Source organism: Opitutales bacterium (genome assembly GCA_013215165.1).
Taxonomy (GTDB): Bacteria; Verrucomicrobiota; Verrucomicrobiia; order Opitutales; family JABSRG01; genus JABSRG01.
On sequence record JABSRG010000003.1, the window covers coordinates 1 to 57,671 of the forward strand.

Below are 57,671 nucleotides of genomic sequence, written 5' to 3' on the forward strand. Positions count from 1 at the left end.
TTGAAGACGGCACAACAGTGCTTGGTTGGTTTTGGTTGTTTTTTCATCAACTGACTTCCTTGATCGGAAGTCCGCCAGAGCCAACCACTTTTTAATTTTTTAGCGCATCCCTATGGGATGGCTGTGAAGAAATTTCATTGTTTCCGGAATTTTGAACCATTGAGAGTTATCAGGATGATGTGTCCTAAAGAAAGCTCTTCACAGCCTCGAGGCTGTAGGTATTGATGACGTCGTCCTTCGTGAGCCAGCCTTTACGCGCTGTCAGAACTCCAGAACGTACGAAATCATAACCTTCTACGCTGTGGGCATCGGGATTGATGGAAGTCTTTAGGCCTTTTTCGGCAGCTGAACGCCAGAGACGCCAATCCATATCTAGGCGCCACGGGTTTGCATTGAGTTCGATGATAACCTGGTTCGCGATCGCCGCGTCGATGATCTTGCGCGCGTCGAGTTGTGACGGTTCGCGCCGTAGGAGCAAGCGTCCCGTCAGGTGGCCTAACATCGTGGTGCAGGGATGTTCGATGGCACGGATGATACGGGCAGTCATGGTCTTTTCGTCTTGGCCGAGCGCTGCATGGACCGAGGAAACGACGTAATCAAGTTTTTCTAGGGTGCTCTCTTCTAGATCGAGACGACCGTCCGTGAGGATGTCGCATTCGATGCCGGTGAAGACGTGAATTTTGTATTTCCCTGAGGAGCGTAGGGCCTCGACGGCTTCGATCTGCTTCAAGACCCGCTGGTCATCCAGACCGTTTGCTTGAAAACTGGCCTTCGAGTGATCTGCGAAACCGACATATTCCCAGCCGCGAGCCTCGGCGCCGGCGACCATCTGGTCGAGGGTGTGTTTGCCATCTGAAGCGGTGGTATGGTTGTGAAAGGTGCCGCGGAGATCGTTTTCGTTGATGAGTTCAGGAAGATGTCCTGCTTCGGCAGCCTCGATTTCACCCCGTCCTTCCCGCAGTTCGGGTACGATGTAAGGGAGGTTTAGCGCGTCGAATAGACTCGCCTCATTATCTGCGTGGATCGGTGGGAGGTCGCTGTCCTCATCCTTGGGAGAGAGCCCCCATTCGCTCAGGCTGTAACCCCGGCTAAGTGCTCGTTGGCGCATAAGGACGTTGTGTTCCTTAGAGCCAGTGAAATGGTGAAGTGCGAACGCAAATTGAGCGGGAGGCACGACACGCAGGTCCGCCTGCAGTCCTCCGTCGAGGCGTATACTCGACTTAGTTTGGCCTTGAGCAGTGACTTCGACGACCTGGTCTTGCTGGACGAACCACTCCATAATCGGCTCTGGATGATCGGATGCGGCGATAAAATCGAGGTCGCCCACGGTCTCCTTACCGCGGCGTAGACTGCCAGCTGCTTCGACGCGTTCGACTTCAGCGACCTCTTGGAGGCCCGCCAGAATTTCGTCGGCGACAGCGCGTGCATCCCACCAGATATGCCGAGCGTTATAGGCTTCACGGTTTTTGATACCAGTAAGGATTTTTTCGGCAGACTTTTTTCCGAAGCCCTTGAGCTCGGCAATCCGGCCATCTTCGGCAGCGGCTGTGAGTTCTGCGATGGTCGTGATACCCAGTGCTGTGTGGAGCGCCTTAATCTTTTTTCCTCCCAAACCTGGGATTTCGGTCATTTCGAGAAGCCCAGCTGGCACTGAGGCTTTAAGATCGTCATAAAAGGGGAGCGTGCCTTGTAGGTAGAGCTTTTGAATCTTGTCCACCAAGGCTGACCCGATGCCCTTGATTTTGTCTAAACGTTCCTCCGCAATGACAGTGTTGAGTTCTTCTTCAAGTGAATCGAGGGTGCGGGCTCCATTTTGATAGGCGCGAATTTTGAAAGGATTGTCCCCTTTGATCTCTAGCAGCAGTGCGATGTCCTCAAGGATGTCTACGATCTGGTCTTTGGTCTTTCCCGGCATTTGTTGAAGAAACCACGGTCACCTGTGACCTGACGATTCTTTTGTGTTTTATCCCGGATTATGCAGGGCCCTGTATTGGAGCGACAGCGAGAGCGGTTACAGCGGAGATCAAATCACCTCCTCGACAACCATTGTGACCGATTGGGTTGATTTTCGATGTGGTGCGTCGTTCATTGTAACTATGTCCAAAGACTTTGGTGAAGTCATCGAACTCATTCGAAAAGAGCACCCGGCGTTTCAGCCCGGTGCCTATTACTTTGTGCGCCAAGGTTTGGATTACACGTTGCGTAAGTTGAAAACCGGTGAGCATCAGCGCGAGAATAACCATGTCTCTGGCGGAGAGTTACTCGATGGGATGCGCGAATTTGCTATAGAGCAATATGGGCCTATGGCGAAAACACTGCTCGATACCTGGAATATTACGACTTGCGATGATTTTGGAAAAATCGTCTTCCTTCTCGTCGATTATGGCGTCCTAGGTAAGACGGAGAATGATTCGCCAGAGGATTTTTCTGGTGGCTACGATTTCGAGGACGCGTTCGTTAAACCGTTCATCCCTAGGTTTAAGCTAGAGGCCGCTGAGCAACAAAATACTGAGTAAAGCCAAAATCTGTTTTCGGAAGTATGGATTTGGTGCTCGGGAGGAGGTGATGAGTTGCAGTCGAGCTGCTCTGTCGGCTCGCGAGCGTTGCTTCGATTAGATTCGGATTATGCGGCAACAAAGTGCCTCGATTCCATGCGTAGGGTGATGGCGAAAGGTCAGTTTACTTAATCAGGTGCGGGAGACCGAAAAAGAAGAAAACCGTGCCTCCGATCAGAAAAGCGAAGAAAACCCAACAGCCGAGCCGCATGCGTTGTAGCTCTGATGGGTCCGAAGGCTGGATCTCAAAATCGAAGTGGGTGTCTTCGGGGTCTTGCTGGGCACTGGATTCTCTCTCTGGGGTGGGCTCAGTCTCCGGGGGCTGAGGTGGGCTCTCCTCGGAAGTTCGCAAAGATTTTAACCAGGCCAAGTGAGCTTCCACTTGGCTGATCTGTCTTTCGAGTTCCTCTTTTTCCTCGCCTTCGGGCATGGCCCTTAAACGGCGGACACCGACTTAATCTTTAACCTCAACCACGCATTGAATTTCCACGGTCGAGTTTTTTGGCAGCCCGGCGACTGTGACGGCAGCGCGCACGTGGCGCCCGGCATCACCAAAGACTTCAACAAGCAAATCTGAAGCTCCATTGATCACCGCGGGGCTTTCACTAAAGCCCGAAATGCCATTCACATAACCACTCACTGAGATAAAACGGGCAATCTTTTCCAACGACCCGATTTCGCCCTTGATGGCGGCGAGTAGATTGAGGGCACACACCTTGGCACCCTCATAACCTTCTTCAATTGTCCGTTCGGCACCGACTTGGCCTAAGTGCGTAAATTTACCATCAACGACACAGATTGCTCCAGCGGTATAAACCAGGTTCCCGACACGAGTAGCGGAGATGTAGTTTCCCCCAGGCGCGGGTTTTCCGGGGAGCGTGAGGCCAAGTTCGGAGATTTTTGCTTCGTAGGACATGGAGTGAAAGGGTGACGGTTGTGGGGTGAGGGATGAAAGGATAAAGCTTGGGAAGAGGATGAAACTCATCCTTTATCATTCACCCTTCAAAATGTCGTGCTGAGACCGAGGTTTGCAGACCAGGAGCCGTATTGATTATTGGAGCCGCGGATGGGGAGGCCGCGGTAGGAGCGTTCGGGAGCGTCGGTGACGTTGAAGAAATTGAGAGCGAGCGTCCAGTCGTCGAGAAATTGGTAGCGGCCTCCGATGTTGAGAGCGAAGTTTTCGTCGCGGTAACTATCGCGTCCGGCATTGTCTCCCACATCGTCCAATGACTTGCTCAGGTAAGTGACGTCAAATTTGACCGATACTGGACCGTGGCCCAAGGAGAGGGACGTGGCGAGGTTATGGCGGGAGCGTTCGGGCACGGTGATTTCTTCGCCGGGGCGCGTGCCGACGGTGGCATTGCTCTCCGAGAGGGTGTAGGCGATTGAGAAGCTGCGGTTATCTAGGATTTCTCTGAGGAAGGAGAGATCTGTTTCGTATTGGACCTGAAAACCATAGATTTCGCCGTCTTCTCCATTGGCAGGCAGGCTATTGTTGTAGGTGATCCGTTCACCATTAAGCAACCGTTGTTCCGTGGACGACGCATCATAGAAGAAGTTCTCGACGGTTTTAAGGTAGATCTCAAAGGCGAGTGTGCCACCCAGGGTATTTTCCCGCTCAATGGCGATTTGAAGATTATTGATTGTGGCGGGCTCGAGGTCAGGATTGCCGCGACTGACGCTACGGGTGGGGTCACTAATCCGCTCGTAAGGGACAATGTCGAAATACTGTGGACGCATGAGGACCTGGTACCAAGAAGCCAGGATGAGGGTATCTGAGTCCAGTTGATAGCTGCTCTCGATGGTGGGCAGGTAATTCCAGTAGTCGTTGGAATTAGACTGCTGGGAAATATTATTAGCCTGGACGACTGTTCCAGTAGTTTCGGTCTCGGTGTATTCGGCACGGATGCCTGCTTCGACTTGCCAGGGTCCCGAGCTGAGGTTTGCTAGGGCATATACGCCGGTGACCGACTCGAAGGCATCGTACTCCTGACTGGCTGCTTGGAGGCGTGAGGCTGTCTCATTGAAAACGAAAGCATCAGGGTTGTTTGCAAAAAACTCCTTTGATCTGAATTGATCGAGCCCACGGCCAAGGGTGTAGGTCGCTTCAACAATCTGTCCGGGGAGTGCGTCTTTTGCTACATCGAGCAGGGTGAATGGGTTGTCTGGATTGGGGCCATACACATCACGGGTCTCGCGCTGGGTGCGTGATTTTTCCCGATAGATGAGACCTGTTCGGAGATAGGCATCATCTATGTCTATCGGCAAGTCGGTCTCGAAATCGATGCGTCCGGCGTAGTCCGTGTCAGTAGTGACCGTGTCGAATACTCTTAGTGATCCCAACCCTGCATTGGATACGTCCGTTATGTCGAAACCGTCATTGAAGAAGAACTCCGGAAAGAGGGGATTTTCGATGCGATAACCGCCTGAGAGGCCGGTATCGAGAAAATTCCAGTCATACCTGAAGGGATTATTCTCAAATTCACTGGTGTAGAGGCTGTAGCTTAGAAGCCAGGTATCCATCTCGATATCGCCGCCAAACGAATAACGCTGCGTAAAGCGTTCTGTATCGGTGTCCCCATTGTACCTACGGATTGAGACTCCGGTATAATCACCCTCAATAACAGTGGTGCTACCTTGAGGGAGGTCACCTTGGCCGGGCAGCGCGTTTCTAGAGTTATAACGCACTTCTGAACGGTTACGGTAGAAGTTGTCAAAATAGTCGCTGATGGTGGCCTCGACATAGGAGCGATGGTTTTCGGACCAAGCGTGCTCAAGACGTGCCCGGTAGTTGTTCACGCGTGTGTAGATGAGATCGCGTGAGATGCGCAGGCGATCTAGGTAGAATACTTCATCTCCTTCGAAAAGCTGGGGTACCGTGTTATCGTTTTCGTCCAAGACTGGTGTCCCATCAGGGTTGCGCTCAATCAGTTCTGTCCAACTGTTTTGCATATGTTCAAAAATACGGTCGCTAGCGCTACTGGAGGCGCTGATAGATAGCATCCATGAATCATCGAAAAGGGGGAGCTTATAGGAAAAGCGTCCGCCCACTTCGAACTCCGAAGACTGGTCGTTGAAATTGAGGGTGACCCCGGCCGATCCTGATCTCGTGGGAGAGTCTAGAAGATAGCTGCGTGCAAAGAAGCGGCGGTAGTCGACCCCTTCGCCATCGCCATCTGCTCCGGGTCCGCGTCCCAACTCTCCAAACACTTGATACTCTGAAGCAATGGGATTGCGCTTGAGCAAGACACGGCCGCGTTCGCGCGGTGAGTCATTGGCACCTCCAGATTGTGTGGTATCTTCTGGGGTTGTTGCTTCGACTGCTTCCTCTTCGGACACGACTTCGCTATTCGATGCGGGTTTTGGGTCGTTCTGCTGATTGGGACTTTGGGCGAGCAGGCGTGTGTGAGCAGAGCAAAGCATAGCTCCGCACACCCATACTGCGGTCAGGGTGTTTGGTCTCATGGTTTGGGCATCTGGTGTGGAGAGACCATGAGACTCATCGGCTTCGTTTCAAAAAACCAGCTCATATTTTTCGATTTCCGGATCCCCAAATGAAATCGTTAAAATCAAAAACTTAAAAATGGAAACATCTTGGCAACGATTCTGCAACCCATTGGCGACGCTCACTCTTTGAGCGGCAAACTAATACATACTAAAAGATGTCCACCAAAACTACTGACACTCCCACGGGGAGTGAGTCGGCTGCTGCCGCTTACTCTCCACTCCAGCGAGTCGCCTCCCAGACGTGGCTCAAGCTCGGGTTGACCGCAACGGCATGCATAATGCCGTTCGCAGTTTCAGCCCAAGAAGAAGAGGACCTCCTCGAACTAGAAGCATTCGAAATTGAAGTCCGCGAGTCATCACGTGCGGAAAACATTTTGGATTTCACAGATTTAAATACTGTCTTGCCCGGGACCTCGACTGAACAGATCTTGGATCGTGTTCCAGGTGTAAATGTGGTTTCTCGGGATCCATTTGGTTTTTACGAGTTTGGTAATGATGTCCGGGTTCGTGCATTTTCAATTGATGACATAGGCGTGACATTCGATGGCGTGCCCATCGGAAACAGTTCTCCGCGATACGGTACTCCAATTGGTCGTATAGCAGACCCTGAGAATTTAACTCAAGTTATTGTGTCTCAGGGTGCCGGAGACGTCACGACACCTGCGTATCAGGCATTGGGTGGATCACTTCAGTTTTTCACAGCAGATCCATCAGAGGAAGCAGGAGCAACTGTGAGCGTGACCTATGGAGACTTCGATCACTTGAGAGTCTTTGGGAAGTATGAAATGGGTGAAGTCTATCCTGGTCTCACTGGCTATATCAGTGCGTCTCATTTCGAGTTTTCACCGCGTGGTCTTGTTGGCCTCGGGATGGGTGAGCAAAGACGAATAGAAGCTAAGGTGAAATACGACCTTCCTGACGGCAACGGATCGATTCAATTCGCATATTCTTACAATGACCGTGATGATTTCGATACACTAGGTTTCGATTGGCAGGAATATGAAGGTTTGGAAACGGGATCTGTCCCTGAGGGCTTGACCATCAACACTTCGGGCAATATTGCAAGATACAGCAGGGACTCTTCGGCGGTGGTATTTGCTGCAGGGGGGTATACAAACTACATCCCCGGCAATGCCAATGAGTCTGTAGTAGTTGACGGAGATACATTCTCTTTAGGTTCTTTTGACTACGGCGACCTTTCTGACAATGGCCGTAATTATGGACCCCCGACCTTCATTGATCCTACGGTCGATCCGGGTGCTGGAGTAAATGCTAACTACTACAACCTGTGGCGTAATGGTCGGATGGATCATCTCTATCGTATCTTAGCTGACTATGATTTTACTGATGAAATCAGCCTGAGCGTGATCCCGTATTATCAGCATAAACAAAATTATGGACTATTTGGTCGTTCCAACAGCTTTGCTTCTTCGCAAGTACGTTCAGCTTATGCAGCAGATCCTTCACGCACTGATATCTGGGCTCAGCCTTATTATGACGCGCTGGGTCGCCCTGCTGGTGAAGATGGTTCTTTCTTCGTGGATATAGACGGAGATGGTGTATACGATAGTGATCTCGATTTTGACGTTGATGAGGATGGAACAATTGACCCTGAATCTGAAACAGGTCTAAATGAAGCTATTGTTGAGTATAGCTCTGACCACGCGCTTGCTGCGCCTGGATCGACTCCAGATAACTTCATTCCTGGCATTCCTGGACGGACCGGACGAGACGAAGAGTTTGGCGGATATCGTTATGGAGTTTCTGCCTCGCTGGCGTGGGAAACCGACGTAAACAAGTTAATTGTTGGTGGGTGGTATGAATATGACAGACACATCACTGAGAGACCGAACTACAATCTTCAAGGTAATGGTTCGGTTGTCGGATGGTTTGAATACGATCAATTCAATTTCCTTAATTATTCACGATATCTTGAGCAAGAGGTCTTTCAAGGTTGGGTCCAGAATACATACACGGCTTTTGACGGAGCACTCGATATTGTTGCCGGAATTAAGTTGCTAAAGCTCGATCGCGACGCTGATGGTTTCCTTACTATTGCTGAGTGGATAAACAACACTCCGACATCCCGCTCAACTTCCTACGAGGATACATTTTTGCCTCAATTCGGTTTGCTCTACAGGCTAAATGACAACATCGAGCTATTCTTCAATTATTCAGAAAATCTCGCTGTTCCTGATGCCGGAACGATCACGACTGCTGGAGACACTTTTGACCCCGATCTTTTGGCGCCAGAATATTCTGAAAATTTCGACTTTGGACTTCGTGCCGACTATGGAGATGTGGCCTTTAATATACAGGGTTACTATCTGCAATACACTGACCGGATTTTGGCATCTGCTGTCCCTCTTGATTCTCCAAATGCTGGAGCGGCTGGAAATAGCCGATTCCAAAATGTAGGTGGCGTGGATTCATGGGGACTCGAAGGTAGTGTAGATTGGACTACTCCTGTAGAGGGACTACGTGTTGGGGCTAGTTTCGCTATCCAAGAAACGACCTTCCAAGAAGACTTCCTTCTCTACTCTTTGACTGGCCAGACCCCTGGTCTTGCGACTGGTGATAATATCGCAATTGCTAGGGAAAATTCTAGTGCTCCATACTTGTCTGTTGCAGCTCCTGGATATCGTTCTGAAGAAGTTGCTCCTGGATCTTATCAGATTTACGAGGCCATCGAAGGAAATGATCTCGGTAATACGCCGTTCCTCACCGTCAATGCTGACGTTAATTATACCGTCAGTGCGTGGACCTTCTCTCTGAGTGGAAAGTATTTTGATGATGTGTATGTGAACACATTGAATACTCAACCTCTGGATGCTTACTTCAAATTTGATGCAGGTGTGACTTACAGAGGGGCTGAAGGTTCTTCCCTGGAAGGCTGGACTGCAGCGCTTCGGATTGCCAATTTGTTGGATGAGGATATCGCATACGCTCGCGGTTATACAGATTCAACAGGGCAGGTTGTCTGGGACCGTGGACGTCAGTTTACTTTCTCGCTCACGGCTGAATTCTAAAACTTCATCCTGTAGTTTGTCTTAGCAATCGTTGGTTTGTTTGCTGATTGCCGAGCGGGGCTCCTTTGGGAGTCCCGCTTTTTTTTGGAGTTGTCGGGTCTAAGATGGGATGAGATCGTTGCGCCGGATGGATCTTTTTCGTGAGTTTTTTAGTTTAGTAAAACGCCTTGAGGAATCGTGTATTAACTATGCCGTGGTGGGTGGTGTCGCATTGGCTTTCCATTCTATACCCAGGCTGACAAAGGACATTGATATTCTTGGAACTGGAGAGGACCTGGAGAAATATTATCAAGTTTTAGAAGCGGCCGGATTTAGAATGAACGCGAAGCCTTGGAAATTTGCTAACACAGATCTCACTCTCCACCGTTTTATGAAACCGACCGAAACGGATTCTGAAGCTTATACGGTGATCGATCTTCTCATCGGTGACAGTAAGGAGCACCGAGCAATTATAAACCGTGCTCTCGAAGACAAATCTGCTGCTGGAAAAGTGATGATCGCACAAAAAAACGATCTTATCGCCATGAAACGTGTGCGTGGCAGTAAGCAAGATTTGGCAGACATTGAGGCGCTGAGTTCTGAATAATTTCTATGACTCGGATCGAACGAACAGTGAAAGAGCTGAGTGAGTTATTGGAATTTTATCGGCTCATTCAAAAACGTAACCGCGAAAGTTATTCTGGAAAAACAGATCACGAGCGATCGGCACCATCGCTAGATTCCAGCTTTGAAGGCACTCTCGACTCATTGGATCAAAGTCAAAAGCCGGATTAACTTCCGGTAATCAATGAGCGATTTAGTTTTTAAGTGCCGCCGTTGGGGAGCACATTGCACTAAAAACTGCGGACAGCGTATCCGAAACGTTGTCCGCGGCGACAAAGCATCTGCCCGTACTGGTTACCCAACGCGTTCGGACAATAGTTTCTTTGAATGAGTGGGATTCTCTTTCAGCTGCAATTCCATCAACCCGGCCCACGTCCGTAGATAGAGAGCTACGTCCCGTTGGTTGGATCGTTGCAGGTAACGCGGACCTCCGGGGAGTGCAGTGAGAATTTTTTTGTTGGATAAATATTCAAGTTCTTGGATGTCCTTGCGTTCCAAGCCCGCTTGAAACATAGCATCAAGCACTTCGTCCATGGGGGCTCCGCTAAGTGGGCAATATTCCTCTGCAAATTCGGTCCATTCGGCGAGACGTTGATCACGGGCCCGCTTGTAGATTTCCGCGGCATCGAGGTCTACGAGTGATTGGGCGAGGTAGCCACAATTGCAGCGGCCCACGTGACCCCAATGATAAGTTTCTGTCCGCTCGATCGTCTCAGCGGCTTCACGAAGTTTGTCGACGAGGAGGGTGCTTGCTTTGGCCATCATTAGAGTCAAAGCGTCCTTTCTGTTATTTCAAATCTTCAGGAAGAATCCGTGCGATCATAAGTAAAACTGCTCAATTCGAGCAGTTTTATAGGGTCGGTCTTGGCAAATCGCTCAAATCTCGGTTGATATCCATCATCTAGAATCCCATGCTGATGGGCGTTTTATGATATCAGCCCACCACATCGATCAGCCTGATGTCGTACCCATTGGCAATGGCATTATGTCTGCCACCTTGGGCGCCATGTTGAAGAAGCTCGTCCCTGGGATGAAGATCCAACTCTAAGAGGTGGCAGAGGAGTTAGCTCAGGAGGCTTCCAATGGGTGGCACGATGCAGGGACTGGGCATGCGGGTATTTGTCGAACTGAGCTATATCCCGAATCGACTTTCCGATGGTTCTGTAGACGTAGACAAAGCCATAGAAATCTTCCACCAGTTTGAGCACTCTAAGCAGCTCTGGGGCTACGCGGTGCGCAAGGGTATGATCGAGCAGCCGACTGATTTTATAAACGCGGTGCCGCATATTAGTTTCGTCTACGGTCAGGAGCAGGTTGACTTTCTCCGCGACCGCCATGCGGGGATTGAAGCACGCACCATTTTTTTGCTTCGATGGAATACACCGAAGATCGGGATAAGATCAATGAGTGGGCGCCTCTCCTTCTAGCGTGTTCGTTCAGTCCTCCTGGGAGCATCTCCTGGTGCTTCGGTGTCGACCAATATCATGCTAGAAGTGGTGCAACAGTGTTTTGGCGACGTCCTAAAAACGCCTGAAGGTCATTCCCGCATGAAGGAAATGATCCCCACCTACGACGAGGATCTAACCCAGGCCGACCAAGCCGAACACCAAGCCGCTGTCAGTGAGGATGCCGAAGGATCTCTAGGATTAATCTAGGAGCACTTCCTTTTTACCGCGGACGTTTGCTTTGGAAGGTTGCGAGAGCGATCACGCTGCAAACCGTACAAAGGTACAATGATCGCAGCTATGCGAAAACAAGGCCTCATCTGGTGAACCACCAAATTTGCTGAGAACACTCCATAATCGTGGGGAGGCAAACGGCTACTCTCCTCAATTAATTTTACTGCCCCGCCGCCGCCACCAGTCATCGTTTTGTGCAGCTTCGTCTTCCTCGTCATCGGCCTGTAAGTTTTCTTCAGCTTCGCCGCGAGAGCCGCGCAGGCGCTCGATTTCCTCGAGTTGGCTTTTCGTTACGCGCAGGCTCTGTATCTCCGCCCGGAGTGCTTCGCGTTGCTCAAAGTAACGGCGTTCATCTTCACTTAGCTGGTAGCCTGGGATGTCTGAAGGAACGAGATTCATGTCATCCAACTGACGGGGATCGATAACGTCGCGATAGGTGCTTCCATCTGCAGAGAGTGTCTTAGCGGTAATGAATATGATGAGGTTCCGTTTTGATTCTGACTTAGTGGTGCTACGAAACAAGCGACCGAGGCCAGGTATATCGCCGAGCAAGGGCACTTTGGTTTCTCCATTCTCGGTCTGGTTTTCCATCAATCCACCGATTGCCAGAGTGTAGCCATCTTTGAGCGAAATGGTTGTCTCGGTGCGGCGGCTGGCGATGATAGGAATTTCGGCCCCGGATGCACCACCGAAGCTTACTGTACCTTGACGTGAAGACACTTCAGGTAGGATATCCAAATTGATAAATCCGGCACTATTTACCTGCGGTGTAACGTTCAGTTTGATCCCGATGTCTTCGTAATTGAAGTTGCTCACTTCATAGCTGCCGCGTTCTTCATTATAGGTATAGTTTGGGATGGGGAATCGCTCACCGATCGAGATGAGGGCAGATTCATTGTTAAGCGTGACGACTGTGGGGTTGGAGACGAGTTCGACATCGGAGTAGTTTTCGAGAGCGCTCAGAATGACATTAAAGCCGTCGGCTGAGAAGACCACGTTATCGACACGGCCGATGGCTGAATCGTTGACGAAGCTAACAAAATCGCTGACTGCAGTGCCGCCGGAAGTCGTGAGGCTGTTTGCGAGTGAGCTACCAGTACTGGATGCTATGGTGTCTGAGAAACCAGATCCTGCCGTTCCACTCGAGAAATTGCTGCCGAACGTATTGCTGGAGGTATCAGAGTTACTGAAATTATTTCCGGTGTTAGAGTTGGAGGATTCAGTTGTGCCGTTGGATCGGCTTGTGGAGTTAGAGCGGTTAAATGTCCGCGTGAAGCTGCCCGTGCCGACTTGGTAGCCGCCGAGCGACAACCAATTTACGCCAATATTTTCAGCATCGCGGTTGGTCACTTCGACAAACTTCGATTCGATCATGACTTGCTCGGTCTCACGGTCGAGACGCTCAATGATCTCCTGGATTTTGTTCATGCGTGAAGGGCGCTCGGTAACGATGAGTGCGTTGGTACGTGTATCGACACGTATGCCACCTCCAGCCTGGCTGCTGATCAGGGGCCGAACGGCGCTTTGAATCTCATTAGCTTCGGCGAAGTTGATAATGAATACACGTGTGTCGACAGGTTCGACGGCGAGATCTTCAAGGCTCTTAATTTTTATGATGTTCCCATCCTCTATGTAGGTAGATCCAGAGGTTTCGAGTACGACTTCAAAAACCTGCCGCCAGGTAACGTTACGTAGCTTCAATGATGCACGCCCGGTTACGGTGTCGGGGACGACAAGATTAAGATCATAGAGATCCGCCACGTTGCGGAGGATCGTAGTGATGTCCTGATCGAGATAATTTACCGTAATGGTTTCTTCCGTTCCAAAGGTGGGAGCTGGAGCGCCTCCTTGGGGGAGCTGAAGAATGACTTCTTCCTCAAATGATGTAGGCACTGCCACATCAGGAATGTCTTCGGCCGCGGGTCCCGGGGGTGGCGGTGTGGGAGAGGCGATGTCCTCCAAATCGATTGAAATCGGTTGTTCTTCGGGAGCAGCTTCTGGCTCGATCGGAGCGACATCGGGTACTTCGGGAGTTGGCTCTATTTCCGCCTCAGGGGTTTGTGGGGTATCCTGTATGACTTCGACTTCCTGCTGTTCGGGAAGCTCAATGAAAATTTCCTCTTCGGCCACAGGGATCTGAGTTTCGACAGGGGTGGGGGCTTCATCCTGAGCCCAGGCGATACTGGTCGCTACACAGATTGCTGCGCTCTTCTTGAGCCAATGGCAGGTGAACGGGTGTGGTGAGGGTTTAGCAGACATACTTAGCTAGATCTAAATTATTTGTTATTGAGCGGCGTCGAGAATGGGGAAGCGCCGCTGCGCATTTCCGAGTCGAAGGAGAAAGGAGCGTTCGGAAATAGATTCTATGATCACAGTGTAGTTGGATGTTCCTTCAGTAACAGGAATGCGTGATCCGGGACTGATGAAGCCGCCTTCGCGCGGTGTCATAAAAAGACGTCCACCCGCTTCTATGGTGCCGGTGACCCGCGTCTGGAGTGCTTCGCCGGCTGTTTGCAGAATCTGGTTCGCCGTAACTACCGGCTCGGTGGATGGACGCTGTTGAGGGCGTGCTGGTCGCGGAGTTGGAATTGTGGCTGTAGAAGGGAGATTGGTTACACTTTGGTCTTGAGAGCTTGGAGCTGCGAATGGATTTCTCAATGATTCAAGCTTTTGCTTGAATGCAGAATGATCGCTTGTCGTTAAATGGCCCTCGATTGCTTTGATAGCCTTCTCCCGCTGATTTTTGAAGGCGACCTGACCGTCTTGGGCCTTTATATCCGCTTGAACGGAGATAGCGGCGTTGGTGGTGAATTGAACACCGGCAAAAGTTGCAGCCAGTATTCCGAAGCTGAGGACGCGATAAAATCTGTTGTTTAGGGGACTCATTTACCGAGTGATTCTCCAAAGACTTCAACGATCAATACCATGCGCATCGTAGGATCTGTTTGACTTCCGGCGGTGAAGTTGAATCGGCTGATCCGGGTAAGTTTTTGGCCCATACGAATGTTGTGAGCGAAGTTTAATAAGTCCCTGAATGCACCTTCTGCCTCGAGGGAGATGTTAACAATCGCGTGCCTGCGGAGGGAATTGAAGGGCTTTGTGCCTTTTCTCGGAGGAAGAATTGCATTGCCTTGATTGATGCTGGTGATGCGGACATTGCTCTGGTCTTCAAATCCGTAGAAGTAGTTGATGTTGGTGGAGCGCTGCGTTGAGTCGATGATGCGCTCGTCTAGTTGGGTGGTGAAGGTTTCGAGTTGTGTCGTATCTTGTGCTAAGCCGACAGACTGGCTGCTGTTCCGTGTTATGGTCTGAAGCTTTTTTTGTGCATCATTAAGTTCTTTTTCCAGCTCAGGAACTACTCCGACGCGGAATGAAAATACTATGCCTGCGAGCAATGCAACTGCGATTCCCGCTACCGCAATGGGGAATTGTTTGAGCTTCGCTATGACTTCCTGCGCTTCCACGTTACTTAAATTCTGGGGTAAGGGTGACCTCGATCGTAAAGCTGAATAGCCCCGTTACCGCGTCGCGTGATGAGGGCAGTTCTTCGACGGAGCCGTTGTGTTCTTGAAATTCTGTCATTTGAACGAGATCTTCTTTGAGTTGATCGATGACCAGGAGGGATGGTGCCGTGCCTTTGAGAGTAATGCTCTTCGAGGGTAATACCTTCTTTTTCTCAGTGATGTTAAAGGATTCAGCACTCATCGAACTAAGGATGATTTCTTCGGGAATGAGTTTTACGACATCGGCTACGAATTCGGTATATACGATCGGTGCTGCGTAGAATCGTTCGATGTCTTGAAGTCTTGGAAGGAACGCCAACAGTTTCTTAGACTCCGCGAGGTGCGCCTTATCGGCCGTATTTCGGCTTTTTATTTGTTCTTGTGTGTCGTCCAGACGTCCTCGAGTCGACGCAGCGCCAATCTCGCGCTGAACCACTCCAAAAATTAAGAATACTGCCAAGGCCCAAGCTATGCCGTTCACCAGGAAGTCAGTCCGGATGGGTTTGATATCCGGTAGCTCTTCCTGAAGTCGGAAATCGGGATGCCAGTTAGGATGACTCTTCTGTTTCTTTTTCGTCATCGGGTTTCTTGTCGGGCTGAGATGTGTGCGGGCAGATGAGGGAGAATAGGCCAAACCAATCCTCATTCATGAGAGGCGTGTCGATTGAACTATCAAAACTAATGCCGTGTGTTTCCAACCATCTTTCGAAATTTGGATTCAACACTTCGACGCCCAAGGCTTCTGCCAGGACCGGGATGATCCAGCGTAGACTGTCGGGAAGCATAGGCAGGTAGATTTGAGAAATAGTCTGACCCGTCTGCACTTCGTAAAAACCAGTCGAAGCCTGGAGTTCTCGGATCAACTTTTTCAGGAGTTTTGGTCCGACTTCGGTGAAGTCAAAAGTGTTGGAGAAGAATAGCTTTCGAGCAGATTCGTCGTCTTTGAGCCCAAGCTCTTGTTTGACCACCGGTATCATGCTATGGACGCCATAAGGGATTGGACGGGTAACATCGACTTCACCTTGGCGTATTACGAACACTTGGCTATTATCAGATGTGATGTCGAGAATGAGGATAGCACCAGGTATTTCCATCTGGCGCGAGTAGTCGACAATGCCTCCCAAGACTGCGACAGAGGAGATTTCCAGCGACTCTGGATAAAAGCCATTCTCCAGGATTTTGTTTTGTTGTTCCCGCAGCTCCTCGGTTTCCAATCCAGAAAAAACTACCTTAGTCTCAGTTCCTTCATCGACATCGAACTCTTCGCCATCGCCCTGATTTACGATGTTTACAGCCAGCTTTTCGGGTTCGAGACGGAATTCATCTCTGATGATATCAAGTAGGTAATTCGCATTTTTCTTCTTGGCTGCTTTATCGATTTCAAATTTCCGAACGAAGCGCGAGGAGGGCGAGAATGCGAAGCGGCTGGGGATATAGTTGCCGTTTTTGTGAGATTCGAGCTCTCCCTTCAAGGATTCAATTTCGCTCTCATCATCCCAACGCGCTTGGAATACCTTGTCTATTTTACAAGACGGCACGGCGCCGGAAGTCACCGCCGCATGCAGGCGGTTTTCAGAGAGACAGATGAAGACACCGTTGGTTTTCTTTTTTATCATCGGAAGAGGCCAGGTCCTCTGTGGGGTATAAGAAGAGAATAAGTTCCCAGGATAAGCGACCATGCAGATTCATCGTTAACACTTGAGGGGCATTTTAAGTTGGAGAATTAGGGAATGGGCGCTGGTTTTATCGTCTTAAGGATTGTCGTTTTCCCACAAAGTAAATGGCAAAAAGTTTGCATTAAATAAATTAGATGATCGAAAACAGTCATATGAGCAAAGAAGTTAATTACTATGAGGGTTGCCCAGCATGTAATTGATCAACGTCGCAGCGAAATTTCCAAGTGGTTGAGCGATGCGCATTTCGGCTCTCTGTCGGACCTCTGCAAACAGTTTGGTATCTCCGAAGCAACAGCTCGTAGAGACCTGCAATTACTGCAAAATTCGGGTGAGATACGCCGGACTCATGGTGGGGCACTCGGCGAGTATGATCGCAATGTCGTTTCTTTTCAGCAACGGATGCAGAGTCATTCAGAGTGCAAGGACCGCGTTGCTAAGCGGGCGGTGAGTCTCGTGGCTGATGGGATGACTCTCTACTTGGATATAGGAAATACACTCTTTCGCGCAGCTCGTTACATTTTAGAACGCTCTTTTGAGCAGATTACGATCATCACGAATAATCTGCCGGCAGCGCAGCAGTTGAGCGATCATCCGGGCATTCGTTTGATTCTTACCGGGGGTGAGTTTCTCAGCCGTCAGTCCACACTGCTAGGTGAATACACGGTGAACTTTGTGAAGCAGTTCCCGTTCGATTTGTCTCTGATGAGTGCCGAGGGGATGACGACCAATTCGGTTTGGAACTCCTCGAAGGAGATAGTCGATTTTCAGCAAGCAGTGATGCATGCCTCCCATCGCTCCGCATTGTGTATCGACAGTTCAAAACTGTCTGTGACGACGCTTTATGAGTCAGCGAAAGTGGAGATGTTCGCCCATATAGTGACGGATGCGAAAGCGGCAGATCTGAAGAAGAAGAATATTCTGATCGGTCAAGACCGGCTCATCGAGGCCTGAAATTTTTGAAATCCAAATGCACTATGAGTGATATATCTTATAAACACGTAAATTATTTGTGGGATGAGGTGGTGGCATCGAGCTTAGATCCAGTCGAGCTGCTCGTCTACCGTTCCAAACTGTTGGGTTCGGATCAGCGCATCACCAACATCGGGGGAGGCAATACAGCGTCCAAGTTGATGGAGACCGACCCTTTGACGGGTGACGCGGTTGAAGAGTTGTGGGTGAAAGGATCTGGCGGCGATTTGCGCACTTCGAAGAAGGAAAACTTTGCCTCACTTTATCTCCATCTTCCAACGCTAGTTATGAGCGCTGATGCGGCTGATCTCCAAAATTAGCCTTACTGATATCTGCCCTTATAGATATACTCTGTGCCTTGTCTCGCAGTTTATGGCCGACTATTTTCTTGTGTTTTTGACCTACAAAAATTTTTTCGTTCTCTATGTCAGCAACCAAGCGGACAGATTCCTACAAAATTGGCCTTTTTGTCTTTTCGTGCTTTTCGCTCGTTTGGGCTTGTTTCCTATTGTACGCTGGCGGCTTCACGACTTCGATCCAGGCAGGCATGGCTTTTCTGGATTGGCCGCTTTCTAATGGCTCGTTGAATCCAGAGCGTTGGATGTCACAGCCCGATCAAGCCGCGGAACACAGTCACCGCCTTTTAGGCATGAAGCTCGGCCTCTTGGCTATCATCTCAGTAGTGTGGCATGCAGTCCGCGAGGAGCGTAAGGCAGTGAGGGTGACGAGCTATGTGCTGCTGGCAGCCGTTGTTTCCCAGGGTGTTTTGGGAGGCCTCCGCGTTCTCTTGGACCAGCTTAATCATGATTTTGACTCGAACGTCATCGCTCAGAGCTTTGCGATAGCTCACGCTTGCGGGGCCCAGATTGTCTTTTGTATTCTGGCTGCACTCGCTGTGATGCACAGTCCCATGTGGTTTCGACGTGAGGCCGCTGCTGTGGATGGGATTGACCGAGTCCGTGCTCTGGGATGGGCCTCGACAACTGCTTTATTTCTGCAAATCCTTGTAGGAGCGATCATGCGGCACAACCATGCCGGCCTGGCCATCTCGACCTTTCCGATGGCGACCGAGACGTCGCTTTTGCCGGCAATTTGGAATTTTCACATCAGCATACATTTCGCTCACCGAGCGGGAGCTCTTATCGCAACAGCTATACTCGTTGCGTTTTTCGTACAGGTTTGGAAACGACCAGCTCTCCGAGCGGAGCTTAAAGGCAATGCGGTGCTGATGCTGTCGATTCTAGCGTTTCAGATTTACTTAGGAGCGCTCACAATCTGGACCGGACGTAACCCGCATGCCGCGACTGTGCATATGCTTGTGGGCGCATTTTTAATGGGGAGCACCTGGATCATGACCTTCCGCCTTTATCAATTTCAACAAGTGGCCGCCTATTGTGTGGGGCGCCCTGAACGCAGGCGAAGTCCTGTCGATGTTAAACAACCCGCTGAACAAGGCGTCTGATAGTTATGGCCTCCCCTCATACCCAGACGAATTCAATCCCAGTCGATACACTGAGTGCCGAGAAAGGCAAGGCTAAGGCGTTTTTCGAGCTTACGAAACCGCGTCTTAGCATGATGACGGTCATTACTGCAATCGTCGGATATATGCTCGCCGACCCACAGCGAAGTGGATTTGCGCTGCTTGGGTTGATTTTAGGTACTACTTTCTCCGCGGGAGGCGCGGCGGCCCTCAACCAGTGGTGGGAGCGCGCGAGTGATGCGCTTATGGCACGGACTCGAGGCCGCCCTATCCCAGCCGGCGTGATCTCGCCCGAGGCTGCGCTCATTTTTGGGATAACCATCAGCCTCTTAGGTGTAGGAGCATTGTGGTGGATAAACAACTGGCTTGCCGCACTTCTATCCGCCGCGACCATTGGACTTTACGTTTTCGTCTACACCCCGATGAAACGCTGGTCATCGTGGAACACTGCTGTGGGCGCGATCCCTGGTGCCATTCCGCCACTCATTGGGTGGGCTGCGGCTGAGGGGGCTATAGGGTTGATGGGATGGATTCTCTTTGGGATTATCCTCTTTTGGCAAATTCCCCACTTCATGGCGATTGCTTGGACTCATCGAAAGGATTACGCCGCGGCTGGATATCGTATGGTCACCACCGATGAGCCGTCAGGCCGTAGTGCAGCTGTCCAATCCTTTGTCTGCACCGTGCTTTTAGTAGGGGTTACGCTCACTCCGGTGTTTTTGGGATTTGCAAGTTGGTTTTATGGTGCGGCTGCTCTCTTAGGTGGAGCCCCGTTCATGGTATTTGCCACGCAGTTCTTGCGACATGAGCCGCGTGACATGGCTGCGAAAAAGCTCTTTTTCACCTCCATTTCCCATTTACCCCTAGTTTTGTCCGCACTGGTGCTGGATGTCTGGATCTTGGGCTAGTTGCCATGGACTGGTTGACGACACTTCCTGCCATCAACGCCTGCCTGAATGGGGTGTCGACGCTATTGCTGACAGCTGGCTTCGTGTTCATAAAGAAAGATCAGAAAAAGGCGCATCGTGCCTCGATGGTGAGCGCATTCCTCGTTTCTGCCGTATTTTTGGCGCTTTACTTGACCCACAAGAGCCTCAAAGCGAGCAGCGGCCAGGATGTGAACACGAGCTTTGCAGGAGAAGGTTTTTGGCGGCCCGTCTATTATACAATGCTGATTACACACGTCATCTTAGCGATGGCTATGGTGCCGATGATTTTTAGGACGTTCTTTTTGGCATTCAAAGAACGCTTTGAGAGCCACAAAAAGTGGGCCCGGATCACCTTTCCAATCTGGTATTATGTAAGCATCACGGGTGTCTTGGTCTATTTTTTCATTTATCAGTGGTTCCCTCACCCAGAGAGCCCCTAACGATCTATTTCACAACCTTATCTGAGCCCAGACTCTCATTAGTTTAACTGATTCATAGCGAAAGACTTAACTCTAAAGCGTAATAAAAATCTTAACTAGCATCGATCCATTGACAGTACGGGCCGTTAGCAGCGAACTTTATGCAGACATGAGCCTTCCATCCTCATCTTCATGGAAACCTATCTTCAAGCGCATTACGTTTAGCCTATTCGCGATTGCGGCCCTACTCGGGATGACCGGCTGCGATTTTAAAGGGCGCATGTCGACGTTTGACCCGAAAGGCCCCATCGCCGAAATGCAGCTGGAGATCTTTTATATCACCGTTTGGGTGACACTTTTTCTCTTTATCGCAGTCGGCGGGGCGCTTTTATATGCGGTCTGGAAATTCCGCGAAACCCCTGAGAATAAAAACGATCCAATTCCGCGAGTCGGTCACGGAAATCCGTTGATTGAAGTGGGGTTGATCGCCGCCTCGATCCTCATGCTCGTCATCATCGCCGTCCCCACGGTCCAAGTAATCTGGGAGCAGCATGAGCTTCCGGTAGATAGTGAGCGTTACCGCGAACGCTATGGCGATTACGAGCAGAACCTCCTTGGAAATTGGTATGATGGGGACATCGCAGATGGTGAAGAGGATGAAGTGCTAGTTATCAAGGCCTATGGTTGGCAATGGTGGTGGTCATTTGAGTATCCACAGCTCGACGGTGTGGTGACTGCAAACGAGATGGTTATTCCTAGAGGCAAGGTCGTGAAAATCGAACTGCGCTCGAAAGACGTGATTCATTCCTTTTGGCTTCCCAAGATTGCTGGGAAAGTCGACTTGATGCCGGGGCGTGTGAACTGGATGTGGATTCAAGCGGACGAGCCAGGTTATTATTACGGACAGTGCGCCGAGTATTGTGGCGATTCGCACGCCTATATGTTGTTTCGTGCAGAGGTAGTGGAACCCGATGAGTTCGAAACCTGGATCGACCGCCAGCAGCGCACGATTGAAGCTCCCGAAGGCTACGATACGTGGGGAGCTTGGTTGGGAGCTACAAACCAGGATGAGTCCTTGGCTAATACACCCTTCCTCAAGGGAGCCAAAGCCTACTTCGCGAATAATTGTTCTTACTGCCACGCCATCAATGACATGTCTATGGGTAACATCGCTCCGGACCTCACCAACGTGAAGGATAGGAAGTCTCTGGCTGCTGGATGGATGGAAAACGTGACTGCAGACAACCAAGTTGACGTCCCCAAGCAGTATGAAAACTTGGTTGAATGGATCTTCCATTCTGACCAAGTAAAACCGGGTAATTTGATGTATTACCCTTCCCAGGGATTGATTAACTATATCAACCCACCTCTCGGCGATGATGGTCAGCCGATACGCACACCGATGACCCTCGAAGACGCGGAAAATATCGCGACCTTCCTTCAGGAAATCTAAAAGCCAGACAGAAAGTATTTTCAAATGAGCACTACGACCGTAGAAACCCCAGAAAAGACTGAGCTCGTTTTTGAGCCATCGACGGCTCAAGAGAGTAACCTCGGACTGCGCCGTCCGGACTTCACCAAAGGCTTGGTAGATTGGATGACCACCGTAGACCACAAGAAGATCGGTATCCTCTACCTGTTTGCGGGAATATTCTTCTTTATAGTTGGTGGGATTGAGGCGCTTTTAATTCGCGTCCAGTTGGCCCAGCCAATGAATGATTTCATAACGGCTCAGCAATACAATCAGCTGTTTACGATGCATGGGACGACGATGATCTTTCTCGCAGTCATGCCGATGAGCGCGGGGTTTTTCAATTATCTCATCCCCCTTCAGATTGGCGCTCGGGACGTTGCTTTCCCTAGACTCAACGCTTTTAGCCTCTGGTGTTTTATCGGAGGCGCTATCGTATTGAACATCTCCTTTCTCTTCCAGTTCTTGCAGTATGCTGGTGTGGATTGGTTCAATATCACTGTAAATCGCGAAGGATATGGTGATTACACCCTGACTGATATTGTTCCTGGCATGGGTTGGTTTGCCTATGCTCCATTAAGTAATGATGGCTACTCGGGAATCGGTTCAGACTTTTGGATTTTTGGTCTTCAAGTGCTGGGAATCGCCTCGCTAGCCGCTTCGTTTAATTTCATCACGACGATCCTGAACATGCGTGCTCCCGGGATGAAGATGATGCGCCTGCCGGCATTCACATGGATGACGCTCATCACCGCTTTCCTCATCATTTTTGCCTTCCCAGCGATCACGATTGCCTTGGCAGAGCTGATGTTTGACCGGACATTTGGCACCAATTTCTTCCGGGTGGAAGAGGGCGGACAGCCTATCCTTTGGCAACACCTCTTCTGGGTCTTTGGCCATCCAGAAGTATACATCTTGGTGCTACCCGCTATGGGAATCGTTTCTGAGATCTTACCTACATTTTCTCGCCGTCCCCTATTCGGTTACCCCATCATCGTCTTTTCAGGCGCAGTCATTGGTTTCCTCGGCTTTGCGGTATGGTCTCACCACATGTTTACAACCGGACTGGGCAAAATAGCGACCGCAGCATTTTCTCTTCTGACCATGGCTATTGCGGTCCCGACTGGCGTGAAAATCTTTAATTGGATCGGGACTCTCTGGCAGGGGCGCATCCGCTTTACTGCCCCCATGGTTTTTGCCCTCGGCTTCATCTGGATGTTTATGATGGGTGGATTTTCCGGGATCATGCACTCGGCGGCGCCTGCCGATGCTCAGCAACAAGACAGTTATTTTGTGATCGCGCACTTCCACTACGTTTTGATCGGTGGAGTAGTCCTTGCGCTCTTGGGAGGCATCTATTTTTGGCTGCCCAAGATGTTTGGTAAGATGTGGACCGGCAATCTCGGCTATTGGTCTGCTCTGCTGGTGAACATTGGCCTAAATGTCACCTTTTTCCCGATGCATTTTCTCGGATTGCTTGGCATGCCACGCCGGACTCATACCTATCTTGAAGGTAATGATTGGGGCTCGTTAAACTTGATCTGTTCCATCGGCGCGTTCGTGTTGGCTTTCGGAGTATTAATCTTCCTCATCGATATTTTCCTTCTGGTTAAGAAGGGTAAACCCGCAGCGGATGATGCTTGGGGTGAAGGACGCACATTGGAGTGGTATACATCATCGCCTCCCGCTGTGCACAACTTTGACGCTACTCCAGAAGTTCAGGCACGCGATGCTCTTTGGGCTCACAAACACGATGGTCCGAAATATCAGATCAAAGACATCCCAGAGCCGCATGGTGTGCATATGCCTTCCCAGTCCTGGTGGCCTTTCTTCGGGGCTTTGGGCCTGACCATCATGGCGACTTCTATGTCACTCCATGCCGCAGATCTCCTTCACAGTTTCGGCTGGCTCGCCATCTTTGGCTTGGGAATGACCGTTGTGTCCGTATTCCTTTGGGCGCTTGAAGGTCCCGGAGGTTTCCACATCCATTTCAAGAAGTCCGGAGCCTCTGAACAGAGCCAACTCCAGCACTAATTAAAATCTTTTGCTTGCTATGAGCCACGCTGCAACGCTTACCCTCGATGATGGTCACAACGACCACCATGATGGCCATCATGCGCCCACGAATACGGGCGTCGATAACAAGAAATTGGCCATGTGGCTGTTTCTAGGGTCGGACTGTATGTTCTTTGGAACACTGATCTCCACCCACCTGATCTACCGTAAGCTTTACCCAGACACCGGGGTGCAGCCGACTGATATTTTCAATATAGCCCTCACGTCTTTCTCGACGTTCATCCTGCTGATGAGCTCATTCCTGATGGCTTTGTGCGTATCAGCGATGCACAAGGGCGACTTGAAAAGTTTTCAGCGCAATGTAGTTGGTGTCGCGTTTTTCGGACTGATTTTTTTGACCTGCCAGGTGTTTGAGTTCAGTGAGTTTGTCTACGGAATCCCCGGGAAGTTTGAGGGCTTTACCCTGTCCTCGGGAACTTTTGGATCTACCTTTTTCGTGATGACCGGCACGCATGGCGTGCACGTAGCGATCGGTATTCTCTGGTTGCTGGCTCTGTTTTTTTACTCGTTCTCGGGGCGTATGACCCACGCAAGCGCGATGGATGTCGAGGTTTCTGGGCTTTACTGGCACTTCGTCGATATCGTCTGGATCGTTATCTTCACCGCCGTTTATCTCATCGAATTTATATAGACCATGGCTACCACAGCAAGCGAACTGACTTTGGCCCCAATGGACGTTCTCAAAAGTGAGAACGATAAGTATCACACGTTCATTAATCTGGGGATGATCCTGGCGGTCCTGACCGGGATCGAAATTGTCGTGATTTTCTTTCCGTGGAACGAGGCCCTTATCCTGTGGGGCCTGATTATTCTATCGGTAATCAAGTTTATCGCGGTGATCGCCTGGTTCATGCACCTGATTTATGACAAAGCGGTATTGACGGTCTTGTTTATGTCGGGGTTTGTCATTGCGACAGGGACTGTAATCGCACTGGTGGCTTTATTTAGCTACACGGGGGATGAATACGATATCGAGGCCATGAATGAAAGTGTCTTTGAAGTGCCGGTGGCCCCTCCTCTACCTGAGGGAGCGAAGGCGGGGCATCATTGATCGCTCCGAACTCCATTTATTTTAAGGCTCTGATGGAAAATCAGAGCCTTTTTTATTTCACTGATTCCTGTGCAGCTTCACTGGCATACTGAACCTTTCTTAATCATATCCATCCTAGGGGTAGCCTGGCTCTACACCTTGCTGATGGGACCCTTGCGCAGTCGTTTTTCGGGTGCGCCTGAGCGTATGCCATGGACGGCCTACAATTGTTTCCAAACCGGCCTGGCGCTGGCCTATATTTCTGTCGCCTCGCCCCTGGATCAGATCGGGGAACAGTTTCTGTTTTCGGCGCACATGGTGCAACACATGATTTTGGTCTATGTTTGCCCTCCATTAATGATTTATGGCCTACCGTGGTGGCTGGTAGACCCACTGTTTCGGGTTAAAGGCCTAGGGTTAGTCTTCAGGAAGCTTTTTCATCCCCTCGTTGGAGGTATGACCTTTAGTACGGTTTATACGGTCTGGCACATCCCGCTTCTCTATGAGATGGCTCTACAGGATAAAACCATACACATCATCGAGCATCTCACGATGTTTGGGACAGGATGGATGATGCTGTGGATGGTCTTTTCCCAGTCCAAAGAGATCCCTATCAGCAATCCAGGGGTGCGTATGATCGGAGTGTTCCTGCTTATGGTCGCTCAACTGCCAGTGTTTGCCTTTCTTACTCTTTCGGATGCGGTTCTGTATCCTACTTACGATTGGGCTCCACGGATCATTCCAGGGTTTGAAGCATTGCCAGACCAGATTCTCGGCGGCGTCATTATGAAGATCAGCAACATGGTCTTTTCGCTCTCAGTATTTGCCTACGCCTTCTTTACCTGGGCAAAACACGAGAGTTAATATTTGAAGCCTCGGGAACCGTGCTATTTGCTCTATGTCTTTTAACCTATTATGCCACCCAGATTTTGCCTTTGCACGTTGGCCTAAAGCATGCACTGTAACGCGATTGATTTATGGCTAGCGTATTGCCCAGCAAATTGACAACAGCCCGGACCGTGGTGGCCAAGGAGACCAATGCGGATCGCGAGGCTGCATTGGTGCGCCGTGTCCAAGAGGGTGATGTCCGGGCTTTCGATTCGCTGGTGCTAAATAATCGCGAGCGCTTATTCTCTATCGTTTACAATCTGACTTCCAATCGGGAGGATGCGGCAGATCTGACCCAGGAAGCGTTTATAAAGGCCTTTCGCTCTATCCACAATTTCAAGGGTAAATCTTCGTTTTACACGTGGCTTTATCGCATTGCCGTCAACACGGCTTACAGCTACCTCAAAAAGCACCGCTGGAAGCGTTTCTTCTCTCTTGAGAATATCAATGAAGAAGGGGCGGCGGCTGATATCATCGAGAAACTCACTGCTGCCAACAAAACCGAAAAGCCTGCCATGATGGCGGAGCTGCAGGAAAAATTGAACGAAGCGCTTCAATCTCTGTCTTTGAAACATCGCACTGTGATCACGCTTTTTGAAGTCGAGGGCCTGAGCCACCAGGAGATAGCCGAAATCGTCGGCTGCTCTGAGGGGACTGTCCGGTCACGTCTCCATTATGCCAAACAAGAACTTCAAGGGATTCTGAAAGATTATCTCGGATAAAGCGACTATGCCAGAACGCACTTCAGCTGAGACCAGCCAAGACCTGACATTGGAAGAGTTGCTCCGACTCAAAAAGCACGAGCAACCTGATCCTTCTTTTTGGGAGTCATTCGAGACCGAATTAAAAGCGCGGATGGTGCGGGAACTGGTTAAGAAACCCTGCCCCAGAGAGCGCCTATCAGCAGCTATTTCATTTTTCCTCACACGCTTATTGCCTGCATCGGGGGCTGTCGCTGCCCTGTTGCTTGCCCTGTTTCTTCAGTCGGGTTCAGGCTGGACCTCTGCCCTCTTGCTCGAATCTGCTTCGCCGACATTGGACGGGATACAGGCTGTTTCTCAAAATGAGCCTGGCGCGACTGAGTCTTCTTTTGCAAACCAAGGATCATCTATGGACACGGCAGCTCTCCTCGCTGCATCCGATTTCGCGGTCGATATAATTTCTAGCCCTCAGGCTGATCGAGAGGCTAGCTACAAAACCGATTTTCTCCCCGATGTTCTTGCTTCCCAAAATACGGAACGTGCTTCGTATACGGAGGATGTGATATCAGTTAATTTGGCTTCGATATCGCCCGCATCCTTCATTTTGGGAATGTAGCTTTAGAGACAAGCCCTCCCCCTGTGTTGTTGTGCAATTTTGTCGAATAAATGTCTGCGTAACACTCTTTCTCGTCTCCCTGACATTTGCATCCAAGCTTGCCGCAGAGACGGAGTTCCTAGCCCTGCAGAAGCGGGTCACAGATATCTACGAAAGGTATTCCGATGCTGTTGTGCGGGTAAAAGCCTACAGCAAGGTAGCTGATGCTGATGCAGGCGCCGAAGGCGTGAGGATTTCCGTCAAAATCGGCTCGGGCTTTTTTATCAGCAACGAGGGGCTCATCCTCGTAAATGCAAGCCGCGTCGCCGATGCTGAACGCGTAGTAATTGAACATCGAGGAACGGATTATCTGGCAAATATTGTAGGGATGGATGAACAGATAAACGTGGCTCTCCTCAAAGCTGAGTTTCTCCCGGATGAGTTTGAATTTATTCGTATGAACGACGCCACACAGCTCCCGTCCACAGGGACTCTGGCGGTGAGTATTTCCTGCCCCTTTACGTTCTCGCCTGCGCCCCGTCTGACCATGGTTGTCGGTCAGGATACAAAATTTCTCCAGAGACTTTTTCCTACGACATATTTACGCGTGGACCATCAATTGAGCAAAGGAGAAGGCGGTGGCCCGATCATCGACCTGCAAGGGCGTTTAATCGGGATGCTGATTGTCTCGATACAGGAGACGGTCGCCTCTTACGCACTCCCGGCACGCGCCATAAACAAAGTAAAGGATGACCTCTTGCTTGAGGGACGGGTCGTCTATGCCAGCGTGGGAGTCGAAGTCGAACAACACTCGCTGCGCGGCGGCGAATCAAGGGTCATTGTCAAAGCGGTAAATCCAGAGTCGCCCGCCGATCTTGCGGGGATTATCCCCGGAGATATCGTGCAGCGTGTCGGCGATTACTCTATAAATGATATCAGCGATTTCCCGAATGCCATGTTCTTCATCCGCGTCGGCGAGTTCGTCACCTTTGAGTTGGATCGTGACGGGACTGCGATGGAGATGAATATGCAGACTGTGGTACGTCCCAGTGATGAGCCGTTCATCGAGATCAAACCACTGACGCGACAAGAGGCAGAGTTGCTTGTCGAAGATGCATCAGGATCTGAAACTTCCGAAAAACCTGAGCAGCCTCAGGATGAACCTGGTATGCCAGAGCCAAAGCCGGAAGTAAAAGGTGATGAAGCGACTTCCACCACCACAATAGAAGAGATACCTGACGCGTTTTCAGTGGATAAGGACAAGCCAGGCCCCGTATTGGCGATCGAAGAATGAGTGTTGTTGCTTCCTGTTGAAAAAACCAATCCTCCAGACAATCAACAAGTTTTGTGAGTGTGATACATGAGAACTGAGGGTTTTCCAGACCGGCTCACGGAAAACAGGCTCAATACGCGAACAGAGCAGGCTTGAGGTTGATATTCGAAGGGATCATACGCCGGCACTTATACGACTGATGCCCTTTGTCAGGCTTAAGATCTGAATGGCCTGGTAAGGATTGAAAACGAGGAGATCCTGATCTCCAGAAATGATACACGTTTCTGACGCCGCGATGGCCTGTTCCAGAAACCTGTTGTCTTTTGGGTCCAAGCACACGGTGACAAAGTCTTTGATCCTAAACTATTCACCGACCTTGGGCGATCTATTGGATAATCCGAGTTCAATGCATCCGCATGATCGATTCAGCCAAAAACGCTCAAACGTTCCACTGCCTAGTAACTATGCACCGCATCGCCTTGACCCACGATGTCTCCAAAAGCGTCGAGGACATCATACTCTGCCGGAACCCAATGACGATGGTCCACCCATTCATAACCTCTTGTGTAAAATATGCGCAGGAACACGATCCCGTTTTCAGGAACGTCCACATAGTGGCCTTGTGACTCTTCTTTGTGGCCCACACCCTGCCTAATCCAGGCGCGATTGGGAGTATTTACACTGGGTTTGTAGAAACCATAGAGCCCTTTGCGGCTGCGGCTTTCAAATCGATATAATTCCTTCCCTTCGAAATTTGTGATAACATCCTCTGCACCATCTTGGTAGATAATAAGAGGATTATCGTAGCCGACTATCCTCTTATCCTGCGGGATTATTACCCGTCCAGATGCGCTCTCCTTGATTCCATAAACCCCAGAATTTCGACGTGCTATAGGTTCGACGTCAGGTGGCCGGGTGATGAGGCGCAGGGTGGATGCTGAGAAACCGAGCCTTTCCAAATAGTCTGTTCGCCGTGCTCGCTCGGCCTTAGCTTGAGACTCTTCGATAAACCATCCGTTCATTTCGAAATTGTAGCCTTGCACCTGGATATTCTCATCTTCGAGGCGCGCTTGAAGGCGTGTACTCAAGCGGTCTGTCGGTTGCACGCCATCGAACAGAGCCTCAACTGATGTGAAGTCTTCGGCGTATACTTCGGTCAGATAAGCCGTCTTTGCTGATTGAGACCAAGCCAAGGCGAATCCGAAATAGGTGCGCTCAGAAGCACCCAGAGTGGCTGTGAAAAGGATCGGCAACGCAGATAAAAGGAATAGTTGGACGCTGTTCATTCGCTGGATTCGTTCGCTTTCTTAGTTGCCTGCTCGATGCGTAACTTGATGTTGTGCAGAATGTTATCGGATATACCTTTGACTGTGAAAGGGTCCACCCGATCGAGCCATGATGCTTCCCAGATGGTGCTATCGTGGATATTGGGGATATTCAGATCTTTGAAAAACTGGTCGACCTCCGCGTTCTCAAACGTATCAGTGAGGGTGGTGAGCTTCTGGGTGCGGAATGGGAAAAACATTTTGCCTTCCCAGCGATCGACCGGCGTCGTTGCTACCTTCATATCATCTAACAGCTCATCGAGTTTTGATGGTGCCGGCGTGTAGACGTTGAAGATGACATCCATGTGTTGTCCACCTTTCACGATAGTGATGGGAAATTTCATGAAGCGGCGCATGTCATTACGACTCAGTTGTTCGCGAGTGGGTTGTTCCCAATAGACCTCTTCAATGACCAAAGGGCCGTATTCAGCTTTCAAATAAGGATAGCCGAAAAATGAGAACTGGGCTCGGCAGGTGATGCGCCCGGTTATGACAAGGCCACCCGTCGTAATGCTGAATTCGCGTGTATCACGAAAAGTTGGTATTAAGCTGCCTTGCTGGATCTCGCGAGTTTTGCCAATGATTCCCCCAAAGCGCTCTGTTACCGTATATTTGATTCTGTCTTCTAAGTAGCTTTTGCGTCTAGCTCGTTGAGCCTCGGCTTGCGGCCGCGAATCATACCAGCCGACAATTTCAGCATGATTCCAAGCCGTTTTACGCATGTCTGGCTCGTGGATCAAGGTGTCGCCCCATGACTGTAGTAAGCTTGCTCGTGTGCCCGCGTCGGCGTCCAGGGTCGCCGTGGGCACTACGGGAAGTGTGAAGATTTCGGATACCACGGCTTGTTGGTCTCGGTCTGACCATGCTAAGGCGAAGCCATATTGAAGTGTGTAGTCGGCACCCGCCGTAATCGGTTGGGCGATGGCGAAAGGCATGCTCAGGGCGCACATAGCTAGAGAAAGGACTCGGGGAATAAATCGCTTCATTGGCTTGAATCAAAATATCAGTAGCCCTCGCCGCCGCTGATGGATCGGCCGTTTTCATCCAATACCCGATAGACAACGGGGCAATTTCGGTCGTCAAAAGCCTCGTTTCCGGAATCCAATAGAATCATACGCACAAGGCAGCCGCGCTCGGGCACATAGACATAGCGGCGTTGTGTGCGCCCCACATCAGTAAACACATATAGTTCATCCAGATCACTGCCCGGCGTGATGGCAAAGGCGAATTCAGATTCAGCGACGGGTTCGCCTAGACGGTTCCAGGCGACTAAGCGGTTGTTCTTCCCATCTTTACCAGTAATTACAGGACCTAAGAATTGCCAGATCGTATACTCGGGCTGTATCACAATTCTGCCCGTAGATTGATTGCGCACACCCTGTTTACCGGACTCTCCGAAAACCTCAAAATCCTGGTCCAAGGCTAAAGGTCTTGCGGCTTGTCTCAGCCTGCAGGCTCACCTTGAGCTGAGCGAATCTCGAATTCCCTGCAGATCGCGCCACACGCTCCTCCCAACTTTCATGGATCCATACTGCATAGTCATAGGCCTCCCTGTCGCGAATCATGTAGGGCATGACGCGGTTCACATCCTTCAACAGTGTGATCATTTGAAGGGTGTCCTCGCGAAATTGGCCGCCCGCCTCTTTGTAGCGCGGAAGCACTTCAGAGAGACAGTGATCGATCAGCACGCGTTCGTTTCCATACTCAGCTGCCCAGAACCACGTATCATTAGAAAGGGGAACGTTTTCCAAAAGCCATGTTTGCCAGGTCTCCGATGGAATCAAATGCGCTTCAGAGGTGGGGCCTCCCCACTCAATAATGCTTTCCAGCGCGGCCTTTTCGGTGCCCGCTGCGTCCCAAGAGTCAAAGGACCCACGTAGATCATCATAACGCGCTCGTGCTTTCTCCCAAGACGCTAAGTCCATGACTGCCGCGCGCTCATACTGGAGTGCTAAAAAATCGATCCATTTGGCAAAGGAGGGGTCTTTAGCCGTCATCTCCGCCGTATCCCGCTGCAACGCCGAGGCCACTGTCTTAGGACCGGCCAGCCTATTGCGCCACCGCTCGAGCCCAGCCTCAATACGAGCATCGGCTGGAAGCAACGCCTGCGCAAACGCATCCGAAATCCCCAAAATCGGCCATAAAACCAACCCCATACAGCAAACTAAAGCCTTCACAAAATAGCTCTAAGAGAAATCGAGCGCTCAAGAAAGAAACTTTTCACTTCCAAAACTGGCACTCCCGCCGGGATTCGAACCCAGATTTTCGGCTCCGGAAACCGACGCTCTATCCATTGAACTACGGGAGCAATGTAGTGGAGGGGTGGATGAAAGGGGGATGGGTGCGTTGAGACAAGTCTCAAGATCACATGGGGTGGCGGAGGCAGGCGCAGGTGCCGCCGTCGGGCATAGGCTCGAGGGTGATGTCGCCACCTAGGCTGCGGGCGGAGTGACGGGCTACAGAGAGGCCCATGCCGCAGCCGACGTGGGTTTTTGTCGATACAAAGGGCTCAAAGAGGGTGTCTTCCACTGAGGCTTCGACGCCTGAGCCTTGGTCGATCACTTTTATCAGGCAAAATCTTTGGTCAGTTATGTCGACGACATCAAATTCGATTTGGACTGTCCGCGGTCCGCTGTGGCTGGAGGGATAGGCCTCGTAGGCATTGTGCATCAGCGCCACGAGGATGGTCTCAAAGATTTCGCTGTTCGCGTTGAGTGTGATCTCACTGAGGTTTTCCGCTATTACGAAATCGGCATTCAGTGGCATCTGTTTGTGATGTTCGGCAAAGCGTTCTGTCGCTTTTCTTATGAGCCGGTCGAGCTTGATGGGTGTCAGCTCAATGCGATCTATGTCGGAGAGGCTGGAGAGCTGACGCACGATATCGACGACGCGTCCGACGGCTTTGTCCATGAGGCCCACGCTGCGTTCGATGAGCTGGGGGTTTTGCAGACCGGTTTTCATTAGGTCGAGGTAGCCCACGACGACGCCGAGGAGGTTGTTTAAATTGTGAGCGATCCCTTGGGTGATAGCGCCTACAGCTGCTTTGCGTCGGGCCTCGGAAAGGCGGTTCTGTAGGTCGATATTCTCGCGAAAAATCTGCTGAAACCTGAGCTGAGTGTGGACGCGTGCGAGGGTTTCATCGAGGTCAATCGGTTTAGTGATGTAGTCGATGGCCCCAGCGTCCAAGCCTTCGATCTTACCTTCTTTAGTCGATTTTGCGGTGATGAAAATGACTGGGATTGATTCGGAGCGCGGATCCGATTTTAGGCGCTGGCAGGTCTCGATGCCGTCCATTTCGGGCATCATGACATCGAGGAGGATCAGGTCGGGAATCTCTTTTTTGACGAGATCCAGGCATTCATAGCCGGTACGCGCCACCATGACTTTGAAGTTATGTCGCTCGAGTTTGCGCTGAAGTAGGCGAATGTTTATAGGTTGATCGTCGACCACCATGATCTTTGAGCCCGCAAAGGGAGAAGGTTGCGCTTCGAGCGGGTTTCTAATCAGTGGCGTGGAGGCAGTGGGATCCATATGGAGTCAAACTAACAGCATAGAAGTCGGTTGTAGGCCGTTAATCGTGAGGAAGATGTTGTGGGGTTCATCCTTTCGCTTGGCGCGCGAGCATAGCTTCGAAGGTGTTTCTCATTAGGATAGAGACCGTCATGGGGCCGACCCCGCCGGGAACGGGGGTGATCTTTGAGGCGATCTGTGAGACCGATTCGAAATGCACGTCACCGGCGATCCTATATCCGCGTTTTTTCGAGGCGTCAGGGATGCGATTAACGCCGACGTCGATGACCACGGCGCCAGGCTTTACCATGTCCGCGGTAACGAATTCTGGCTTACCAATTGCGGCAACAAGGATGTCGGCTGAGCGGGTGAAATCGGCCAGATTTTGTGTGCGTGAATGGCAGGTGGTGACGGTGGCGTTGCCTGTGGGTGACTTTTGAATAAGGAGCTGGGCGACGGTCTTTCCTACAATGAGAGATCGTCCAAGGACTACCGCGTGTTTGCCGCTGGTTTCCACGCCTGAGCGTTTCAATAGTTCCATGATTCCCGACGGGGTGCAGGACACACGAGCGTTGGGATCTTCTTGTGCGATGAGACCCAGGTTTTGGGCATTGAAGCCGTCGACGTCTTTCTCCGGGGATACGAGGTTGAATATGTATTGCTCGTCAATGTGTGCACCCATGGGGCTCTGAACGAGAATGCCGTCCACTGAGTCGTCGGTATTGAGGCGCATGACGTGTTCAGCGAGTGCTTCTTGGGAAATGTCCTCAGGATATACTTCGAGCGAGGCGTTCATGCCTAGTTTTGCCGCGGTGAGTTCTTTTTTTCTCACGTAGGATACCGATGCTGGGTCTTCCCCGACTCGGACGAATACGACATGCGGTGGACGGCCGTCATGTGCTTCGATCCGGGCTTTTAGTTCATGAATAATATCTTGGGCGACTTGGTTTCCGTCGATGATTTCGGCAGGCATGGTATGGAGGTTGGAGCAGAATCAGTATACGATCTGGATGTGACGCACCTCGATGGTGCGGTGTTTAGAATAGCTGCTGTCGATGATTATTCCTTGTAGCGTAATCGAGCGGTCGTGATAGCGCGTTAAGGGTAGGGTGGTGACTAGGGCATCCAGGTTAAGCCAAGCGAGGCGTTTCTTGCCGTCTGGGCTGTAGAGGCCGGCGACTTCACGCGGTTTGCGTTTAAAAATTCCATCTTTCTCGAGCTTAAACACCCCACTGAATTGGGTGAAAATATCGCGTGGAGGTTTGATGCGTGGCGCTTCCGAGGTGCCGTCGCTGAGTGCTTGATCTGCTTCTGAGCCGAATACATCGAGGGTTTCCAGGGTCTCAGGATCAGAGTCTGGAAGGGGAGCAGTTACCGGCGCGGGTGCAAAGTCTCCTGGGGGGGCTGGGGCTTGTTGTGCGATGGGCGCGTTCAAGGCATTGAGGTTTTCCCGGTTTGCTGCGTCTTGAAGAAAATAGAGGGGAATGGCTTTCGAGAAGGTGATTCCAGCGAAGTCTGTATCCCCTCGATTTACTTCGTAGGTATCGTCCTCCTGAAGAATACCGAGGACGGGGCTTTCCTCTGTAGGAGAGCGATAGACGAGTGTTGCAGGTTCCACCTTGAGCTGCTTGGTGACATTGTCGGTCTTTACGTATCCGGTGTAGGTTCCAGGATATTCGACCCAACGCCAACCTTGAGCTGCTTGTTGTTCATCAAGGACGGGATAAATTTTAAAATTTTCGAGTTCTGCTATGGAAAGCGAGGTCACTGAGGGCTCGCTGAGGTCGGGCTGGTAGTAGAGCGGTACTTGCGCGAGGGTGCTACTCACTAGGCCGAGAAAAAGACTCGTATATAAGAAAAATCTATCGCTCATGACGATGATGGGATTGTGAGGTTCAACGGTGGTTTTCAAATGAATAATGAGTCGATTTCTTTGCTTTTAAGGAGCTTGCACTCACCGACAGGGATGCCGCGCATGATAAGTTTGCCGATTTGTATGCGCTGTAGGCGGTCAACATGATAGCCGAAGTCCGCGAAAAGACGGCGGATTTCGCGTTTTTTGCCGTGTGAGATATGGATCTCCAAGCGCTGACCTGACTTTACCTTACCACGCGAAACGATCACTTTTTCAAATTGGAGATGCTCGCCTTCAACCCGTCGGCCTTCGATCAGCTTGGGGATGAGCTGGATATCTAACGGCTTATGAATTTCCACGCGGTAGCGTTTTACGACTGTGAATGAGGGGTGCATGATGCGCTGGGCCATATCGCCATCATTGGTGAGGATAACCAAGCCTTCGGAATCCTTGTCCAGGCGTCCCGCGCAGAAAAGGCGTTGTTTCCGATAGGTCGGTGGCAATAGGTCAAAGACGGTCTGGCTATTGTGTGGATCGTCATTGGAGCAGATGAATCCCTTGGGCTTATTGAGCATGAGGGTGATTTTGCGCTCCATGTCGCCCATGGAGAGCATTTTACCTTTCACCGAGATACGATCGCGGCGAGGGTCTGCTTTTTGGCCGATTTCGGCTATTTTGCCATTCACGCGCACGAGGCCATCGGTGATCCATGTTTCCGCTTGCCGGCGTGAAGCCAGACCACGGTCTGCGATTATTTTTTGGATGCGGATAGCGGAATCGGTGTTTTCCATTTATTTAAGGGCCTGTCTCAATTGATCATTGAAAACCAAATCGGGGTGAGGCTACAACCCTGGGTTTTCCTTAACGAAAACGCATACAAATCGTGTCCGAATACTCAAAAGAAAATCCTTACCCTGCGCGCCTGACAGAAAATACCTTGCTCAACAAGGAGGGTTCGGCGAAAGAGACCTGTCATTTCGTCGTCGATCTCGGGGACAGTGGCCTCAGCTATTCCGCTGGGGATTCACTGGGGGTCTATCCAGAGAATGCACCCGATGCGGTAGAGGTGCTCATCAAGCAGCTTGGTTTTAATGGCGATGAGTCGGTCATACCTCCTAGGGGAGACACGGGGCTGCCGCTGCGTGAGGTGTTGGCTCGGCACTGCGCTTTGGCTCAGCCGACGAAGAAATTTATCATGACGCTCAAGGATAAGGTCGCTGGTGATGCCGCGCAGAGCGCACGTGTGGCGCATCTACTGGACCGCGCGAATTCCGATGAACTGAAGGCTTATCTCGCCGAGCGGGAGTTTGCCGATCTGCTCGAGGACTTTCCGGCGGCTACGTTTGAACCACAAGAGTTTGTTAATGAGCTGAAGCGCCTCACACCTCGACTCTACTCGATCGCATCGTCGCCGGCTAAATATCCCAATGAGATTCATCTCACGGTAGCGATTGTTCGCTATCAAACCAACGGACGCGATCGTATCGGTGTCGCATCGTCCTATTTGGCTGATCGCGTGGAGCTGAATGCGCCGACCATTCCAGTTTACGTGCAGAGTTCTCATTTTCGTCTGCCTGAAGATCCTACGGCAGATGTCATCATGGTCGGCCCTGGGACCGGTGTCGCACCATTCCGTGCATTCATTCAAGAACGTGTGGCTGCAGATGCATCGGGACGTAATTGGCTTTTCTTCGGCGATCAGAAACGTTCCTTTGACTACCTATATGAAGAGGAGATGGAAGCTTACGTGGAAGCGGGCAGTCTCGACCGCCTAGACCTCGCTTTCTCTCGTGACCAAGAGCAAAAGATTTACGTCCAAGACAGAATGCTAGAGGGTGGGGCTGAGCTTTGGGCATGGCTTGAAAGCGGCGCCTACTTCTATGTCTGTGGCGATGCGTCGCGTATGGCTAAAGACGTCGAACAAGCACTCCTAACCATTGCCTCCACCCATGGCGGACTTGATGAAGCGGGTGCGAAAGAATTCCTAAAGCAGCTTCGGAAGGACAAGCGCTACCAAAAGGACGTATACTAATCTAAGAGATTCATTTCAGAAAGCACCTTATGAGCGAAGCAACAGAACAAAAGATAGCCCTCGTCACTGGCGCGGGCCGCGGCATTGGCAAAGCGATTGCCCTCCAGTTGGCGCAAGACGGTTTCAAAGTAATTTGCGTCTCCAAGAGTGAAAGCTCCTGTGGGAGTGCGGCTGAGGAAATACAGGCGGCCGGCTTTGATGCGGTGGCCCTGGCAGTGAACGTTTCTGATTCTGTTGCCGTCGAAGCGGCCTCGGAGTCCCTCTTAAAAGAATATGGTACTGTCGATGTGCTGGTAAACAATGCCGGTATTACGCGTGACACATTGCTCTTTCGCATGAGCGATGATGATTGGGATTCCGTTTTACGCACGAATTTGTTCAGTTGCTTTTACTGGTGTAAGCACCTGACTCGTCCTATGACCCGCAAACGTTGGGGCCGCATCGTAAATATAGCGTCGGTAGTGGGACTTATGGGCAATGCTGGCCAGGCTAACTATGCTGCCGCAAAAGCCGGTATGATCGGCTTTACCAAATCGCTGGCTAAGGAGTTTGCGGCGCGCAAAGTCACCGCCAATGTCGTGGCTCCTGGTTTTATCGAAACAGATATGACTCAAGACCTCTCAGACGAGGTGAAGAGCAAGGCAACCGAGTTCATCCCTCTCAAGCGTTTCGGCGCGGTGGGAGATATCGCATCCATGGTTTCCTACCTGTGCTCCGAGCAAGCTTCCTTCATCACTGGCCAGACTTTTACCGTTGACGGCGGCATGGTCATGTGATCCCTCACTTAACCTCTCTTTTTAACCCTTTTTACTATGTCAGACAAAACTATCGAACAACGTGTTAAGGACATCATCGAAAGCCAGCTCAACGTGAACCCTGAGCAAATTACCTCGGAGGCTTCATTCTTGGATGATCTCGGCGCTGACTCTCTAGACACGGTTGAGTTGATCATGGCGTTTGAGGAAGAATTCGGTGACGAAATCCCTGAGTCGGATGCTGAGAAGCTCCAGACTGTCGGCGATGTGGTAAAATACATCACCGCGAAGCAGGGCTAAGCCTTGTTGGATGAGCACTCCTGACGCGAGCAGACGCGTAGTGGTGACCGGAATCGGGGTCATCAATGGACTCGGTCTGCACATAGATGAATTCTTTGGAAATCTTGTCGCTGGCAAGTCAGGCATTGGACGTATCACGCGTTTCGATCCCACTGACTACCCAAGCAAGGTGGGCGGCGAAGCGAATAATTTTGAGCCGACCGATTTTATTGATGCCAAAGAAGTCCGCCGCAATGACCGCTACACCCAATTTGCCATAGGTGCCTCACGCCGTGCCGTCGAGCATGGGACTCTCGACCTGACCCAAGTCGACAAAACTCGCTTTGGTGTCCTAGTGGGCTCCGGCATTGGCGGCATGGAGACGATCGAGGAGCAATCAGCTAAGCTATTTGATGGAGGCCCACGTAAGGTGTCGCCATTCATGATCCCATCCCTGATCGCCAATATGGCGTCTGGAGTGGTGGCGATTGATCTAGGAGCTCGGGGGCCCAACTTTTCTGTGGTAAGTGCCTGTGCTACGGGATCCCACGCCATCGGCGAGGCATTCCATATGATTCGCCGCAGTGACGCCGATGTTATGATCGCTGGCGGTAGTGAAGCTGCGATCACGCGTCTGGGCTACGCAGGATTTTGCAAAATGAAGGCGATGGGCACCTCGTTTAACGATGATCCCGAACGCGCGAGCCGACCCTTTGACACACAGCGTGATGGATTCATCATGGGTGAAGGTGCCGGTGTCCTTCTACTTGAATCGTTAGAGCACGCTCAGGCTCGCGGAGCAAAGATCATTTGCGAAGTGGGTGGTTATGCGGCGACCTGCGATGCGTTCCATATTACTTCGCCGGACACAGAAGGTAAGGGTTTGAGTAGCGCCGTAGATCGTGCGCTCAAGAGCGCCGACCTGAAGCCGGAGGATGTCGACTACATCAATGCCCATGGCACCTCGACGCCTTATAATGACAAGTTTGAGACCCTCGCGGTCAAAAATGTCTTCGGCGAACACGCCAAGAAGCTCATGATGAGCTCGACCAAGTCGATGACGGGCCACCTTTTGGGAGCTGCCGGAGGCATTGAAGCTGCGACGATTGCGAAGGTCATTGAGACCGGAAAAATTCCGCCAACGATCAACGTCGAAGACCAGGATCCCGAGTGCGATCTCGATGTGGTGGCTAACGAGTCGCGCGAAGCGAAAGTCGATGTGGCCATGAGCAACAATCTGGGCTTCGGTGGCCAGAATGCGTCTTTGGTGTTTAAGGCTTTCGCCTGAATTTAGTTTTTAACTTTGCTGCGGGATGGTGGTCTATTTGGATTGCGATGTTGATTTGAAGGCGCGCTTGGTTGATGGGTGGCCCCAGATTACCCCCAAACATTGGCACTTGGAAAATGGTTTTACTATAGTGGCGATGGATCGGGACGAAATAGTAGGCTTCATCAGTTGTTATCCCAAGGCGTTGAGGCCGCCGCTTGAAGATTCTGAGGAAGGATTTATTGATGCTATCGAAGTGACTCCTTCTCGCCGAAACCAAGGAATCGCGACTGAGCTCATCTGTCGTTCATCCGAGCGGCTCAAGGAGTCATATGATGTAATTCAGATCAGTGGGTGGTCTTCGGAAGACAAAATAGAAGCGATTCACTTGTGGAAGAAGCTTGGTTTTGGTCTATGTCCGACACAGACGATCTCAGGAATGACTGGAGAATCGATCAAAGGCTACAAGTTCGCGCGCTCTTTGCTCGCCTAATTTTTTTAGACTCTATTTAGCTAGGCTGCCATGTATCGAGTTTGCCTAGTTTCCGTTCTATCAATCATCTCTTGTTCGCTGCTATTTGGGCAGATCAGTCAGAGTGAGTATAGCGCGTTGCTCCCTGAGTTTACGTCGCTTCACGGCTCATCTTCGCTGCCGGTGGCGGGTATGACCTTTGACGATGTAGAATCGACCTTTGGTCCGCGATTTCAGCAGTCTACCAGTCAATATGATTTTCATCGCGGTATCGACGTCGATGGGACCGAGGGGGACGACATCCTTGCCGTAGCTGATGGGGTGTTCTGGGAGTATCGTGAATTTGATGCGGGAGGGCACACCGTCATCTTACGGCATGATTTCGACAGTACGGTGACGCTCAATGGACGGAGCTATGATCACTATTACACCTATTATATGCACCTTTATGACCCTGGCACTCTGACGGTGATCAATGGTTGGCAGGAGGAGAAAAACAACACGGGTCTGGGCGAAGTGATCACTGCGGGCCAGCACATCGGCGAGATGGGCAGTAGCGGGAGCTCAGGTGGGCTACCCTATGCCGACCACCTTCACATGGAGGTGCGCGTGGGGACGACAAATAGCCTAGCTTATCAGCTCGAAGACCTGAGCCGCACGCAACATGGTTTCGATCCACATCTGCACCCGATGCTGTTCTTTGAGCCGGAAACATTTGGTGGACCGGACTATAGCCCGACAGCGATGTCACGTGCTTTATGAAGTCAATGATGAGCAGCCGCTGCTCAACCGGATCGAGGTGGATATTGTTGATGTAGGTGGTGATTCCATTGAAGACAGCCATGTGCTCGACTTTAACCTGCGCATGGGCTTTGACGCATCGACTGTAGATGATCTTGATACGCAGGCGGTCCTTTTGCCGTATATCGACCCGATCTTATTTGGAGACAGTGCTTCGAGCTTTCAGACAAACATCGTCGTTCCAGAAGACTGGTTGGATGGCTATACAGACGGTGACTATCGCGTTGATCTGCGAGCCATCGATATCTGGGGCAATGAAACGAGCTTGAGTATCCACGCGGTGCCGGAGCCCGCGCATGTGGGGGCTATTTTGGCTTTGGTTGTTTTGTTTTGGTCAGCTCGCAGGCGGGATTGTCCAAATAGAGGTGGACGCCCTGTGTGTCGTTAAAGCGCCGCCAGCCACTCAAGCAGGTCACGGCCCCAGGGCAGGTTTGCACCGAGTCCGCTGCCATGTGTTGAGCCTGGGTAAGCATGGAGAGTTGAGGAGACCCCCGCTTCGGTCAGGGCGCGGTAGAGCTGGATGGAGTTTTCGATGGAAACTGCGGGGTCGAATTGCTCGTGGGCGATGAAGCATCGTGGAGTGTCGGCTGTAACTGCCTTCTCGATAGACACGCGCTCTGCTAATTCTTCATCTGGTTCTGGGCCGAGTAAGTTTTTGCGGCAAACGGCATTCATGTAATGAGACGCCAGCGCCATGCTTACCACCGAATAAATTATTGCGAAGAAATTCGGAGTGCAGGATACACTATCAAGATCGTCCCCAATGACTCCCTCGGGATGGGAGGCTTGAGTCGCTGTCATACCCGCTAGGTGCCCGCCGGCTGAAAAACCCATTACTCCGACTTGATCGGTTGCCAGCCCATCTTGATCGCCAGCCCACTTACGTAAGAGACGTAGAGCACGTTGAGCATCGAGAAGTGGTACGGGATATTCCTGGGGTGCATGTCGATACTCCAGGACCGCGGCGGCGATTCCGTGAACGGCAAGAAATTGAGCTGGGCGGTGGCCTTCTTTGGGTGTAGAAACCATGCTGTAACCCCCACCGGGCAAAACGAGCATACTCTGTCCGGTCCGATGCTCGGCGCTGGGGAGATACATGGTCATCCGAGGAAGGATGCCGTCTTCTACTGAATCGTAGGGCGTGTATCCTTTCGGCCAAACATCGCAGGGCTCTGGAAGGTTTATAGGAGGATCAGATCGCATGGGTTCGTTTTAGGTTAAAGGAGAATTTGTGAAAGGTAACAACATCTAGGTTTCAAAGAAGTCGCATGGATTTCCAGATAGAATTAGAACTTTGTCGCAGTCAGATATTCGAATTTGCCAGACGCTGCTTTGTGACGTGACGTGTCGGGAGAGTTTTTGAGTAGCGAAATACACTTTGATAATAACCCAATCTTTGACCACATCTACTTCGGAATGGAAGCTGTCTGAGCGCGCAATTTTGTATCCCTACACAGATGAAGAGCAGGCATTGAGGATGCGGAGTGAGGACTCTCCTTGGTTTTTGCCGTTAAGCGGCAACTGGAAGTTTGCCCTCTATCTCGAGGTGGAATCGGTCGATTTGTATCACGGTCTCATTGGGGTAGATAATGAACAGTATCTCTAGGATCTGAACGCTTATGCTCTTTGCTGGAAAGTATTAGTCAATGGTGCGACGATCCAGTCCGGGCAGTTTGTTGACTTGATCGCTGCCGCAGGCGAGTCTTTGGGCGCAGTATTTTCTGTAGCGACAGCACTTTCCGTATTGCGCAGATTCCGCAAATAAGTGCTCGGCAATTTTTATTATCTCTAGCCTCTTTGGGAAACCCGAAGGGGCTTTTTTTCCTAATTCCAATTAGCGATTAGCCATGCTGTCAGTGTGCCGGCGGACTTCGCCGCGATGGGGCCGTATTTGAGATAGTCGTCGCTGGGTTTAGATTGGGCCCGGTTGCTCCCAGAGCGGACGACTAAGTGAGGTACCTCAAACTGTTCGCAGACCAGAGAAAAGGTAGCCGACTCCATTTCCATGATATCGGTTTCTAGGGAACGGAGCTGCTCGATTTGGCTATCGGGTACACCGAAGAAGTCTCCAGAGGCAACTTTACCCGACGCGATAGTAACGGGGTAGGTTTTACCGTCCACGGTTACCTGGTGTGGCTCATAGGTCTCAACCAGAGCTAGAGCCTTAGCATGCATCATGGGTGTAATGACAAAATTGTTCGGTTTAAGCGGAGCTTTATTTTTGACGCCTGGTGGTTGTAAGCCTGCAATGAAGATGCCGTCATCGCTCAAGCTACCGTAGTCGTGGAGGAAGACATGGCTCGGGATAATGATGTCTGCTGTGCGGATATTGTTGGCGTTGATGCGTGCTCCCGTGCCTGTCATGAAGGCCATCGATGGCTTAAATTCATTCAAGAACATAGCCACCACCATTGCGGTGTAGCTCTTACCGACACCCGTCGCAGTTACGATCACGTCTTTGCCGGCCAAAGTGCCCCGTGTATATTGAATGCCTGAAAGCTCGCCCGATTTCGCGTCTTCCAGTTTTTCAATGACTGGAGGAATTTCTTGGGGAACAGCTCCAAAAACGATGATCGGTTGGCCGTGCGACAATAATTGAAGCACCAGAAACCCTATTAAAAGAAGTGAAATACGAAGCGTCTGCATGCGATGCCGTCAGCACTTGGTATTCCAAGGATTCGTTCGCTCACAGTTCGCACTATTATCATTGATCAACGATTTCTCGTGCGGCTAGGTAGATTCCTGCGTGACGACAAGAGCTCGCTCCTGGCAATGAAGGTGGAGCAAAATATTCGAGGGATCCCTGACAAGCCGGGGGTGACATTTGATCTTTGGCAGGCTGGAGCCAAAAAAAATCCTCAAGGAACTGATTCCTTGAGGATGAATTGTAGGACGCTTGTCCAGAAACTACTTGGCTGCGTTTTCGAGCAGCTTGTAGATCCGAGCGATCATGTCTTTGGGATCTTCGAGGAGGCCGGCAGCCATGCGGGCGTTATCGAAGATTTGGGCGACGATCACCTTAGCATCTTCGGCGCGGTCGATGTGGCAGGCGGCGAGATTTTTGATGAGCGGGTGGCGCGGGTTGATTTGCAGGGTGACGCCTTCTTCGGGTAAGTTGGCATCTTGCCCCATCTGCTGCATCATCTGGCGCATCTGCTGAGACATCATTTTGTCGTCAGAGAGGACCACAGCTGGACTGTCAACCAGGCGCTTGGAGACTTCGACTTCCTTCACTTGGTCGCCGAGGGCTTCTTTGATCCAAGCGGTCAAGTCTGTGGCCTGTTCTTCGGGGAGTGCTTCGCCGGTTTCGGCTTCGGGAGCGTCACCGAGCTCGAGGTCTTTTTGGTCACCTGCCACGAGCTTCTTCTCGTCGAATTGCCCCAGGTGCTGCATGACAAATTCGTCGATGGGTTCGTAGATATAAAGCACTTCCAGACCGCGTGCTTTGAAGGCTTCAAGGTATGGACCGGCTTCGATGGCTTCGCGATTTTTGCCGTTGAGGAAATAGATTTCCTTTTGCTCGTCTTTGGCGCGATCGAGATAGGCCTGAAGGCTGGTGAGCTTTCCCTTTTCGGTCGCTGAAGATTCGTAACGGAGCAGTTTGCCCAAGCCTTCGCGGTGGGTGAAATCAGTGGCGATACCTTCCTTCAAATACACGCCGAAGGTATTCCAGAATTTAAAATACTCTTCTTCCTTCTTTTTCGCCATGTCGCCGAGGTGCTTGAGATAGCGTTTTGTGAGCACCTGGTTGAGCTTGGCGATGAGCGAGCTGTCTTGCATGGACTCGCGTGAAATGTTTAAAGGAATGTCCGAGCTGTCGACGACGCCCTTTAGGAAGCGCAGCCATTCGGGCAGGAGGCCGTTGGGTTTGCTGTCGATTAGGACTTTGCGGCAGTAGAGGGATACCCCGGGCTCGGTGCGGCCGAAGCCGAGTTTTTCAGGATTCTCTGAGGGGCAGAAGAGGAGGGAGTTGATGGCCAGGGGGGCATCTGCGTTAAAATGTAGCCAATGCGATGGCTCGTCCCAGGCATTGGCCTGAAATTTATAAAACTCTTTGTATTCGTCTTCGGTGACTTCGCTTTTGCTGCGTAGCCAAATGGCTTGCACGGTGTTAATCTTTTCGTCGCCGAGGGAAATTGGAAACTGAACGAACGCGCTGTAGCGTTTGATGATCTCCTTGAGCTTCCAGTCCTTGGCGAACTCTTTGTAATCATCCTTGAGGTGAACGATGATTTTTGTGCCGCGGTCGAGAGAGTCTTCAGTGGCTTCGATGGTGTAATTGCCGGCACCTTCGCTGGTCCAAACTAGGTTGTCGCCTTCTTCGCGCCAAGAGCGTGTGAACACTTCGACTTTATTGGCCACCATGAAGGCGGAGTAAAAACCGACTCCGAATTGTCCGATGACGTTCTCGTTTTTTGATCCACCTTCTTGAAGCGCCTTGAGGAAGGCTTTCGAGCCCGAATGGGCAATGGTGCCTAGGTTCTCAATGAGTTCATCACGAGTCATACCGATACCGCGGTCGATAAAGGTGATGGTGGCTGGGTCCTCCTCAAAGGAAACGGAGATTTCAAGATCTTTTCCCGATTGAAATACGGGGTCCTCGCCGAGCTCCAGATGGCGTAGTTTTTCCGTGGCATCCGATGCATTAGAAATCAGCTCCCGAACAAAGATCTCTTTGTCAGTGTAGAGCGAGTTGATAACGATATCAAGGACCTGCTGAACTTCAGCTTGGAAGGAGAATGTTTCCGGTGTAGCAGTAGACATAATTATAGGGTTTTGAGTAATGAAAGGTATGGGATAAAATCAATACGTTGGTGCTTTTCAAGCGTTCTGTGCGTGATAGCCACCCAAGGGATATATGAAGGGGCGAAGTGATGATTTGTAGGGCGATCGTAAGAGCGATTGCCGTAGGGTGGGTCAAAGCTCAACTCAAGCAATGGCTGTCGCCATCACTCTCCACGTGAGATTTGAGTTAAACTCAGATTATGCAATGGGTCCGGTCGCATTCCTAACCGGGAGTATCGTTTCTTAATTGCTCTCGAGAACCATCAGCGAGAGCGGCTTGAGGAGCGCATGAGCGCTTCCTGGATACTATTGGCATGGGTGTGAGAATCCAAGGAGCCGTTCGTTCCAGATGGATGCGTCCACTCCTTGATTTCTGCATTAGACTTCTTGTTTTTGAGCTCAAGGGGTAGGCTAAGGCGAAAAGTCGATCCGGTATTCTGGCCATCGCTAAATGCTTCGAGCTTTCCCTGCATTTCCGAAGCCATGTTGATGGCAGTGTGTAGGCCAAATCCATGACCGTCTTCACGTGTGGTGAAGCCATGGAAAAAGATTTTGCGAATATGTTCTGGGTTGATGCCAATGCCATTGTCCTTAACCTCGATAGCTATCGTTTGGGGATTGAGTAGATAGCCTCGAATATCGATGCGGCTGGGGATGCTCGAACGTTGGTTGCAGGCCCATTGAGCATTTTGGATGAGGTTTAGAACGATCTGTTGAACTTTAGGCCGCTCAGCTTGGATATCAGGACAGTCACGGGTATTGAGCGTCACCTCGATATGATCGTCCTTAAGATCGTGTTCGTTGAGCTTGAGCATTTGGTCTACCGCTTCCCCTAAATCGAAACTCTCTATGACTCCCGCCACTTTAGCATAATCCTGCTGCGCAGAGACAATTTCTTTTAGATGATCCACTTTCTTGGTCATCTCGATGATGAATGCGTTCGATTCATCCGTATGAGACTGGGCGTTTTGAGATAGGCGTTTTAGGTATTCAGGGATCTTTTTGCCCTTGGGGTTGGCGGTCAGGAAAGCAGGTTCATCGGTGTGATCTTCTATGAGTTTCGATAGCTTTTCGAGGCCACGAGCTTGATCTTCGCGCCCAGTGCGGGTTTTGATCATCTCGAGGCTCACATTGAGGCTGTTTAAAACATTGCCGACGTTATGAAGGATGCCCGTAGCGATTTCTGCCATGCCTGCTTGCCTGGATGATGTCATCAGCGCAGTGTGCGATTCTTTCAGGCGATCTTCAGCCTGCTTACGTTCGTCTACCTGTTTCTTCAGGCTCTCGTTAGCAAAGACGAGCTCTTGTGTTCGGAGTTTGACGCGTTTTTCCAGATCTTCGTTGATATCGATGAGATCGATTTGCGCTTGTTGTCGGGCATCGACCTCCATTTTTAGAATTTTATTGGCATGGTGAGCGGCCCAGGCGCGCTGCATCAGGAGGACCATCAAGACCAAGAAGAGAGCTCCGATACCGTAGACAGTCGGTGTGAACCATCGGGAATCTTGCAGCGGATTCGGGGAGATTTCGAATGGATGACGTATCTCGATCGGATTCGCAATGAAGTCTTGGTTCCTCGTCCGTATCTGGATCTCGTAATCCCCCTTATCTAGGGGACCGAGTTCGACGCGGCCGTCGCCCATAGATTGATAGGGGCTCCAAGTTCCGCCGTCGAGGCGCCAAGAAAATTGAATGGAGACCTCTTGCTGAGTCCGGAGGTTCTCTCGGTTAGCCTGGATTTGGGCGATAACGTTACGTTTTTCTCCTACCAGTTCGGTCAAGATGTTCACCTCAGCTTTAGGAATGAAGTCTTGGGCTGTGTAGGCGACAGCTGATGCTTTGAGTGAGGACTTAATATATGCATTGAAGAATAGTTCGTTACCACTACCGGGTTGAATAGAATCTCGGACGATTCTCAAGGGGTGCATGTCAATAGGATTGATTATGGCTCCGTCTTCCAGGAAAGAGCGACCGATCCATTCTCGATTGCGCGAGAGCCAAACGAGTCTGCCCTGGTTATCAACCGCTTTTGGCATCCAGTTTTCGTGATCAATATCAATGAGTTGTTCACCCTCCGCATTACTGATCCAAAGCCGAAATTCACCTCCGTTATCTTGGATGGGAATCAGCACTTGGGCGTCGTTTGCAAACAAGGGGCTGCTGGTGATTCTGAGTTCATCGGAGAAAAAAGGGTCATGTATGTGCCGAAGATTCTTATCGAAAACAAAAAAGCTGTCTCCAGTCCACAGGTGAGCTTGGTTTTGATTGATGGAGAATCGTACCTGATTCTCCGGGCTGAACACGCTCGTTTCTGCGATTTTTTGCTGAAATGCCTCTTTGAGTATGGGGTCCCACCGCAGGACGTGGATGGCTGAATCGAAAAGGGAAATGATCCAGTAGTAGTCCTCTGCGTAAGCGACGAAGAGGAGGTCGTGCTTTCGGTGTAAGGGTATGTGGACAGCGTCTTTGGATCGGGCGATATTGCGCACTTGCACACGTTCATCTGACCGTTGATAGGCGACTGGAGAGCCACCATCATAGACTCTCCAGGTTTCGTCTATCCCGTGCACCTCAGGGCGTATCGTTTTTTCAGAATGTGAGAGGGGAATAAGGCGCTGATCTGTGTCGATCGCCCAGGGTTTACTATACTTTGTAGAGATGAGAGCTCCTTTGATAATGCGTCCCTGACTGGACCTTAGGTGATCTTCATAGTCCAACCAAGCCTCTCCTGTTTTGTCGATAGCCACAAGATGGCTGTCGCCTATCAGGCTTGTGTTGAGTTGCCCCTCTGCGAGAACCGAGGATAAGGTGATCCTTCCGTATATCCAGTAAGCACCCTGGCTATCTTGCGACACCCCACTGAGACCCCTCGCCCTACTCGGCATATAGGGGCTAACCGGGTAAATACGTCTATCGCGCACTCTGTATACTCGATGCCCATTTTGATCTAAACCTGAAAGAATTAGGTCGCCATTTATACCCCTTCCGATTGCGGCTATTTTCAAAGTGGATAGGTCGACTTTTTGCAGGTCTTTCTGTCGCCTATGGCCTATATGCGTATGGAGTTCTACCGTGCCGATAGGACCTATGCTCAAAACGCAGTCTCCCATGTCACGGGAGCGTAGAAAGCTAACAGTGTGATTGTCTGGCGCTTCGAAGACTTTTTCTGGATATACCTCATCGTCCCGGCTCTGGGTTCTGTAGACTGAATTGTTGTCAGCGACCAAAAATCCAACGCCTCGATCAGTTTCGACTGCACGTGGACGAAAGTTAGGGTGCGGGAGACGTATCTCATTCACTCCGTGACCTCGGATTTGATAGAGGGCAAACTTGTCCGGATCATTTTCGGTGACGATGAATACTTGATTCTGGTAAGCCTTAATGACGTCTACGACTTCTCCCTTTAGACCCTGTTGTTCAAGCCCCGCAGGCGGTTCGAATTGATCTCCATTGAGGGCAAGGATTTTTCCATTCGAGACCACCCAAGGAGTCCCATCTTCAAGAACAACGAGCCGGTCTAGTGTATTCAGTTTGAGGCCATGATCCTCATCAAAAACCCGGATTCTGGCAGAAGTAATCTGGGCTACTTCATCGTCCGCCAAGCGGACCCAGATTGATCCATCGAGGCCGTAGTCCAGGTCGAGGTATGTGCCACTTTTTAGCTGTTCACTACGCGTGAGGTCAGCGATTCTATTGTTATCGAAAAAATAGCTGATTTCGGAGGGATCGGCCTCTGAAGGTGACTCCGCCATCGCGGGAAGCAGACCGATGAGGCCAGCCAGAGTTGCGATCGTTTGAAGCAGATGCTGGCGTGTAAATATACTGACTGGAGGAGTCACAGACTGACTACTTTAGAATGAGTTCGACAAAACATTCTCAGTAGTCGGTTGGCCCCTTGGTAAATTGAATTAAAGGCTTTAGGATCCCGTTTCTAGGAAACAGCGCTAGCCGATACCATTTAACGTTTTCAGTTGATCATTATCATAGATCTTGCGGCGCCAGCGCTTGTTCTTGGATGACATGTCGATCTGATACAGGCTTTTGGATGCATCGATAGCACAGGTGCCGAGAATTTCGCACAGCTTCAGTGCGAGCCATTTCTCGATTTTTAGCACCACGAGTTTCTTTCTCAAGCGGCCTTGGACGTCACGATTTAAAATGGTCGGTATCGAGTTGAGTGTCAGGATCTCGTCGACCGCAGTGTGGGCCAATTTCACGCGGCCTTCCTCACTGGCATAAAAATGAGTGAGTGCGAACACGGTTTTACCAGGACTCACTTGTTTGAGAAATTGGCAGGCTTTGACGACGGTCGAGCCGGTGCGTACCATATCGTCAAAGAGGACGATATCGTGCCCCTCGATGCTTTCGAAATCCGCCTCGCTCTCGGGATGGATTTTGATGTCTACCTTGCGCTCTCCTGATCGTTCTTTGTCGAGCATAATAAACTTGGCCCGAGGAAGGTTGAGGCGTCGGTAGACTTCCTTCACAAAGTCACGCGCGCCCTTATCCGGGGCACAAAGGACTAGGCCTTCTCCCTCATTGCCGTATTGAAGGATATCCGAATTTTTTAGGTAGTCGACATAGATATCGTAGGGGATGAGGTTGTGGAAACGTCCCTCAAAAACCTGAGAAAACATGATCTGTACTGACTGAGAGTGGTTATGCACAGTGACGACACGGTCGACCCCAGCCAGTTTTAGCATCTCGGCGTAGAGTTTTGCTGTGAAGGGCTGACCGTCAAATTTCTTCAAGTCCTCGACCTCGCGCTCTAAAGAAGGGTCTCCGAGATAGGGGCGCGGTCCGCGATCCTGGGCGCTGTAATAGAGATCTGGCTCAACCAGTGTGACCTCGGCGGCGCCATTTTCCTTGGCGGCCCGGGCAATCATGAGCGTCCGCATGGTCATGCTTTGGCGGCTCATTACCAGGTTACTCGCGCTCACGATAATGACGCTCTTCCCCTCAAGCTTATTACCTATGTGCTCAAAGTCGTGCTCGTCTGAGATGAAACGGGGGCAGAACTCAGTATTGGCAAACATCTTCATGCTGATGATGTCTGCGACGTCCTCTTGTTGCCCCATTGCGAAGGCGACATCGATGGCAAATGGGTCATCCGAGAGGTTGCCCACGACAATGTATTTGGGATCAATTTGGCTCACAGCTTCTTACTTAGGGTAGAAGAGTAGTCGGCGAAACGTTGCGAAGAGGCAATACCTGAAGGGCAAAGTGTGCGTGACAGGCCCAAAAAAAGCGACCGGTAGAAACGGGTCGCTTTAAATCTTTGCGGGATAGAATCCCTTATTTCTGTGCTAGAGCTTCAGTGCGCCAAGTCTGCCAAGCCACGTCGGGGTCTTGGTAAATCTCCTGAACGCCCTGAGCAGTGATGATCTTGGCGTCTTTGTTTAGGATAAATAACGCGGGGATCCCGCTCACCTGAAGACCGCCTGAGAGCCGGTTGCTGTCTTCACCGTTTAGCTCAATGGTGAGCCAGCTCATGCCATCTTCTTTGAAATATTTGTCTTTCTGTTTTTGATCGCGGTCGGCGCTGATGAAGACGATCTCCATCTCGTCTTTGTGCTCCTCATAGAATTTCACCAGCTTGGGGGTGAACATACGGCATGGGGGACACCAGTGAGCTGAAAAGTAGAAACCGACGACCTTGTTTTCCAGACGAGCCATATCAACTGGCTCACCTTTTATGTTGGTTACCCCGTTAGGGAACCAGAAATTCCAGTCAATTTCTGGAGTCTCCTGTTGAGCATTACTGGACGGAAGCCAGGCTAGGAGGCAGATGGCCAGGATCGTTTTAATGATTTGAGCGTGTTTCATGTAGGTTGGGAGAAAGGTTTCGGTTTCGTATTCCGAAAAGGCTTAAGTCTTTTGAATTTCTATAGTTTCGCCGGGAGCTGGATCGATAATGGTTGAGTCGACCAAATGCTGTTTAAAGTGAGCCGAAAACCAATCCCGCGCACCCGCCTCACCATGGGTGAGGATAACTGTGCTCGGTGCAACCTCAGTGACGTAATTTGCGATCTCTAAACGTTCAGCGTGCCCACTAAGGTCAAACTTTTGAATTTCAGCCCGAATGGGGCACTCGTATTCAAGGGGTTCGAAGAAGAAAGGTTTTTCTGGCTCCTCAGCATGCTGTCGCTGTAGTTGCCCACCGGCGGTATCTGGATCGCAGTAACCGATGAAGAAAATACTGTTTTGTGGTTTGTCCAAGATTCCAGATGCGGCCCGCCATGAAGGTGTATTCTCGACTAACATGCCGCTACTTAGAAGCAGGAGCGACGGTTGACCAGGTTGTTTGCCACGGCACCATTTCCAATCAGGAGTTCGGACTTTGAGGCGCTTTAGTACCTTTCGGGAAAAGACTAGGTTGCCTATACGTTTTGAAATCTGGTCGAAATAATTGACCAAATCCATCCCTAGGCCTGTGGCATAGATTGGGATGTCTGTCAGCCATGGTTCGTCTTTTCGAGCGTCCAGCTGAGTCATCACTTCTTGCATTCTTCCCAATGCGAACGTCGGTATGAGCACGGTCCCTCCGCGCTCAAAAGTCTTACGCGTTTCAGCAAATAAGCGCTCCCATTCCTCGGTGCGATCTGCGCTGGCGGTTGCTTCGTTCATGCCCCGCGTGGTCTCGGTGATGATGACGTCTACCGGGTCTACTGGAAATTCTGCTCCACCCAGAATTAAGAGATCGCGGAACAAACAATCGCCCGTGGTGAAAACAGATTCGCCGTTGCAAGTGATACGCATACCTGCCGCTCCCGCGACGTGTCCTGCGGGGTAAAGTGTTATTTCGAGATCTGTTCCTCGATCATCGAAGATATAGGTGCGGTGAAAGGCCAAGGGCTCCATCCTATCTTCGAGGGCTTCGACTTCGGGGAAGCTATAGAAAGGATATTCTGGAATATCCTGCTCCTCTTTTTGTCGCTTCATCACATTGATTGAATTTCGAAGCATGCGCGGGCCCAGGAGGCAATTTGCGCGGCTAGACAGGATACGTGCTCGCGGAAAGTGACGCGCCGCCACTGGGATAGAACCGACATGATCGAGGTGGCAGTGGGTCAGGAGGATGAAATCGACGTCCCGATCTCGAATTTTTTCCAAGTCAGGTAGCGCGGCGTTTCCGGAAAACTTTGGATGGATTCCTGAGTCGATGAGGAGGGTGTAGGGACCGATCTCGATAAGCGATGCATTTGCACCGATACCTCCTTGCCCATTCAAATCCGTAAACCGCATAAAAAGCTCGAAGCTGACTTGCCGATGAGCCAAGTCAAGCGAGAGGCACAGCTGGCTAAATGCCAGGGTCTAACCAGATTTCTAGAAAACTGATTGGGGGCTCAGATTAGAAGCTTAGAGTGATGGTGACAGCCATTGCTTGATTTGAGCTTTGATCCGCACGAGGGCAATCGCTCTCGCGATCACCCTACAAAACGTCAATGTGCCCCACAATTCAGGTCACGCCCTAGATGCCTAATTCCATCTGCCGATCTGGCTCGGGCACTTCCATCCAAAAGGGAGGGATACGCGCGAAGATGGGCTGGAGCTCGATACTGAGCCCTAGGTAAGATCCGCTGACGTAGGTGGAGCGTTCTGCGAAATGGTAACTATTATAGCTGTAAGTCCCTCCCTGGGGAATCGTGGGATTTTCGCCCATAATAGTGGGACAATCGAGGATCTCACGCGTCCCATCGTGGTAGCCCAAAATCCAGCGCCGCCGATCTAGCGTGACTGTTTGGTTGGACAAATTTTTGATGCTGATGAAATAGATAAATGCGTGCGGACGCTCCGGCTCTGGAGAGATGTCTGGGTCGTAATGGTAGACAACAGAGTCTACGGAGACCTTCAGGCCTTCGAGTTCAATGGGTCGTTCTGATAGGGCATTCATCAGCGTAGACACTTCTACCAGAACGAGTTAGCTCAGTTTTACCAGAAAAAAGAGAGCATTTTGGTTATAACGACGAGCCCACGGCGAGTTCGATCTGAAATCTGGCAGCGATATATCCTCCTAAATCGATACTTTTCACCTGAGTAAAACCAAAGTCACGATAGAACGCCGTCAGTCGCGGTCGGCTCGCGTCGCAATCTAGCCTGAGATACTTTTTTCCGCACCCAAGCGCGATTTTTTGAGCACATTTCAAGAGATCATAAGATACGCCAGTTTTGGCGAACTTTCTCCTTACCGCGAGTTTGTGTAGAAACAACGCGTCACCGTCTTTGAATCCCGGCCAGAACAATTCATCGATGCTTTCTAGACTGAACACCCCCGCTGGATCCTTGCAGCGGAAACCGATATGATAGATTCCCGATCTTACTTTTTGCCGTAAACGAGTCGGCGTAAGATCTTCCTCTTTCCAGCGGGGTGCCCCGCTTTCTCTTTGCCATTGAGCCGCTTCTGTTAGGATAGACGAAACGACATCGAGATTCTCCTCACGAGCTATTTGGCATTCGAAATTCATGCCCTTAGAGGTCGGCGTTTCCGCTACAAACGACAATTACTGATCTGAGTCTCTAGAATCGCCTTAGCGTCGATCGCTTCAAGCTCGTCCATCACAGAGTTGAGTTCTTTGCGTTTTACCATCACGCGGATGGCAGCCCAGTCATCGCGTTCGAGGCGATTTACGGTGGGCGAATTGAAGCCTGGAGTGATCTCGAAGGCTTTCTCGAGATTCTCTCGAGGCACATTATATTCAAGGAGAGACCAGCTGCGTGCGATTACCACGCCTTCGAGCCGACGTGTGATGCGGTCTGCCATCTCTGGGAGGCGAACGTTGCTGTTTTGAACCAGCATGGTCTCGTAAGAGCCAATGTCCTCCAAGACACGTAACTTATTGGCGACGAGGGTACTGCCGGTTTCAACTAGGTCCACGATGGCATCGGCTACACCGAGGGAAATCATGATTTCTACCGATCCCGACAAAGGTACCAGATGCACTTCAGACCCGAGGCCATTGAAGTAGTTTTGGGTAACGTTTGTGAAGCTCGTGGCGATCCGTGCGTTGCCGAGGTCTTTAGCCGATTGCGCAGGCGAATCGTGCGGTACACAGACACTCAGGCGACATTTACCCATACCCAGAGCCAGGCGCGTCGTCAGGTCTACCCCGGCTTCCTCAATGCAGTCGCCACCGGTGATCCCCATATCCAGCGCACTCTCCGCACAGAGAACTGGGATATCATCCGTGCGCAGGAAAATGATCTCAATAGGCAGGCCGCTTACCTTAGCAAATAAGCTGCGGTCCTGGCGGCGGAATTTTAGGCCGGCTTGTTTGAGCAGCCCTGAGGCGTCTTCGGCGAGGCGCCCTTTGGTGGGGAGTCCAATGCGGAGATGGGTGTCCATAAAATTATTTCTGACTTCTTGATGCTTTCTCTTCCAGACCCGAAATGCCAAAGCGTCCTGCAAGCTTCGCTTCGACAGCGCTCAGCGGCACTTCTGTGTGGGCCAATAATACAAAGAGGTGATAGATGACATCCGCGGCTTCATGCGCCACATGATCAGCACGCGTTTCAACAGCTTCAGCTGCCGCTTCGACCACCTCTCCGGCTTCTTCCGTTATTTTTGCACCGATTTCATCCAGCCCTTTCCTGAGTAAGCTTGTAGTATAGGATTTTTCGGTTGGATGGGCCTTGCGGTCGTCAATGACACCCATCAAAGCCTGGAAAATGTTATCTGCGGACGATACCATGTCATCAGTGTACCACAGCCCAAGTTAGGGTAAGTCAAGATTGTGGCGGGAAATTTAACATAGCGTTCGATTTGGTAGGTTCATTGACCCGAGTCCAAAACCTGCTTTGTTGCGCCTGTATGGCTGATAAAAAACCAAGTCCGATTCGACGTGTTTCGATCTACCTCTTTCGCTACAAAGGCTCTTTTGCGCTTACATTGGCGCTCGCTATCGGCATGACGATGCTGGGAATTTTTGTCCCCCAAGTCATCAGCCAAGTCATGGATCGTATTATGAGCGGGGAGGGGACACGGGCGATTTTGATCGGAGTTTTGACGATGCTTGCCTGCTACGGTGCGCGCGAACTCCTCAACTGTCTGCGCATCCGGGTGAATAATACACTGGAGCAGAAAGTCCTCCTCGACATCCGCCGCCAGTTGCACGGCAAACTCCTCGATTTGCCGATTTCTTTTTATGACAAACGTAAGTCAGGCGACGTAGCCTCTACCGTAATCGACGACGTCAATAACCTCGAACGGGCCCTTCTTGACGGCACCGAACAAGGAGTGACGGCCATCCTAATGGTGCTGGGAATCAGTGTCATGATTTTTACGCAGCAGCCCTTGCTCGCCATCTTCGTGTTTATCCCTGTCCCGGCTCTCTTTATCATGAGTTACATCCATGCGAAGGCGTCGCGTAAGATATGGCGCAAGGTGCGGGACTCAGCAGGGCAACTTAACTCCTTGATCGTCGAAGACATTCAGGCCAACCGGCTCATACAGTCTTTTGGCTTAAAGCAGCGCGAGACCGATCGTTTCAACGACCGGGCAGAAACGCTCCGCAACGATACATTGCGCGGCATGTATCGCTGGTCGATCTTTGGCCCTTCGGTGTCTTGGATTTCTAGTCTCGGTTATGTCGGAGTCGTTGGCTACGGTTCTTACCTACTGGTGACCGAGGCGCCCGGGTTTACGATTGGTGAGTTCACTGCCTTCATTCTTTATTGCGGTATGATCGTCGAGCCCATCCGCTCGCTCAGCCAACTGACTCAGCTTTTTTCAACTGGCAATGCTTCGGGGGACCGCGTCTTCGATCTCATTGACCACGATCTAGAGATTATCAATGCCGAGCGGCCGCAGCCTTTCCCAGCGGGACTCGCTGATATCCAATTTAATAACGTTAAATTCGCTTATTCCGACCGCGCCGTCGTTCTTCCGGAAATGGGGCTCAATGTGCCTGCCGGTAAGGTGACTGCGCTTGTGGGGCACACCGGTGCGGGCAAGTCAACCATCGCGAACCTTGTGCTGCGCTATTACGATTGTTCTGAAGGGTGCGTCACCATCAATGGAGTCGACGTCCGCGAAATAGATTTAAACCAGCTCCGGGCACACATCGGTGTAGTTTCCCAAGATCCGTTTCTCTTTGATGCATCCGTCCGAGAAAACATGATGCTCGCCGCGCCGGATGCCACGGAAGCAGCGATCGTCGATGCCCTCAAATCCGCTTGTGCTTGGGACTTTGTGAGCCGTCTCCCCGACGGTTTGGATACACTGATTGGAGAGCGGGGCATCCGCTTGAGCCAAGGGGAAAAACAGCGACTGACAATCGCCCGTGTCATGCTGAAAAACCCTTCGGTAATCATCTTAGACGAGGCGACCTCGTCGGTCGACACCATCACCGAACGCCAGATCCAAGAAGCGCTCGACAACCTCATGACAGACCGCACGGTGATCGTCATCGCACACCGCCTGTCCACCGTCTGCCGAGCCGATCAGATCGTCGTCCTCGAACGCGGCGAAATCATCGAACGCGGCACTCATGAAGGCCTCATCGCCCAAAACGGTCACTACGCCCAACTCTGGTCCCATCAGCAGGATATGATACCGGAGGAGGTCTGATGGGATTGATCCGCGAATACACGCGAATGAACGCTAATTTTCAGTGATCGATACTCTCCAGAGACTCTTGCAACGCATCCGTTTTTTTCTAGGTGAGCCTGTCTACCTTGAAAATCCGAAATGCGCATTTGGTTTTTCAAGGTTAATTGAATGTTTCAGTGGCTAGCAATGCGCGGCTTAGCGTGGAAAATCGCTATCTGAAAACTGTTGATGAAGCGTTCATTCGCGGATGTTCAAAAGTGCTTTGCGCTTCGACTGTTTTTCTTCAAGTTCACGTAATGGATCAAAAATCCCTGATCGATACAGTTGAGTGGAAACGCTTGCAGGCAGATGCCGCGCGGGAGAAAAACTGGAAGCGTTGGGGTCCTTATTTGGCAGAGCGACAATGGGCCACGGTGCGGGAGGATTACTCCGCAGACGGGGATGCCTGGGCTGCTTTCCCCTACGAACACTCAATCAGTCGAGCCTATCGGTGGGGTGAGGACGGCTTGTTGGGTTTTACTGATCGGCAATGCCGGTTGTGCATCGCGCCAGCCTTGTGGAATCACCAGGATCCGCATCTGAAAGAGCGACTTTTTGGGCTGACCGGTCCTGAGGGGAATCATGGCGAAGACGTTAAAGAGCTCTACTACTACCTAGAT

General features: G+C 50.9%; 55 protein-coding genes, 1 tRNA gene and 2 pseudogenes (1 of these 58 running past the window's edge). 28 read left to right on the top strand and 30 right to left on the bottom strand.

Annotated features, from left to right (window positions below; genetic code table 11):
* Nucleotides 1-184: 184 nt before the first annotated feature.
* Nucleotides 185-1,915 (bottom strand): DNA polymerase/3'-5' exonuclease PolX, encoded by a 1,731-nt coding sequence (gene polX, locus HRU10_00040; protein ID NRA25625.1) that lies wholly within the window; start codon nucleotides 1,913-1,915, stop codon nucleotides 185-187.
* A gap of 181 nt (nucleotides 1,916-2,096) precedes the next feature.
* Here polX and HRU10_00045 point away from each other — a divergent pair, with 181 nt between their 5' ends.
* Nucleotides 2,097-2,516, top strand: coding sequence for a hypothetical protein (locus HRU10_00045; protein NRA25626.1), 420 nt, complete (start codon nucleotides 2,097-2,099; stop codon nucleotides 2,514-2,516).
* Nucleotides 2,517-2,679: 163 nt separating this feature from the next.
* On the opposite strand, the gene HRU10_00050 is transcribed toward HRU10_00045, so the two are convergent.
* The 3 genes from HRU10_00050 to HRU10_00060 form a co-directional block, all read right to left on the bottom strand.
* The gene (locus tag HRU10_00050; protein NRA25627.1) at nucleotides 2,680-2,985 is read right to left on the bottom strand and encodes a hypothetical protein; all 306 of its coding nucleotides are present in this window, start codon (nucleotides 2,983-2,985) and stop codon (nucleotides 2,680-2,682) included.
* A 24-nt stretch (nucleotides 2,986-3,009) separates the two neighbouring features.
* Nucleotides 3,010-3,471, bottom strand: coding sequence for a RidA family protein (locus HRU10_00055; GenBank protein NRA25628.1), 462 nt, complete (start codon nucleotides 3,469-3,471; stop codon nucleotides 3,010-3,012).
* A gap of 86 nt (nucleotides 3,472-3,557) precedes the next feature.
* Nucleotides 3,558-6,020, bottom strand: coding sequence for a TonB-dependent receptor (locus HRU10_00060; GenBank protein ID NRA25629.1), 2,463 nt, complete (start codon nucleotides 6,018-6,020; stop codon nucleotides 3,558-3,560).
* A 197-nt stretch (nucleotides 6,021-6,217) separates the two neighbouring features.
* Between HRU10_00060 and HRU10_00065 the strand changes: the two genes are divergently transcribed.
* Nucleotides 6,218-9,091 carry a TonB-dependent receptor gene (locus HRU10_00065; protein NRA25630.1) on the top strand — a complete coding sequence of 958 codons (2,874 nt, stop codon included), beginning with the start codon at nucleotides 6,218-6,220 and terminating at the stop codon, nucleotides 9,089-9,091.
* A 127-nt stretch (nucleotides 9,092-9,218) separates the two neighbouring features.
* Nucleotides 9,219-9,677, top strand: coding sequence for a hypothetical protein (locus HRU10_00070; GenBank protein NRA25631.1), 459 nt, complete (start codon nucleotides 9,219-9,221; stop codon nucleotides 9,675-9,677).
* Nucleotides 9,678-9,988: 311 nt separating this feature from the next.
* Here HRU10_00070 and HRU10_00075 read toward each other — a convergent pair whose 3' ends face one another.
* A complete protein-coding gene (locus HRU10_00075; GenBank protein NRA25632.1) occupies nucleotides 9,989-10,459 on the bottom strand; it encodes a hypothetical protein in 471 nt (156 codons plus the stop codon).
* A gap of 163 nt (nucleotides 10,460-10,622) precedes the next feature.
* Between HRU10_00075 and HRU10_00080 the strand changes: the two are divergent.
* Together HRU10_00080 and HRU10_00085 are read left to right on the top strand one after the other, a co-directional pair.
* Nucleotides 10,623-11,228: pseudogene (locus HRU10_00080) on the top strand (malate:quinone oxidoreductase).
* On the top strand, nucleotides 11,164-11,349 hold the full coding sequence (locus tag HRU10_00085; GenBank protein NRA25633.1) for a malate:quinone oxidoreductase: 186 nt from the start codon (nucleotides 11,164-11,166) through the stop codon (nucleotides 11,347-11,349). The pseudogene HRU10_00080 and the gene HRU10_00085 overlap by 65 nt, the downstream one beginning before the upstream one ends.
* Before the next feature lie 174 nt (nucleotides 11,350-11,523).
* Here the strand turns inward: HRU10_00085 and HRU10_00090 are convergent, their stop codons facing one another.
* From HRU10_00090 to HRU10_00110, 5 genes are read right to left on the bottom strand one after another with little or no spacing between them, the layout of a single operon-like run.
* A complete protein-coding gene (locus HRU10_00090) occupies nucleotides 11,524-13,632 on the bottom strand; it encodes a hypothetical protein (GenBank protein NRA25634.1) in 2,109 nt (702 codons plus the stop codon).
* Between the two features lie 24 nt (nucleotides 13,633-13,656).
* A complete protein-coding gene (locus HRU10_00095; protein ID NRA25635.1) occupies nucleotides 13,657-14,259 on the bottom strand; it encodes a hypothetical protein in 603 nt (200 codons plus the stop codon).
* Nucleotides 14,256-14,837, bottom strand: coding sequence for a hypothetical protein (locus tag HRU10_00100; GenBank protein ID NRA25636.1), 582 nt, complete (start codon nucleotides 14,835-14,837; stop codon nucleotides 14,256-14,258). Before HRU10_00100 ends, HRU10_00095 begins: the two co-directional genes overlap by 4 nt.
* 1 nt (nucleotide 14,838) lies before the next feature.
* On the bottom strand, nucleotides 14,839-15,456 hold the full coding sequence (locus tag HRU10_00105; protein ID NRA25637.1) for a hypothetical protein: 618 nt from the start codon (nucleotides 15,454-15,456) through the stop codon (nucleotides 14,839-14,841).
* On the bottom strand, nucleotides 15,425-16,492 hold the full coding sequence (locus HRU10_00110) for a hypothetical protein (GenBank protein ID NRA25638.1): 1,068 nt from the start codon (nucleotides 16,490-16,492) through the stop codon (nucleotides 15,425-15,427). Before HRU10_00110 ends, HRU10_00105 begins: the two co-directional genes overlap by 32 nt.
* Nucleotides 16,493-16,726: 234 nt before the next feature.
* Between HRU10_00110 and HRU10_00115 the strand changes: the two genes are divergently transcribed.
* From HRU10_00115 to HRU10_00175, 13 genes and pseudogenes are all read left to right on the top strand, one after another.
* Nucleotides 16,727-17,503, top strand: a complete 777-nt coding sequence (locus HRU10_00115) for a DeoR/GlpR transcriptional regulator (GenBank protein ID NRA25639.1) — start codon at nucleotides 16,727-16,729, stop codon at nucleotides 17,501-17,503.
* 23 nt (nucleotides 17,504-17,526) lie between these two features.
* A pseudogene (locus HRU10_00120) lies at nucleotides 17,527-17,787 on the top strand (bifunctional rhamnulose-1-phosphate aldolase/short-chain dehydrogenase).
* 281 nt (nucleotides 17,788-18,068) lie between these two features.
* Nucleotides 18,069-18,983: a COX15/CtaA family protein gene (locus HRU10_00125; protein ID NRA25640.1), complete on the top strand. Its 915-nt coding sequence runs from the start codon at nucleotides 18,069-18,071 to the stop codon at nucleotides 18,981-18,983.
* Between the two features lie 5 nt (nucleotides 18,984-18,988).
* Nucleotides 18,989-19,909 carry a protoheme IX farnesyltransferase gene (gene cyoE, locus HRU10_00130; protein NRA25641.1) on the top strand — a complete coding sequence of 307 codons (921 nt, stop codon included), beginning with the start codon at nucleotides 18,989-18,991 and terminating at the stop codon, nucleotides 19,907-19,909.
* A gap of 5 nt (nucleotides 19,910-19,914) precedes the next feature.
* Nucleotides 19,915-20,370 (top strand): DUF420 domain-containing protein, encoded by a 456-nt coding sequence (locus tag HRU10_00135; protein ID NRA25642.1) that lies wholly within the window; start codon nucleotides 19,915-19,917, stop codon nucleotides 20,368-20,370.
* 148 nt (nucleotides 20,371-20,518) lie between these two features.
* Complete coding sequence (gene coxB, locus HRU10_00140; protein NRA25643.1) at nucleotides 20,519-21,802, top strand: cytochrome c oxidase subunit II; 1,284 nt, start codon at nucleotides 20,519-20,521, stop codon at nucleotides 21,800-21,802.
* 24 nt (nucleotides 21,803-21,826) lie between these two features.
* Nucleotides 21,827-23,854 (top strand): cytochrome c oxidase subunit I, encoded by a 2,028-nt coding sequence (ctaD, locus tag HRU10_00145; protein NRA25644.1) that lies wholly within the window; start codon nucleotides 21,827-21,829, stop codon nucleotides 23,852-23,854.
* A gap of 19 nt (nucleotides 23,855-23,873) precedes the next feature.
* Nucleotides 23,874-24,527: a cytochrome c oxidase subunit 3 gene (locus HRU10_00150; protein ID NRA25645.1), complete on the top strand. Its 654-nt coding sequence runs from the start codon at nucleotides 23,874-23,876 to the stop codon at nucleotides 24,525-24,527.
* 3 nt (nucleotides 24,528-24,530) lie between these two features.
* On the top strand, nucleotides 24,531-24,947 hold the full coding sequence (locus HRU10_00155) for a cytochrome C oxidase subunit IV family protein (GenBank protein NRA25646.1): 417 nt from the start codon (nucleotides 24,531-24,533) through the stop codon (nucleotides 24,945-24,947).
* A gap of 69 nt (nucleotides 24,948-25,016) precedes the next feature.
* On the top strand, nucleotides 25,017-25,790 hold the full coding sequence (locus tag HRU10_00160; protein ID NRA25647.1) for a cytochrome c oxidase assembly protein: 774 nt from the start codon (nucleotides 25,017-25,019) through the stop codon (nucleotides 25,788-25,790).
* Between the two features lie 113 nt (nucleotides 25,791-25,903).
* Nucleotides 25,904-26,536 carry a sigma-70 family RNA polymerase sigma factor gene (locus HRU10_00165; GenBank protein ID NRA25648.1) on the top strand — a complete coding sequence of 211 codons (633 nt, stop codon included), beginning with the start codon at nucleotides 25,904-25,906 and terminating at the stop codon, nucleotides 26,534-26,536.
* 7 nt (nucleotides 26,537-26,543) lie between these two features.
* Nucleotides 26,544-27,131 carry a hypothetical protein gene (locus tag HRU10_00170; GenBank protein NRA25649.1) on the top strand — a complete coding sequence of 196 codons (588 nt, stop codon included), beginning with the start codon at nucleotides 26,544-26,546 and terminating at the stop codon, nucleotides 27,129-27,131.
* Nucleotides 27,132-27,162: 31 nt separating this feature from the next.
* Nucleotides 27,163-28,404: a serine protease gene (locus tag HRU10_00175; protein ID NRA25650.1), complete on the top strand. Its 1,242-nt coding sequence runs from the start codon at nucleotides 27,163-27,165 to the stop codon at nucleotides 28,402-28,404.
* Between the two features lie 434 nt (nucleotides 28,405-28,838).
* On the opposite strand, the gene HRU10_00180 is transcribed toward HRU10_00175, so the two are convergent.
* The 9 genes from HRU10_00180 to HRU10_00220 form a co-directional block, all read right to left on the bottom strand.
* Nucleotides 28,839-29,669, bottom strand: a complete 831-nt coding sequence (locus HRU10_00180; GenBank protein ID NRA25651.1) for a hypothetical protein — start codon at nucleotides 29,667-29,669, stop codon at nucleotides 28,839-28,841.
* Nucleotides 29,666-30,694 carry a hypothetical protein gene (locus tag HRU10_00185; protein NRA25652.1) on the bottom strand — a complete coding sequence of 343 codons (1,029 nt, stop codon included), beginning with the start codon at nucleotides 30,692-30,694 and terminating at the stop codon, nucleotides 29,666-29,668. The genes HRU10_00180 and HRU10_00185 overlap by 4 nt, the downstream gene beginning before the upstream one ends.
* 17 nt (nucleotides 30,695-30,711) lie before the next feature.
* Entirely contained in the window at nucleotides 30,712-31,128 is a 417-nt protein-coding gene (locus tag HRU10_00190; protein NRA25653.1) for a hypothetical protein, read from the bottom strand.
* A complete protein-coding gene (locus HRU10_00195) occupies nucleotides 31,112-31,864 on the bottom strand; it encodes a hypothetical protein (protein NRA25654.1) in 753 nt (250 codons plus the stop codon). The genes HRU10_00190 and HRU10_00195 overlap by 17 nt, the downstream gene beginning before the upstream one ends.
* Before the next feature lie 77 nt (nucleotides 31,865-31,941).
* Nucleotides 31,942-32,016, bottom strand: a tRNA-Arg gene (locus HRU10_00200).
* 56 nt (nucleotides 32,017-32,072) lie between these two features.
* A complete protein-coding gene (locus HRU10_00205) occupies nucleotides 32,073-33,239 on the bottom strand; it encodes a response regulator (GenBank protein ID NRA25655.1) in 1,167 nt (388 codons plus the stop codon).
* A 67-nt stretch (nucleotides 33,240-33,306) separates the two neighbouring features.
* Nucleotides 33,307-34,191, bottom strand: a complete 885-nt coding sequence (locus HRU10_00210) for a bifunctional 5,10-methylenetetrahydrofolate dehydrogenase/5,10-methenyltetrahydrofolate cyclohydrolase (GenBank protein ID NRA25656.1) — start codon at nucleotides 34,189-34,191, stop codon at nucleotides 33,307-33,309.
* Between the two features lie 21 nt (nucleotides 34,192-34,212).
* A complete protein-coding gene (locus tag HRU10_00215; protein ID NRA25657.1) occupies nucleotides 34,213-35,091 on the bottom strand; it encodes a hypothetical protein in 879 nt (292 codons plus the stop codon).
* 35 nt (nucleotides 35,092-35,126) lie between these two features.
* Nucleotides 35,127-35,864, bottom strand: a complete 738-nt coding sequence (locus HRU10_00220; GenBank protein ID NRA25658.1) for an rRNA pseudouridine synthase — start codon at nucleotides 35,862-35,864, stop codon at nucleotides 35,127-35,129.
* An 83-nt stretch (nucleotides 35,865-35,947) separates the two neighbouring features.
* Here HRU10_00220 and HRU10_00225 point away from each other — a divergent pair, with 83 nt between their 5' ends.
* The 7 genes from HRU10_00225 to HRU10_00255 are packed head-to-tail and all read left to right on the top strand — an operon-like array spanning nucleotide 35,948 to nucleotide 41,067.
* On the top strand, nucleotides 35,948-37,105 hold the full coding sequence (locus tag HRU10_00225) for a sulfite reductase subunit alpha (GenBank protein ID NRA25659.1): 1,158 nt from the start codon (nucleotides 35,948-35,950) through the stop codon (nucleotides 37,103-37,105).
* A gap of 29 nt (nucleotides 37,106-37,134) precedes the next feature.
* Nucleotides 37,135-37,881, top strand: coding sequence for a 3-oxoacyl-[acyl-carrier-protein] reductase (gene fabG / locus HRU10_00230; GenBank protein NRA25660.1), 747 nt, complete (start codon nucleotides 37,135-37,137; stop codon nucleotides 37,879-37,881).
* Nucleotides 37,882-37,917: 36 nt separating this feature from the next.
* Nucleotides 37,918-38,160: an acyl carrier protein gene (acpP, locus tag HRU10_00235; GenBank protein ID NRA25661.1), complete on the top strand. Its 243-nt coding sequence runs from the start codon at nucleotides 37,918-37,920 to the stop codon at nucleotides 38,158-38,160.
* A gap of 10 nt (nucleotides 38,161-38,170) precedes the next feature.
* Nucleotides 38,171-39,427 (top strand): beta-ketoacyl-ACP synthase II, encoded by a 1,257-nt coding sequence (fabF, locus tag HRU10_00240; GenBank protein ID NRA25662.1) that lies wholly within the window; start codon nucleotides 38,171-38,173, stop codon nucleotides 39,425-39,427.
* Nucleotides 39,428-39,452: 25 nt separating this feature from the next.
* Nucleotides 39,453-39,899: a GNAT family N-acetyltransferase gene (locus tag HRU10_00245; protein NRA25663.1), complete on the top strand. Its 447-nt coding sequence runs from the start codon at nucleotides 39,453-39,455 to the stop codon at nucleotides 39,897-39,899.
* Nucleotides 39,900-39,929: 30 nt separating this feature from the next.
* Nucleotides 39,930-40,640: a M23 family metallopeptidase gene (locus HRU10_00250; protein NRA25664.1), complete on the top strand. Its 711-nt coding sequence runs from the start codon at nucleotides 39,930-39,932 to the stop codon at nucleotides 40,638-40,640.
* On the top strand, nucleotides 40,630-41,067 hold the full coding sequence (locus HRU10_00255) for a PEP-CTERM sorting domain-containing protein (GenBank protein NRA25665.1): 438 nt from the start codon (nucleotides 40,630-40,632) through the stop codon (nucleotides 41,065-41,067). The genes HRU10_00250 and HRU10_00255 overlap by 11 nt, the downstream gene beginning before the upstream one ends.
* Here HRU10_00255 and HRU10_00260 read toward each other — a convergent pair.
* Nucleotides 41,064-41,882, bottom strand: a complete 819-nt coding sequence (locus HRU10_00260) for an alpha/beta hydrolase (protein ID NRA25666.1) — start codon at nucleotides 41,880-41,882, stop codon at nucleotides 41,064-41,066. The two genes, HRU10_00255 and HRU10_00260, sit on opposite strands and share 4 nt — an antisense overlap.
* A gap of 193 nt (nucleotides 41,883-42,075) precedes the next feature.
* Here HRU10_00260 and HRU10_00265 point away from each other — a divergent pair, with 193 nt between their 5' ends.
* Nucleotides 42,076-42,285 (top strand): hypothetical protein, encoded by a 210-nt coding sequence (locus HRU10_00265; protein ID NRA25667.1) that lies wholly within the window; start codon nucleotides 42,076-42,078, stop codon nucleotides 42,283-42,285.
* A 218-nt stretch (nucleotides 42,286-42,503) separates the two neighbouring features.
* Here HRU10_00265 and HRU10_00270 read toward each other — a convergent pair whose 3' ends face one another.
* The 10 genes from HRU10_00270 to hisE form a co-directional block, all read right to left on the bottom strand.
* Nucleotides 42,504-43,325 (bottom strand): 5'-methylthioadenosine/S-adenosylhomocysteine nucleosidase, encoded by an 822-nt coding sequence (locus HRU10_00270; protein ID NRA25668.1) that lies wholly within the window; start codon nucleotides 43,323-43,325, stop codon nucleotides 42,504-42,506.
* A 261-nt stretch (nucleotides 43,326-43,586) separates the two neighbouring features.
* A complete protein-coding gene (gene htpG, locus HRU10_00275) occupies nucleotides 43,587-45,443 on the bottom strand; it encodes a molecular chaperone HtpG (GenBank protein ID NRA25669.1) in 1,857 nt (618 codons plus the stop codon).
* Between the two features lie 284 nt (nucleotides 45,444-45,727).
* A complete protein-coding gene (locus HRU10_00280; GenBank protein ID NRA25670.1) occupies nucleotides 45,728-49,303 on the bottom strand; it encodes a hypothetical protein in 3,576 nt (1,191 codons plus the stop codon).
* Between the two features lie 105 nt (nucleotides 49,304-49,408).
* Nucleotides 49,409-50,542: a ribose-phosphate pyrophosphokinase-like domain-containing protein gene (locus HRU10_00285; GenBank protein ID NRA25671.1), complete on the bottom strand. Its 1,134-nt coding sequence runs from the start codon at nucleotides 50,540-50,542 to the stop codon at nucleotides 49,409-49,411.
* 217 nt (nucleotides 50,543-50,759) lie between these two features.
* A complete protein-coding gene (locus HRU10_00290) occupies nucleotides 50,760-51,290 on the bottom strand; it encodes a redoxin domain-containing protein (protein NRA25672.1) in 531 nt (176 codons plus the stop codon).
* Between the two features lie 42 nt (nucleotides 51,291-51,332).
* Nucleotides 51,333-52,709: an MBL fold metallo-hydrolase gene (locus HRU10_00295; GenBank protein ID NRA25673.1), complete on the bottom strand. Its 1,377-nt coding sequence runs from the start codon at nucleotides 52,707-52,709 to the stop codon at nucleotides 51,333-51,335.
* 226 nt (nucleotides 52,710-52,935) lie between these two features.
* The gene (locus HRU10_00300; protein NRA25674.1) at nucleotides 52,936-53,358 is read right to left on the bottom strand and encodes an ApaG domain; all 423 of its coding nucleotides are present in this window, start codon (nucleotides 53,356-53,358) and stop codon (nucleotides 52,936-52,938) included.
* A gap of 64 nt (nucleotides 53,359-53,422) precedes the next feature.
* Nucleotides 53,423-53,929, bottom strand: a complete 507-nt coding sequence (locus HRU10_00305) for a GNAT family N-acetyltransferase (protein NRA25675.1) — start codon at nucleotides 53,927-53,929, stop codon at nucleotides 53,423-53,425.
* Nucleotides 53,930-53,952: 23 nt separating this feature from the next.
* Nucleotides 53,953-54,807, bottom strand: coding sequence for an ATP phosphoribosyltransferase (hisG, locus tag HRU10_00310; protein ID NRA25676.1), 855 nt, complete (start codon nucleotides 54,805-54,807; stop codon nucleotides 53,953-53,955).
* 4 nt (nucleotides 54,808-54,811) lie between these two features.
* A complete protein-coding gene (gene hisE / locus HRU10_00315) occupies nucleotides 54,812-55,153 on the bottom strand; it encodes a phosphoribosyl-ATP diphosphatase (protein ID NRA25677.1) in 342 nt (113 codons plus the stop codon).
* Between the two features lie 119 nt (nucleotides 55,154-55,272).
* Here hisE and HRU10_00320 point away from each other — a divergent pair, with 119 nt between their 5' ends.
* Both HRU10_00320 and HRU10_00325 read left to right on the top strand, forming a co-directional pair.
* Nucleotides 55,273-57,030, top strand: coding sequence for an ABC transporter ATP-binding protein (locus HRU10_00320; protein NRA25678.1), 1,758 nt, complete (start codon nucleotides 55,273-55,275; stop codon nucleotides 57,028-57,030).
* Between the two features lie 278 nt (nucleotides 57,031-57,308).
* A protein-coding gene (locus HRU10_00325) for a glucosidase (protein ID NRA25679.1) crosses the window boundary here: on the top strand, nucleotides 57,309-57,671 show its start. The gene runs 2,307 nt beyond the window's last position; 363 of the gene's 2,670 nt are visible here — the first part of the coding sequence; it begins with the start codon at nucleotides 57,309-57,311; its stop codon lies beyond the right edge, outside the window.

Bases quoted from the DNA above. Each gene is read 5' to 3' on its own strand.
- HRU10_00205 (NRA25655.1), bottom strand. From the start codon at position 33,239: ATGGATCCCACTGCCTCCACGCCACTGATTAGAAACCCGCTCGAAGCG.
- HRU10_00285 (NRA25671.1), bottom strand. From the start codon at position 50,542: ATGGGGCAACAAGAGGACGTCGCAGACATCATCAGCATGAAGATGTTT.
- HRU10_00045 (NRA25626.1), top strand. From the start codon at position 2,097: ATGTCCAAAGACTTTGGTGAAGTCATCGAACTCATTCGAAAAGAGCAC.
- HRU10_00195 (NRA25654.1), bottom strand. From the start codon at position 31,864: ATGGGGTTGGTTTTATGGCCGATTTTGGGGATTTCGGATGCGTTTGCG.
- HRU10_00300 (NRA25674.1), bottom strand. From the start codon at position 53,358: ATGAATGCCCTATCAGAACGACCCATTGAACTCGAAGGCCTGAAGGTC.
- fabG (NRA25660.1), top strand. From the start codon at position 37,135: ATGAGCGAAGCAACAGAACAAAAGATAGCCCTCGTCACTGGCGCGGGC.
- hisG (NRA25676.1), bottom strand. From the start codon at position 54,807: ATGGACACCCATCTCCGCATTGGACTCCCCACCAAAGGGCGCCTCGCC.
- HRU10_00090 (NRA25634.1), bottom strand. From the start codon at position 13,632: ATGTCTGCTAAACCCTCACCACACCCGTTCACCTGCCATTGGCTCAAG.
- htpG (NRA25669.1), bottom strand. From the start codon at position 45,443: ATGTCTACTGCTACACCGGAAACATTCTCCTTCCAAGCTGAAGTTCAG.
- hisE (NRA25677.1), bottom strand. From the start codon at position 55,153: ATGGTATCGTCCGCAGATAACATTTTCCAGGCTTTGATGGGTGTCATT.
- cyoE (NRA25641.1), top strand. From the start codon at position 18,989: ATGGCCTCCCCTCATACCCAGACGAATTCAATCCCAGTCGATACACTG.
- HRU10_00215 (NRA25657.1), bottom strand. From the start codon at position 35,091: ATGAGCGATAGATTTTTCTTATATACGAGTCTTTTTCTCGGCCTAGTG.
- HRU10_00320 (NRA25678.1), top strand. From the start codon at position 55,273: ATGGCTGATAAAAAACCAAGTCCGATTCGACGTGTTTCGATCTACCTC.
- fabF (NRA25662.1), top strand. From the start codon at position 38,171: ATGAGCACTCCTGACGCGAGCAGACGCGTAGTGGTGACCGGAATCGGG.
- HRU10_00110 (NRA25638.1), bottom strand. From the start codon at position 16,492: ATGATAAAAAAGAAAACCAACGGTGTCTTCATCTGTCTCTCTGAAAAC.
- HRU10_00305 (NRA25675.1), bottom strand. From the start codon at position 53,929: ATGAATTTCGAATGCCAAATAGCTCGTGAGGAGAATCTCGATGTCGTT.
- HRU10_00125 (NRA25640.1), top strand. From the start codon at position 18,069: ATGGCTTTTCTGGATTGGCCGCTTTCTAATGGCTCGTTGAATCCAGAG.
- HRU10_00075 (NRA25632.1), bottom strand. From the start codon at position 10,459: ATGATGGCCAAAGCAAGCACCCTCCTCGTCGACAAACTTCGTGAAGCC.
- HRU10_00185 (NRA25652.1), bottom strand. From the start codon at position 30,694: ATGAAGCGATTTATTCCCCGAGTCCTTTCTCTAGCTATGTGCGCCCTG.
- HRU10_00060 (NRA25629.1), bottom strand. From the start codon at position 6,020: ATGAGACCAAACACCCTGACCGCAGTATGGGTGTGCGGAGCTATGCTT.
- ctaD (NRA25644.1), top strand. From the start codon at position 21,827: ATGAGCACTACGACCGTAGAAACCCCAGAAAAGACTGAGCTCGTTTTT.
- HRU10_00050 (NRA25627.1), bottom strand. From the start codon at position 2,985: ATGCCCGAAGGCGAGGAAAAAGAGGAACTCGAAAGACAGATCAGCCAA.
- HRU10_00245 (NRA25663.1), top strand. From the start codon at position 39,453: ATGGTGGTCTATTTGGATTGCGATGTTGATTTGAAGGCGCGCTTGGTT.
- HRU10_00055 (NRA25628.1), bottom strand. From the start codon at position 3,471: ATGTCCTACGAAGCAAAAATCTCCGAACTTGGCCTCACGCTCCCCGGA.
- HRU10_00210 (NRA25656.1), bottom strand. From the start codon at position 34,191: ATGCCTGCCGAAATCATCGACGGAAACCAAGTCGCCCAAGATATTATT.
- HRU10_00135 (NRA25642.1), top strand. From the start codon at position 19,915: ATGGACTGGTTGACGACACTTCCTGCCATCAACGCCTGCCTGAATGGG.
- HRU10_00180 (NRA25651.1), bottom strand. From the start codon at position 29,669: ATGAACAGCGTCCAACTATTCCTTTTATCTGCGTTGCCGATCCTTTTC.
- HRU10_00260 (NRA25666.1), bottom strand. From the start codon at position 41,882: ATGCGATCTGATCCTCCTATAAACCTTCCAGAGCCCTGCGATGTTTGG.
- HRU10_00150 (NRA25645.1), top strand. From the start codon at position 23,874: ATGAGCCACGCTGCAACGCTTACCCTCGATGATGGTCACAACGACCAC.
- HRU10_00220 (NRA25658.1), bottom strand. From the start codon at position 35,864: ATGGAAAACACCGATTCCGCTATCCGCATCCAAAAAATAATCGCAGAC.
- HRU10_00155 (NRA25646.1), top strand. From the start codon at position 24,531: ATGGCTACCACAGCAAGCGAACTGACTTTGGCCCCAATGGACGTTCTC.
- HRU10_00295 (NRA25673.1), bottom strand. From the start codon at position 52,709: ATGCGGTTTACGGATTTGAATGGGCAAGGAGGTATCGGTGCAAATGCA.
- polX (NRA25625.1), bottom strand. From the start codon at position 1,915: ATGCCGGGAAAGACCAAAGACCAGATCGTAGACATCCTTGAGGACATC.
- HRU10_00290 (NRA25672.1), bottom strand. From the start codon at position 51,290: ATGAAACACGCTCAAATCATTAAAACGATCCTGGCCATCTGCCTCCTA.
- HRU10_00250 (NRA25664.1), top strand. From the start codon at position 39,930: ATGTATCGAGTTTGCCTAGTTTCCGTTCTATCAATCATCTCTTGTTCG.
- HRU10_00170 (NRA25649.1), top strand. From the start codon at position 26,544: ATGCCAGAACGCACTTCAGCTGAGACCAGCCAAGACCTGACATTGGAA.
- HRU10_00105 (NRA25637.1), bottom strand. From the start codon at position 15,456: ATGACGAAAAAGAAACAGAAGAGTCATCCTAACTGGCATCCCGATTTC.
- HRU10_00065 (NRA25630.1), top strand. From the start codon at position 6,218: ATGTCCACCAAAACTACTGACACTCCCACGGGGAGTGAGTCGGCTGCT.
- acpP (NRA25661.1), top strand. From the start codon at position 37,918: ATGTCAGACAAAACTATCGAACAACGTGTTAAGGACATCATCGAAAGC.
- HRU10_00270 (NRA25668.1), bottom strand. From the start codon at position 43,325: ATGCAGACGCTTCGTATTTCACTTCTTTTAATAGGGTTTCTGGTGCTT.
- HRU10_00115 (NRA25639.1), top strand. From the start codon at position 16,727: ATGAGGGTTGCCCAGCATGTAATTGATCAACGTCGCAGCGAAATTTCC.
- HRU10_00165 (NRA25648.1), top strand. From the start codon at position 25,904: ATGGCTAGCGTATTGCCCAGCAAATTGACAACAGCCCGGACCGTGGTG.
- HRU10_00095 (NRA25635.1), bottom strand. From the start codon at position 14,259: ATGAGTCCCCTAAACAACAGATTTTATCGCGTCCTCAGCTTCGGAATA.
- HRU10_00070 (NRA25631.1), top strand. From the start codon at position 9,219: ATGGATCTTTTTCGTGAGTTTTTTAGTTTAGTAAAACGCCTTGAGGAA.
- coxB (NRA25643.1), top strand. From the start codon at position 20,519: ATGAGCCTTCCATCCTCATCTTCATGGAAACCTATCTTCAAGCGCATT.